Source organism: Cupriavidus cauae (genome assembly GCF_008632125.1).
GTDB lineage: Bacteria > Pseudomonadota > Gammaproteobacteria > Burkholderiales > Burkholderiaceae > Cupriavidus > Cupriavidus cauae.
Window position 1 is genome coordinate 1 of record NZ_VWRN01000067.1, and the last position, 55723, is coordinate 55723.

At 67.8% G+C, this 55723-nt stretch carries 52 protein-coding genes, 1 tRNA gene and 1 pseudogene (1 of these 54 cut by a window edge); 24 read left to right on the top strand and 30 right to left on the bottom strand.

Annotation, left to right across the window (positions count from 1 at the left end):
* The 4 genes and pseudogenes from F1599_RS23200 to rpoH form a co-directional block, all read right to left on the bottom strand.
* Positions 1 to 403, bottom strand: a pseudogene (locus F1599_RS23200) (hypothetical protein); the annotation flags it as partial.
* A gap of 52 nt (positions 404 to 455) precedes the next feature.
* Complete coding sequence (locus F1599_RS23205) at positions 456 to 1190, bottom strand: aspartate/glutamate racemase family protein (protein WP_150084678.1); 735 nt, start codon at positions 1188 to 1190, stop codon at positions 456 to 458.
* A 93-nt stretch (positions 1191 to 1283) separates the two neighbouring features.
* On the bottom strand, positions 1284 to 2789 hold the full coding sequence (locus F1599_RS23210; protein ID WP_150084679.1) for an NCS1 family nucleobase:cation symporter-1: 1506 nt from the start codon (positions 2787 to 2789) through the stop codon (positions 1284 to 1286).
* Positions 2790 to 3381: 592 nt separating this feature from the next.
* Entirely contained in the window at positions 3382 to 4278 is an 897-nt protein-coding gene (rpoH, locus tag F1599_RS23215; RefSeq protein ID WP_023263656.1) for an RNA polymerase sigma factor RpoH, read from the bottom strand.
* Between the two features lie 381 nt (positions 4279 to 4659).
* Between rpoH and F1599_RS23220 the strand changes: the two genes are divergently transcribed.
* On the top strand, positions 4660 to 5535 hold the full coding sequence (locus F1599_RS23220) for a pirin family protein (protein ID WP_149320095.1): 876 nt from the start codon (positions 4660 to 4662) through the stop codon (positions 5533 to 5535).
* A 78-nt stretch (positions 5536 to 5613) separates the two neighbouring features.
* Here F1599_RS23220 and ybiB read toward each other — a convergent pair whose 3' ends face one another.
* The 3 genes from ybiB to F1599_RS23235 form a co-directional block, all read right to left on the bottom strand.
* Positions 5614 to 6630, bottom strand: a complete 1017-nt coding sequence (gene ybiB, locus F1599_RS23225) for a DNA-binding protein YbiB (RefSeq protein WP_149320096.1) — start codon at positions 6628 to 6630, stop codon at positions 5614 to 5616.
* A gap of 183 nt (positions 6631 to 6813) precedes the next feature.
* Positions 6814 to 8133, bottom strand: coding sequence for a CmpA/NrtA family ABC transporter substrate-binding protein (locus F1599_RS23230; RefSeq protein WP_150084680.1), 1320 nt, complete (start codon positions 8131 to 8133; stop codon positions 6814 to 6816).
* A 33-nt stretch (positions 8134 to 8166) separates the two neighbouring features.
* Entirely contained in the window at positions 8167 to 8865 is a 699-nt protein-coding gene (locus F1599_RS23235) for an ANTAR domain-containing response regulator (RefSeq protein ID WP_223819843.1), read from the bottom strand.
* A gap of 304 nt (positions 8866 to 9169) precedes the next feature.
* Between F1599_RS23235 and F1599_RS23240 the strand changes: the two genes are divergently transcribed.
* Complete coding sequence (locus tag F1599_RS23240) at positions 9170 to 9874, top strand: fumarylacetoacetate hydrolase family protein (RefSeq protein WP_150084682.1); 705 nt, start codon at positions 9170 to 9172, stop codon at positions 9872 to 9874.
* A gap of 4 nt (positions 9875 to 9878) precedes the next feature.
* Entirely contained in the window at positions 9879 to 10526 is a 648-nt protein-coding gene (maiA, locus tag F1599_RS23245; RefSeq protein WP_149320100.1) for a maleylacetoacetate isomerase, read from the top strand.
* Positions 10527 to 10620: 94 nt separating this feature from the next.
* On the opposite strand, the gene ftsY is transcribed toward maiA, so the two are convergent.
* Positions 10621 to 11889 (bottom strand): signal recognition particle-docking protein FtsY, encoded by a 1269-nt coding sequence (gene ftsY, locus F1599_RS23250; RefSeq protein ID WP_223819848.1) that lies wholly within the window; start codon positions 11887 to 11889, stop codon positions 10621 to 10623.
* On the opposite strand from ftsY, the gene F1599_RS26375 reads away from it, so the two are divergent.
* From F1599_RS26375 to F1599_RS23285, 8 genes are all read left to right on the top strand, one after another.
* Positions 11807 to 12115 carry a hypothetical protein gene (locus F1599_RS26375; RefSeq protein ID WP_187829325.1) on the top strand — a complete coding sequence of 103 codons (309 nt, stop codon included), beginning with the start codon at positions 11807 to 11809 and terminating at the stop codon, positions 12113 to 12115. The genes ftsY and F1599_RS26375 overlap by 83 nt on opposite strands.
* Before the next feature lie 188 nt (positions 12116 to 12303).
* Positions 12304 to 13689 (top strand): M16 family metallopeptidase, encoded by a 1386-nt coding sequence (locus tag F1599_RS23255; RefSeq protein ID WP_150084683.1) that lies wholly within the window; start codon positions 12304 to 12306, stop codon positions 13687 to 13689.
* Positions 13690 to 13707: 18 nt separating this feature from the next.
* Positions 13708 to 15093, top strand: a complete 1386-nt coding sequence (locus tag F1599_RS23260; RefSeq protein ID WP_149320102.1) for a M16 family metallopeptidase — start codon at positions 13708 to 13710, stop codon at positions 15091 to 15093.
* Between the two features lie 152 nt (positions 15094 to 15245).
* On the top strand, positions 15246 to 15905 hold the full coding sequence (rsmD, locus tag F1599_RS23265) for a 16S rRNA (guanine(966)-N(2))-methyltransferase RsmD (protein ID WP_223819844.1): 660 nt from the start codon (positions 15246 to 15248) through the stop codon (positions 15903 to 15905).
* Between the two features lie 210 nt (positions 15906 to 16115).
* Positions 16116 to 16601 carry a pantetheine-phosphate adenylyltransferase gene (gene coaD / locus F1599_RS23270; protein WP_150084684.1) on the top strand — a complete coding sequence of 162 codons (486 nt, stop codon included), beginning with the start codon at positions 16116 to 16118 and terminating at the stop codon, positions 16599 to 16601.
* A gap of 195 nt (positions 16602 to 16796) precedes the next feature.
* Complete coding sequence (locus tag F1599_RS23275; protein WP_149320103.1) at positions 16797 to 17057, top strand: YfhL family 4Fe-4S dicluster ferredoxin; 261 nt, start codon at positions 16797 to 16799, stop codon at positions 17055 to 17057.
* Positions 17058 to 17301: 244 nt separating this feature from the next.
* A complete protein-coding gene (locus F1599_RS23280; protein WP_150084685.1) occupies positions 17302 to 18519 on the top strand; it encodes a hypothetical protein in 1218 nt (405 codons plus the stop codon).
* Positions 18520 to 18639: 120 nt separating this feature from the next.
* The gene (locus tag F1599_RS23285; RefSeq protein ID WP_150084686.1) at positions 18640 to 20217 is read left to right on the top strand and encodes a hypothetical protein; all 1578 of its coding nucleotides are present in this window, start codon (positions 18640 to 18642) and stop codon (positions 20215 to 20217) included.
* Between the two features lie 70 nt (positions 20218 to 20287).
* On the opposite strand, the gene pth is transcribed toward F1599_RS23285, so the two are convergent.
* From pth to F1599_RS23320, 7 genes are all read right to left on the bottom strand, one after another.
* Complete coding sequence (pth, locus tag F1599_RS23290) at positions 20288 to 20878, bottom strand: aminoacyl-tRNA hydrolase (protein WP_150084687.1); 591 nt, start codon at positions 20876 to 20878, stop codon at positions 20288 to 20290.
* A gap of 156 nt (positions 20879 to 21034) precedes the next feature.
* Entirely contained in the window at positions 21035 to 21646 is a 612-nt protein-coding gene (locus F1599_RS23295; protein WP_053821027.1) for a 50S ribosomal protein L25/general stress protein Ctc, read from the bottom strand.
* Positions 21647 to 21793: 147 nt separating this feature from the next.
* Complete coding sequence (locus F1599_RS23300; protein WP_149320107.1) at positions 21794 to 22747, bottom strand: ribose-phosphate pyrophosphokinase; 954 nt, start codon at positions 22745 to 22747, stop codon at positions 21794 to 21796.
* 79 nt (positions 22748 to 22826) lie between these two features.
* Positions 22827 to 22903, bottom strand: a tRNA-Gln gene (locus F1599_RS23305).
* 57 nt (positions 22904 to 22960) lie between these two features.
* Positions 22961 to 23833 carry a 4-(cytidine 5'-diphospho)-2-C-methyl-D-erythritol kinase gene (gene ispE, locus F1599_RS23310; RefSeq protein WP_149320108.1) on the bottom strand — a complete coding sequence of 291 codons (873 nt, stop codon included), beginning with the start codon at positions 23831 to 23833 and terminating at the stop codon, positions 22961 to 22963.
* Between the two features lie 7 nt (positions 23834 to 23840).
* Complete coding sequence (gene lolB, locus F1599_RS23315; protein WP_150084688.1) at positions 23841 to 24449, bottom strand: lipoprotein insertase outer membrane protein LolB; 609 nt, start codon at positions 24447 to 24449, stop codon at positions 23841 to 23843.
* Positions 24450 to 24583: 134 nt separating this feature from the next.
* Complete coding sequence (locus F1599_RS23320; RefSeq protein ID WP_150084689.1) at positions 24584 to 26545, bottom strand: tetratricopeptide repeat protein; 1962 nt, start codon at positions 26543 to 26545, stop codon at positions 24584 to 24586.
* A 135-nt stretch (positions 26546 to 26680) separates the two neighbouring features.
* On the opposite strand from F1599_RS23320, the gene mutM reads away from it, so the two are divergent.
* Positions 26681 to 27622: a bifunctional DNA-formamidopyrimidine glycosylase/DNA-(apurinic or apyrimidinic site) lyase gene (gene mutM, locus F1599_RS23325; protein WP_150084690.1), complete on the top strand. Its 942-nt coding sequence runs from the start codon at positions 26681 to 26683 to the stop codon at positions 27620 to 27622.
* 59 nt (positions 27623 to 27681) lie between these two features.
* Positions 27682 to 28938, top strand: a complete 1257-nt coding sequence (mutY, locus tag F1599_RS23330) for an A/G-specific adenine glycosylase (protein ID WP_223819845.1) — start codon at positions 27682 to 27684, stop codon at positions 28936 to 28938.
* A gap of 78 nt (positions 28939 to 29016) precedes the next feature.
* Here mutY and F1599_RS23335 read toward each other — a convergent pair whose 3' ends face one another.
* The 11 genes from F1599_RS23335 to F1599_RS23385 all read right to left on the bottom strand — a co-directional run bounded on the left by F1599_RS23335 (position 29017) and on the right by F1599_RS23385 (position 38627).
* A complete protein-coding gene (locus tag F1599_RS23335; protein ID WP_150084691.1) occupies positions 29017 to 29670 on the bottom strand; it encodes an LON peptidase substrate-binding domain-containing protein in 654 nt (217 codons plus the stop codon).
* Between the two features lie 85 nt (positions 29671 to 29755).
* Positions 29756 to 30637, bottom strand: a complete 882-nt coding sequence (gene rapZ / locus F1599_RS23340) for an RNase adapter RapZ (protein WP_149320113.1) — start codon at positions 30635 to 30637, stop codon at positions 29756 to 29758.
* Between the two features lie 247 nt (positions 30638 to 30884).
* Positions 30885 to 31175: a PsiF family protein gene (locus F1599_RS23345; protein ID WP_149320114.1), complete on the bottom strand. Its 291-nt coding sequence runs from the start codon at positions 31173 to 31175 to the stop codon at positions 30885 to 30887.
* Between the two features lie 198 nt (positions 31176 to 31373).
* Positions 31374 to 32345 carry an HPr(Ser) kinase/phosphatase gene (gene hprK / locus F1599_RS23350; RefSeq protein WP_006576781.1) on the bottom strand — a complete coding sequence of 324 codons (972 nt, stop codon included), beginning with the start codon at positions 32343 to 32345 and terminating at the stop codon, positions 31374 to 31376.
* 73 nt (positions 32346 to 32418) lie between these two features.
* On the bottom strand, positions 32419 to 32874 hold the full coding sequence (gene ptsN, locus F1599_RS23355) for a PTS IIA-like nitrogen regulatory protein PtsN (protein WP_149320115.1): 456 nt from the start codon (positions 32872 to 32874) through the stop codon (positions 32419 to 32421).
* A gap of 402 nt (positions 32875 to 33276) precedes the next feature.
* On the bottom strand, positions 33277 to 33630 hold the full coding sequence (gene hpf, locus F1599_RS23360; RefSeq protein WP_149320116.1) for a ribosome hibernation-promoting factor, HPF/YfiA family: 354 nt from the start codon (positions 33628 to 33630) through the stop codon (positions 33277 to 33279).
* Positions 33631 to 33679: 49 nt separating this feature from the next.
* The gene (locus F1599_RS23365; RefSeq protein WP_150084715.1) at positions 33680 to 35158 is read right to left on the bottom strand and encodes an RNA polymerase factor sigma-54; all 1479 of its coding nucleotides are present in this window, start codon (positions 35156 to 35158) and stop codon (positions 33680 to 33682) included.
* A gap of 177 nt (positions 35159 to 35335) precedes the next feature.
* Complete coding sequence (lptB, locus tag F1599_RS23370; RefSeq protein ID WP_149320117.1) at positions 35336 to 36160, bottom strand: LPS export ABC transporter ATP-binding protein; 825 nt, start codon at positions 36158 to 36160, stop codon at positions 35336 to 35338.
* A 99-nt stretch (positions 36161 to 36259) separates the two neighbouring features.
* The gene (gene lptA / locus F1599_RS23375; RefSeq protein WP_149320118.1) at positions 36260 to 36889 is read right to left on the bottom strand and encodes a lipopolysaccharide transport periplasmic protein LptA; all 630 of its coding nucleotides are present in this window, start codon (positions 36887 to 36889) and stop codon (positions 36260 to 36262) included.
* A 116-nt stretch (positions 36890 to 37005) separates the two neighbouring features.
* Positions 37006 to 37635 carry an LPS export ABC transporter periplasmic protein LptC gene (gene lptC / locus F1599_RS23380; protein WP_149320119.1) on the bottom strand — a complete coding sequence of 210 codons (630 nt, stop codon included), beginning with the start codon at positions 37633 to 37635 and terminating at the stop codon, positions 37006 to 37008.
* Between the two features lie 8 nt (positions 37636 to 37643).
* Positions 37644 to 38627 (bottom strand): KpsF/GutQ family sugar-phosphate isomerase, encoded by a 984-nt coding sequence (locus tag F1599_RS23385; protein WP_149320120.1) that lies wholly within the window; start codon positions 38625 to 38627, stop codon positions 37644 to 37646.
* A gap of 276 nt (positions 38628 to 38903) precedes the next feature.
* Between F1599_RS23385 and F1599_RS23390 the strand changes: the two genes are divergently transcribed.
* The 3 genes from F1599_RS23390 (at position 38904) to F1599_RS23400 (ending at position 43572) form a co-directional block, all read left to right on the top strand.
* Positions 38904 to 40883 carry a monovalent cation:proton antiporter family protein gene (locus F1599_RS23390; RefSeq protein ID WP_149320121.1) on the top strand — a complete coding sequence of 660 codons (1980 nt, stop codon included), beginning with the start codon at positions 38904 to 38906 and terminating at the stop codon, positions 40881 to 40883.
* A gap of 182 nt (positions 40884 to 41065) precedes the next feature.
* Positions 41066 to 41638, top strand: a complete 573-nt coding sequence (locus F1599_RS23395) for an adenine phosphoribosyltransferase (RefSeq protein WP_149320122.1) — start codon at positions 41066 to 41068, stop codon at positions 41636 to 41638.
* Between the two features lie 170 nt (positions 41639 to 41808).
* Positions 41809 to 43572 carry a Na/Pi cotransporter family protein gene (locus F1599_RS23400; RefSeq protein ID WP_150084692.1) on the top strand — a complete coding sequence of 588 codons (1764 nt, stop codon included), beginning with the start codon at positions 41809 to 41811 and terminating at the stop codon, positions 43570 to 43572.
* Here the strand turns inward: F1599_RS23400 and uvrA are convergent.
* A complete protein-coding gene (gene uvrA, locus F1599_RS23405) occupies positions 43559 to 46480 on the bottom strand; it encodes an excinuclease ABC subunit UvrA (protein WP_149320124.1) in 2922 nt (973 codons plus the stop codon). The two genes, F1599_RS23400 and uvrA, sit on opposite strands and share 14 nt — an antisense overlap.
* 532 nt (positions 46481 to 47012) lie before the next feature.
* On the opposite strand from uvrA, the gene F1599_RS23410 reads away from it, so the two are divergent.
* The 5 genes from F1599_RS23410 to F1599_RS23430 all read left to right on the top strand — a co-directional run bounded on the left by F1599_RS23410 (position 47013) and on the right by F1599_RS23430 (position 53555).
* On the top strand, positions 47013 to 48290 hold the full coding sequence (locus tag F1599_RS23410) for an MFS transporter (protein ID WP_150084693.1): 1278 nt from the start codon (positions 47013 to 47015) through the stop codon (positions 48288 to 48290).
* 195 nt (positions 48291 to 48485) lie between these two features.
* Entirely contained in the window at positions 48486 to 49001 is a 516-nt protein-coding gene (locus tag F1599_RS23415; protein ID WP_149320126.1) for a single-stranded DNA-binding protein, read from the top strand.
* A gap of 221 nt (positions 49002 to 49222) precedes the next feature.
* Positions 49223 to 50440, top strand: a complete 1218-nt coding sequence (locus F1599_RS23420; protein WP_150084694.1) for an acyl-CoA dehydrogenase family protein — start codon at positions 49223 to 49225, stop codon at positions 50438 to 50440.
* A gap of 17 nt (positions 50441 to 50457) precedes the next feature.
* Positions 50458 to 51822, top strand: a complete 1365-nt coding sequence (locus tag F1599_RS23425; protein WP_150084695.1) for an LLM class flavin-dependent oxidoreductase — start codon at positions 50458 to 50460, stop codon at positions 51820 to 51822.
* Positions 51823 to 51971: 149 nt separating this feature from the next.
* Positions 51972 to 53555: a TerC family protein gene (locus F1599_RS23430; protein WP_149320129.1), complete on the top strand. Its 1584-nt coding sequence runs from the start codon at positions 51972 to 51974 to the stop codon at positions 53553 to 53555.
* A gap of 77 nt (positions 53556 to 53632) precedes the next feature.
* Here F1599_RS23430 and F1599_RS23435 read toward each other — a convergent pair whose 3' ends face one another.
* The 3 genes from F1599_RS23435 to F1599_RS23445 form a co-directional block, all read right to left on the bottom strand.
* Positions 53633 to 54019 carry a hypothetical protein gene (locus F1599_RS23435; protein ID WP_149320130.1) on the bottom strand — a complete coding sequence of 129 codons (387 nt, stop codon included), beginning with the start codon at positions 54017 to 54019 and terminating at the stop codon, positions 53633 to 53635.
* 20 nt (positions 54020 to 54039) lie between these two features.
* Positions 54040 to 54324 (bottom strand): hypothetical protein, encoded by a 285-nt coding sequence (locus tag F1599_RS23440; RefSeq protein ID WP_149320131.1) that lies wholly within the window; start codon positions 54322 to 54324, stop codon positions 54040 to 54042.
* A gap of 103 nt (positions 54325 to 54427) precedes the next feature.
* Entirely contained in the window at positions 54428 to 54631 is a 204-nt protein-coding gene (locus F1599_RS23445; RefSeq protein ID WP_149320132.1) for a cold-shock protein, read from the bottom strand.
* A gap of 304 nt (positions 54632 to 54935) precedes the next feature.
* On the opposite strand from F1599_RS23445, the gene F1599_RS26045 reads away from it, so the two are divergent.
* The 3 genes in view from F1599_RS26045 to kdpA are tightly spaced (each overlapping or abutting the next) and all read left to right on the top strand, a layout consistent with a single transcriptional unit that may run on beyond the window.
* Positions 54936 to 55106, top strand: a complete 171-nt coding sequence (locus tag F1599_RS26045; RefSeq protein WP_190286441.1) for a hypothetical protein — start codon at positions 54936 to 54938, stop codon at positions 55104 to 55106.
* Positions 55103 to 55192 (top strand): K(+)-transporting ATPase subunit F, encoded by a 90-nt coding sequence (gene kdpF / locus F1599_RS23450; RefSeq protein ID WP_150084696.1) that lies wholly within the window; start codon positions 55103 to 55105, stop codon positions 55190 to 55192. Before F1599_RS26045 ends, kdpF begins: the two co-directional genes overlap by 4 nt.
* Positions 55192 to 55723 carry the start of a potassium-transporting ATPase subunit KdpA gene (kdpA, locus tag F1599_RS23455; protein ID WP_150084697.1) on the top strand. It continues 1277 nt past the right edge of the window, so 532 of the gene's 1809 nt are visible here — the first part of the coding sequence; its start codon is at positions 55192 to 55194; the stop codon falls past the right edge of the window. Before kdpF ends, kdpA begins: the two co-directional genes overlap by 1 nt.

The following is a 55723-nucleotide window of genomic DNA, read 5'->3' on the forward strand; positions in this document are numbered from 1 at the left end:
GGCCCAGCTCGACGAAGGCGCGGGTCAGCTCGGGATGGCGCTGCAGCGCCATCGACACCCCGAAGATGGTCAGCGGCAGGCCGCGCTGCTCGAACTCGCGCAGGATGCGCCAGACACCGGCGCGCGAGCCGTATTCGTAGATGCTCTCCATGCTCATGTGGCGGTCGGGGTAGGCCGCCGCGCCGACGATCTCGGAGAGGAACTGCTCGGAAGCCGCGTCGCCATGCAGCACGCAGTTCTCGCCGCCTTCCTCGTAATTGAGCACGAACTGCAGCGCCACGCGCGCGCCGCCGGGCCAGTGGGCATGCGGCGGCCGCGCGCCGTAGCCGATCAGGTCGCGGGGATAGGGTTGGCCGGCATCGGCACCGGCCGGCGAGCGGGAAGCAGTGAGCGGAGTGGACATGATCTGCGGTATGCGGAAATCGATGAAGGCGGTAAGCGATGAAGGCCGCGCCTCAATTGATCGCGAACGGTGCCAGCATGCCGGCGTAGGCCTTCGGCAAGGGCCTGGCCCAGTCGCCGCGCTTGCTGGTGCGCAGCCGGATCGCGACCAGCGACTCGACCATCTTGACCGCCGACACCACGCCGTCGATGACCGGCGCGCCGATCGCCTCGGAGATCTCCTCGCACAGGTCGGTCATGCCGGCGCAGCCGAGCACGATGCAGTCGCTGCGGTCCTGCGCCAGCGCCTGGCGGCACGACTCGGTGATGATGCGGCGCGCGTCGGAGCCCGGCCGCTCGAGCTCCAGCACCGGCAGATCGCAGGCGTGCACGTTGCGGCAGAACCGTTCCATGCCGTAGCGCTCGGCCAGATGCCACGCGATATTGCAGGTGCGTGCCAGCGTGGTGACGACGCTGAAGCTGGTGCCGATCAGGCTGGCCATGTGCATGGCGGCCTCGGCGATGCCGATCACCGGCCCGCGCGCCATCTCCCGTGCCGCGTACAGCCCCGGATCGCCGAAGCAGGCGATCACGTAGCCGTCGACGCCGTCGGCCTCGCCCAACCGGATCTCCTCGAGGATGCCCGGCACCGACAGCGCCTCGTCATAGTGGCTCTCGATGGAAGCGGGTCCCATGCGCGGGCTGACCGCAATGATGCGCGTGTCGGGCGAGGCCACGGTGCGGGCGCATTGGCCGATCTTGTCGGTCATGCTTTGCGTGGTATTGGGATTGATGATCTTCAGCTTCATGGCAAACGTCGGGTGGTCGGATCGTCGGGGTCGTCGGATCGTCGAGGTCGTGAAGTCGTCGAGGTCGTCGTGGCGTCGGGTCGTTGTGGCCGGTCAGGCGGCCGCGAAGAAATGCGGCATCATGCGGCGCGCCAGCACGCGGTACAGCACCAGCGCAATGCCCATGCCGATGAACCAGCTGTAGTTGGCCAGGCCCTGCCAGGCCGGCACCACCACGCACAGGATCGGGATGATGGCGGCCGGGATCATGGTGGCGATCGCCACCGGGTTGTAGCCGCGGGTGTACCAGTACTTGCCCTGCGGGCGCATCGTGTACAAGTCGTCGACGTCGACCTGCTGGCGGCGCACCAGGTAGTAGTCGGAGATCAGGATGCCGAACAGCGGCCCGATGAAGGCGCCCAGCACGTCCAGCGTGTAGTGGATGACCTGCGGGTTGTTGTACAGATTCCAGGGCGTGATGAAGATCGAGCCGACCGCGGCGATCATGCCGCCGGTGCGCCAGCTGATGTGCCTGGGCGAGACGTTGGAGAAGTCGAACGCCGGCGAGACGAAGTTGGCGACGATGTTGATGCCAATGGTGGCGGTCATGAAGGTCAGCGCGCCCAGCACCATCGCGAAGGTGCTGTCGATATGGCTGACGGTCTCGACCGGATCGGTGATCAGCTTGCCGAACACCGGCAGCGTGGCCGAGGTGGTGATCACGGTCAGCAGGGAGAAGCCGAGGAAGTTGATCGGCAGCCCCCAGAAGTTGCCCTTGCGGACCGCGCCGAAGTTCTTCGCGTAGCGGGAGAAGTCACCGAAATTCAGCATCGGGCCGGAGAAGTACGAGACCACCAGCGCGATCGCGGTCAGCATCACCGGCACCGCTTCCCAGCCGCTGTACTTGACGAAGCTCAGCGTGAAGCTGACGTTGCTCCAGCCTGCCTTGTTCACCAGCCAGATCGCCAGCAGGATCATCACCACATAGACCGCGGGGCCGGCCCAGTCGATGAACTTCCGGATGGTTTCCATGCCGGTCCAGAACACCAGGGCCTGCAGCACCCACAGCGTCATGAACGCGGCCCAGCCCAGGGTCGACAGCCCGGCGAAGCCATGCAGCTTGACGTCGGCATAGGGTGCCAGCGACGGGAAGAAATGCAGCGCCAGGATCAGGAAGGCCGAGGAGGCCAGATAGGTCTGGATGCCGTACCACGCCACCGCGATCAGGCCGCGGATCACCGCCGGGATATTGGCGCCGAGCACGCCGAACGAGGCCCGGCAGATCACCGGATACGGCGTGCCGGTGACCTGGCTGGGCTTGGCCACCAGGTTGCAGAAGAACTGCACGATGACGATGCCGACCAGCAGCGCGACCAGCACCTGCCAGCTTGTCAGGCCCAAGGCGAACAGGCTGCCGGCGGTGATATAGCCGCCGACGCTGTGCACGTCCGACATCCAGAAGGCGAAGATGTTGTAGGTGCTCCAGGTCTGCTTCTTCAGCGGCGCCAGGTCTTCGTTGGTCAGGCGCTCGTCGTACGACGGCTTGATCAGCGCGTTGCCATGGTGGACGGACGCGCTGTCCTGCAGCTCGGCGGCGGCAGGCGCGGTGGTGTGCATCATGCTTGTCTCCTCAAGGCGATGCCATGCGGTGGCCGGCGCGCGGGCGCGCCGGGCGGGCGGTGTGGATCGAATGGATCGGGAATCCGCTCTCGGGATTTGTTTGTAGACAAGATTGTCTACAAAATCGTTTGTAGTTGTGTACGGATTTGTAGATCACGCCTTGGTGATTGTCAACATCATGGCGGGCGGATGCGGGCAAACCCCGAGGAGGGGGAGGCGCGTGGGGGAGGGGCGGGGAGGGGCGGGGAGGCGCAGGTGGCGTTGGCGGCCTCGGGAGCGGTGGCAGGAGGCGCCGTCAGGAGGCGGTGGGGGCGCGAGGCGGCGTCGGAAGGCGGCGTCGGAAGGCGGTGGCGGAAAGGGGTGGCGAGAGGCGGCGTCGGAAGGCGGTGGCCGAAAGGGGGGGCGAGGGGCGGTGGCGAGGGGCGGTGGCGAGGGGCGATGGCGAGGGGCGATGGCGAGGGGCGATGGCGAGGGGCGGTGCGGGAGGCAAAGGAAAAGGGCCGGGTCCTTGCGGAACCCGGCCCTTCACGCCGCCGTCCCCGCGTATGCGGGGGCCCGGCGGCTTACGGCTTGCTGCTTGCCTCGGCGTCCATCACGCGAAGGCCTGCAGCGCGCCCTTCATCTTCTTCATCGCGGCGGACTCGATCTGGCGGATCCGCTCGGCCGAGACGCCGAACTCGTCGGCCAGCTCATGCAGCGTGGCGCCGCCCGAGCCGTCGTCGTTGACCTGCAGCCAGCGCGCCTCGATGATGCGGCGGCTGCGCGGGTCCAGCTTGGTCAGCGCCTGCTCCAGGCCTTCCACCTGCATCCGGTCCTGGCGCTTGGCCTCGAGCACGCGGGTCGGCTCGTTGTGGTTGTCGGCCAGGTAGGCGATCGGAGCGAACTCCTCCTCGCCGTCGTCGACCTGGCCTTCCAGCGCCAGATCGCCGCCCGACAGACGGGTTTCCATCTCCATCACTTCTTCCGGCTTGACGTTCAGCTCGCGCGCGACCGCGTCGATCTCGTCCGGCGTGAAGGTATGGGCGCCTTGCTTGTGGCTGCGCAGGTTGAAGAACAGCTTGCGCTGGGCCTTGGTCGTCGCGACCTTGACCATGCGCCAGTTGCGCAGCACGTACTCGTGGATCTCCGCCTTGATCCAGTGGATCGCGTACGACACCAGGCGCACGCCCTGGTCCGGGTCGAAGCGCTTGACGGCCTTCATCAGGCCGATATTGCCTTCCTGGATCAGGTCCGCGTGCGGCAGGCCGTAGCCCAGGTACTGGCGCGCGATCGATACGACCAGGCGCAGGTGCGACATCACCAGCCGGCGGGCGGCCTCGACCGAGTCGTGGTCGCGCAGCTCGCGCGCGAGCCGCTGCTCCTCCTCGGCGGTGAGCATCGGAATACGGTGGACAGCCTGGATATAGCTGTCGAGATTGCCCAGCCCGGCGGGCAGGGTCAGGGCCATGCTGTTGGCGCGCTGGGGCACCATCGGCAGGGTGTTGTTCATGGTGATCGAATCGGCAGACAGGACTGCGTTCACTCAGGGCTCCTTTCGCATCCGGCGGGCGGCGTGCCCGCGTGTCGGAAGCATCAACGGCGTCGTCGCCGGCGCTTCCCACACTGCAATGCAACGCATATTAGCACTCCAGCCGGGTGAGTGCTAATTGGAGTCCGGTCCGCCGTGATAGTTCCAGAGTATCGGAGAAAATATTCCATAGCGGTTTAGGCTCGCCGGAAGGCCTCCTGCGTAACGTCGGCGGGCGCGGACATGAGTTCGTTAGAGCGTCGGCTCCGCTGCCGGTTCTGCTGCAGGGTCCATGCCATGGAGCCGCAGGGGCTACACTTGCCAGCACTGCCTCGATCCGCCCACGTCCCTGGAGTGTCAGCCATGTCCGCCATTGAACATTTGTTGAAACCGCATGTAAGAGATATCGGCGACTTCTCGGTGCGGCGTGTGCTGCCCTCCGCCGCCGCCCAGACCGTGGGGCCGTTCATCTTCTTCGACCATATGGGTCCGGTCGAGCTGCCGCCGGGGCACGGTATGGATGTGCGCCCTCATCCGCATATTGGCCTTGCCACCGTGACCTATCTGTTCGAAGGCGAAATCGTCCATCGCGACAGCGTCGGCAGCGAACAGACGATCCGGCCTGGCGACGTCAACTGGATGACCGCCGGCAGCGGCATCGTCCATTCGGAGCGCTCGCCCCAGGCCGCCCGGGACGCCGGCCCGCGCCTGCACGGCATCCAGACCTGGGTCGCGCTGCCGCGCGAGCATGAGACCGTCGCGCCGTCGTTCTTCCACCATCCGGCGGCGACGCTGCCGCAACTGGTCCATGGCGGCGCCCGCATCACGGTGATCGCCGGCGATGCCTTCGGCGCGCGCTCGCCGGTGCAGGTGTTCAGCCGCACGCTCTATGCGGCGCTGGAACTGGACGCCGGCGCCAGCCTGGCGATTCCGCCCGAGCACGAACAGCGCGGCCTGTATCTGGTCGACGGCGCCGCCGCGATCGACGGCACCGCGCTGCCGGCCGAGCATCTGGCAGTGCTGACGCCGGGCGCCGAGGCCACGGTCACCGCGCTGGAGCCGTCGCGGCTGATGCTGCTCGGCGGCGAACCGGTGGACGGCCGGCGGCATATCTTCTGGAATTTCGTCGCCAGCAGCCGCGAGGCGATCGAGGAAGCGGCGCGGCGCTGGGAGAACGACGAATTCCCGCACGTGCCGGGCGAGACCGAACGGATTCCGCTGCCGCCGCGGCGGGTTTGAAAGGCGGGCGTCGTGGTTTGCGCCCTTCTCCCGCGGGCGAGAGAGGGGCGGGGAGAGGGGGGAGTGGGAAAGGCCTTGCTACAGCGGGCTGACCCAGCTGACCCGCGCGCTCTCCCGCAGGCAGCCGCGGATCGTCTCGATCTGCGTCGCGATCGGCGCCGGCACCGGCACGGCGCCGGACAGCACCTGGCGGATCCACGCCGCCGTCAGCGCCACGTCCGTGCCCGGCGGCAGCGCCGGCACGTCGGCGACCGAGCCCGACATCGGATCGACCAGCGTGCGCTGATGGCCGTCGTGCAGCCAGTCGATACGGCTGCCGCGGCGGGCGTCGGCCACCACCTCGCCCTCGGTGCCGCGCGCCAGCAGCACGTTGGCCGGCTCGTGCGAGAAGTAGTCCGTCAGCGTTTCGCGGTATTCCGGGTGGGTGTAGCTGTAGAGCCGCAGCGCCTCGGCCGGCGTATGCGCCCCGACCGGCTGCAGCATCTTGACGATGGTGTGCGAGGAATTGCGCAGCCCGATCACGGTGCGCTTGTCGAGCAGCGCCGACAGGGCCGGCGACAGCACGTCGATCGGCAGCACGGCCAGCGGGCCGGGATCGGCATCGCCGCCGGCACCGGGCTGCGCGAGCCGCCGCGCGGCTTCGTCCACCGTCGCGCACGGCGGGATCCCCAAGGCCTCGAACAGCATGATGCTGGTGACCCGCTGATTGAATTCGCGCGTGCCATGCACCAGCACCGGGATGCCTTCCCGTGCGAGCAGCAGCGCCAGCAGCGGCACCAGATTGGGCTGCTTGCGGGCGCCGTTGTAGCTGGGAATGACCACCACCTGGCGCTCCGGCGCCGGCAGCGGCAGGCAATGCGCGTGCGCGGCCTCCAGCATGCCGGCGAGCTCGTGCGGCGCCTCGCCCTTGATCCGGTACGCCATCAGCACGGCGCCCAGCTCGAGGTCCGAGACGCGTCCGGACAGCATCGCGTCGAACAGCAGGCGGGCATCGTCGCGCGGCAGGGCGCGCGCCCCGGCGACGCCGCGGCCGATTTCCTTGATATAGGGCGCCGCGGAAAAGGCGGGCGAGGTGTCGTGGCGGTCAGCGGGCATGTCGGTGCGCTAGGGGTAGGGCAATACGGTAAGGGCGGTGCGCCAGGGGCATTGCGCGGCCATGCGCGCACAATGCGGTAGCGGCGGTGCCGCGAGGGCGGCGTGGTCAGCGCGCTTTCGGCCGATGATAGCGCGATACGCGCAGGCGGCTGCAGGCGGCGTGCAGGCGGCGCGCGGGTGCCCTCATGCCTGGATCGCGAAGCCGTCGGCATAGGCCTTCGGGTCCCGGCTGGCGTCCCACACCACGCCGTCCATCAGCTTCGCCGTGCGGAAGTCGCTGGCGGGCAGCGGCACCTGCGCGGCCGCGGCGGCCTGCCGGTAGACATCGATCCGGTTGACCTTGCGTGCCACCGCCAGATAGTCCGGGTGTTCCTTCAGCAGCCCCCAGCGCTTGTGCTGCGTCAGGAACCACATGCCGTCGGACAGGTAGGGATAGTTCGCCTCGCCGTCCCGATGGAACTGCATCGCATGGGCGTCGTCCCAGGTCCTCCCCAGGCCGTTGGCATAGCGGCCCAGCATGCGGTCGAGGATCAGGTCCATGTCGGTGTCGACATAGGACGGCGCGGCGATGGTCTCCGCGGTCCGGCGCCGGTTCGACGCCGACGCGTCGATGAAGCGCGAGGCCTCCAGCACCGCCGCCACCATGGCCCGCGCGGTGTTCGGATACTTCTGCACGAACTCGGCGGTGGTGGCCAGCGTCTTCTCCGGATGGTCGCGCCAGATGCCCTGCGTGGTCTCGGCGGTGAAGCCGATGCGATCCGCGATCGCGCGCGCGTGCCACGGCTCGCCGGCGCAGAAGCCGTCCATATGGCCGACCCGCATAGTGGCCACCATCTGCGGTGGCGGCACGGTGATCGCGCGTGCCTCCCGCAGCGGATCGATGCCGTTGGCCGCCAGCCAGTAGTACAGCCACATCGCATGCGTGCCGGTGGGGAAGGTCTGCGCGAAGGTGTACTGGCGCGGCTCGCGCATCATGTAGGCACGCAGGCTGGCGCCGTCCCTGACGCCCTTGTGGGCCAGCTTCGCCGACAGCGAGATCGCCTGTCCGTTGTGGTTCAGGTTCATCAGCACCGCCATGTCCTTCCTCGGCCCGCCGATGCCCAGCTGCACGCCGTAGACGAGGCCGTACAGCACGTGCGCGGCATCGAGCTCGCCGTTGACCAGCTTGTCGCGCACGCCGGCCCACGAGGCCTCGCGGGTCGGCGTGATCCGGATGCCGTGCTTGCGGTCCAGCCCGAGCGCGGCGGCCATCACCACCGAGGCGCAATCGGTCAGCGGGATGAAGCCGATGCGGACCTCGGGCTTCTCGGGGGCATCCGAGCCGGCCGCCCAGGCACCGGCGCGCACCGCGGGATCGACCAGCGTCATCATGCTTGTGCCCGCAACGGTGGTCGGTGCGCGGCGACGGCGCTGGCTGGCGGGCGGCGCGTCGGCGCCGTGGCGCACGGCATCGGCGGCGAGGGCCGGGCGCCTGGGTTTGTCGGGACTGGGGCGAGAGGGCATGCAGGCTCCTGAAGAAAAGCGGCCACGGGCGTCCTAGCCCATCACGTCGATCACGCGCTGGGCGGCGTCGACCAGCTTGAGGCCGCGCTCCATCGCCATCGTGCGCAGGCGCTTGTAGGCCTCGTCCTCGCTGAGGCCGCGCGCCTGCATCAGCAGGCCCTTGGCCCGTTCGACGAGCTTGCGCTCGGTCAGCTTCAGCCGGGTCGCATCGAGCTCGGCGCGCAGCGCCTGGTCGAGCTGGAAGCGCGCGTAGGCGACGTCGAGCACGGTCTTGACGCGCTCGGCGCGCAGGCCGTCGACGATATAGGCTGTGATGCCGGCCGTCAGCGCGGACTTGATGCGCTCGGCGTCGTCGTTGTCGGTGAACAGCACGATCGGGCGCGGCGCATGCTGGGTCGATACGCAGACGTGCTCGACCGTATCGCGCGCGGCCGACTCCGACGCGATGATGATCAGGTCCGGCTGCCGCGTGGCGATGGCGTCGGGCAGTGCCAGGTCCGCGTCCACCGTCTCGACCTCGCTGAAGCCGGCCGCCGCCAGCCCCGCGCGGATCGTGTCGACGTTCAGCGGATCCGCGTCGAGCGGGTCGCGCACCAGCAGGATGCGCAGCGGCCGCCCGGCCGTAGTGGGCACGGCCGCTGCCGAGGCCGGCGGTGCGGCCGAAGGAGCAGCCGATGATGCGGCCGACGATACGGAACGCACGGGCGGGGGAGGGGACGGGCGGCGATTCATGGTTCGGTCAGGCGGTGGCCGACGTTCGGTGGCCGGCTGGTTCGCCGGCTTTCTGTGGCCGGCTCGGCGGCCGATGTCTGCTCCTTGCTTCATGCAAGAATCACGCCGGGTTTTGGGGCGTAGCCTTGCCCCGCGATGGGGCGGCCGGTGTATGCTGATGCCCTGCCGCGAGGCCCAGGGCGCCCCCGACGCGACCCGCAGGCCTTGGCCGCGCACCCTCGCGGGCAGGTCCCGCGCCGCGCTCGCCGCGCCGACCGGACCGCCCTCCGAAACCCATTCCAGAATCCATCCAGTGGAGAGATGCATGACCGAGGAGTTCGTATTCCAACCCCCCGCGCCCACCGGCGTGCCGGTGCGCGGCAGCAGCGCGCGTTTCCCGGTGCGGCGGGTCTACTGCGTCGGGCGCAACTACGCCGCCCACGCGCGCGAGATGGGATCGGACCCGGACCGCGAACCGCCGTTCTTCTTCTGCAAGCCCAGCGATGCGGTCAGCCCGGTGGCCGACGGCGCCGAGGGCACGTTCCCGTATCCGCCGGGCTCGAACAACGTCCACTATGAAGTCGAGCTGGTGGTCGCGATCGGCAAGGGCGGCCGCGACATCCCGGTCGAGCAGGCCGCCTCGCACGTGTTCGGCTATGCGGTGGGCCTGGACATGACGCGCCGCGACCTGCAGAACGAATCGAAGAAGACCGGCCGCCCCTGGGAGACCGGCAAGGCGTTCGACCATTCGGCGCCGATCGGCCCGATCGTGCCGGTGCAGGCCATCGGCCATCCCGAGCGCGGCGCGGTGACGTTGGCAGTCAACGGCGCGGAGAAGCAGCGCGGCGACCTGTCGGACCTGATCTGGTCGGTGCCGGAGATGGTGTCGTATCTGTCGAAGCTGTTCGAGCTGCAGCCGGGCGACCTGATCTATAGCGGCACCCCCGAGGGCGTGGGCCCGGTGGTCAAGGGCGATCGCATGCAATGCGCGATCGAAGGCGTCGGCGAACTGTCGGTCAAGGTGGTCTGAAGCAATGCTCAAGCTCTACAGCTATTTCCGCAGTTCGGCGGCGTTCCGCGTGCGCATCGCGCTGGCGCTCAAGGGCCTGCCCTTCGAATACGTGCCGGTGCATCTGCTCAAGGATGGCGGCCAGCAGCTGAGCGAGCAGTACCGCGCGCTGAACGCCAATGCGCTGGTGCCGACGCTGCTCGACGACGACCACGCGCTGTCGCAGTCGATGGCGATCGTCGAATATCTCGACGAGACCCATCCCGAGCCGGCGCTGCTGCCCGGCACGGCGCTGGACCGCGCCTACGTGCGCGCGCTGGCGCAGTCGATCGCCTGCGAGATCCACCCGCTGAACAACCTGCGCGTGCTCAAGTACCTGAAGCACACGCTCGGCGTCAGCGAGGAAGCCAAGGACGCCTGGTATCGCCACTGGATCGAGATCGGCTTCGACGGCCTCGAGGCCACGTTGACGCGCGAGGGCAAGGCCGGCCGCTTCTGCTTCGGCGATACGCCGACGCTGGCCGATATCTGCCTGGTGCCGCAGGTCTTCAACGCGCAGCGATTCCAGGTCGGTCTGGAACCCTATCCGACCATCGTGCGGATCTTCGACGCCTGCATGGAGCTGCCGGCGTTCCAGCAGGCAGCGCCGAAGGCGCAGCCAGACGCGGAGTAGCCGACGCCAGCAAGCGAAGGGCCGTCAATGAAGAACGGGCGCCGCTGTTTCCCAGCGGCGCCCGTTTTTATTTGCCGTCGCGCTCGACGCGCGATCAATCGCCGAGCAGGGCCCGCGCGAACTCGTCGGCCTTGAACGGCTGCAGGTCCTCGACCTTTTCGCCGACGCCGATGAAGTAGACCGGCACCGGACGCTGGCGCGCGATCGCGGCCAGGATGCCGCCCTTGGCGGTGCCGTCGAGCTTGGTCACGATCAGGCCGGTCAGCTGCAGCGCATCGTCGAAGGCCTTCACCTGCGCCAGCGCGTTCTGGCCGGTGTTGGCATCGATCACCAGCAGCGCTTCGTGCGGCGCGGTGGGCATCGCCTTGCCGATCACGCGCTTGACCTTCTTCAGCTCTTCCATCAGATGCAGCTGCGTCGGCAGGCGGCCGGCGGTGTCGGCCATCACGATATCGACGCGGCGCGCGCGGGCCGCATTGACGGCGTCGAAGATCACCGCGGCCGGGTCGCCGCTCTCCTGCGAGACCACGGTGACGTTGTTGCGCTCGCCCCAGATCGTCAGCTGCTCGCGCGCCGCCGCGCGGAACGTGTCGCCCGCGGCCAGCAGCACCGACTGGCCGTAGTGCTGGAAGTGCTTGCACAGCTTGCCGATGCTGGTCGTCTTGCCGGCGCCGTTGACGCCCGCGATCATCATCACCATCGGCTGCTCGCGGCCGAGCTCCATGGTCTTTTCGAGCGGACGCAGCAGTTCGGTCAGCAGATCGCGCAGCGCGACCCGCACGCCCTCGGCGGTGTCGATGCGCTCGCTCTTGATGCGGCGGCGCAGTTCGCCGAGCAGGTATTCGGTGGCCTCGACGCCGGCATCGGCCATCAGGAGCGCCGTCTCCAATTCCTCGAACAGCGCCTCGTCGACCTTGACGCCGACGAACAGCGTGCTGATGCCGCGGCTGGTCTTCGACAGGCCGGTGCGCAGCCGCTGCATCCAGCCGCGCTTGGCTTCCTCGCTCGGCGGCGGCACCGGGACCAGCACCATCTCGCCGTCATCGTCGCCATCGTCGCTCTCCGTGGCGACGGGCACGGGCACGGACAGCGGCGCGGCCTGGGGCTGCGTGGCGGGGACGGGCTCGGGCGCGAGGTTGCGTGCCGGTTGTGGTGTCGGCTGCGGTGCCGCCTGTGGTGCGGCCTGTGGTTGGGGCCGTGGTTCGGGTTGTGGCTCGGGCTCAGGCTCTCGCTGCGGCTCCGCCTGCGGAGCGGCTTCCGCCGCCGGCCGCGAGGAACGCGTGAACCAGGACAGTGGAGACAGTCGGGACGGTGCGGGCTTGGCTTCGGCGGCCGCCGGGGTGGTCTCGATCGTCGTGCCGATCGATGCGGACGGGGCCGCCGTTTCCGGCTGCGGCGGTGCGGCGCTGACCGGCGGCGCTTCGGCGGCCGGTGCCTGCGCCGCCGGGGCCGATGGTGCCTCGGTCGGCGCCTCGGTGGGCGCGCCGGTGGGCTCGGCCTTGCGCTTCTTCCAGAAACTAAACATTGGGAAAGGGGTCCATACCCCGGTAGAATCAATCGGCAAAATTCTAGCAGACGGGGTCGCATGAACCATCGCGCAGGGTCGACCGCGGCGTCGACGTGGCAGGGCGCAATGCCCGCCCATCAGCATGTCACCAGAGGCGCCGATCGGCGCCGGCATTCCGCTTCGCCATCCTCTCCGCCATCGTGGCGGCCTGATTCCCGGTCCCTTCCGGCCCGTCTGGCCTCGCTTGCGCTGCTCGCCGCTGCCGCCTGGATGCCGCTTGCACATGCGCAGGGCGTGGCGGTCGATGCGCCGCCAGCCCCCGGCGCGGCGGTACAGGCGGCGGTGCCCGACGGCGGCACCACGGAATTCAAGCTCGCCAACGGCATGCGCGTGATCGTCAAGGAAGACCACCGCGCGCCCACGGTCGCCCATCAGGTCTGGTATCGCGTCGGCGGCATCGACGAGGTCAGCGGCACCACGGGCGTCGCCCACATGCTCGAACACATGATGTTCAAGGGCACGCCCAAGGTCGGACCGGGCGAGTTCTCGCGGCAGATCGCCGCGCTCGGCGGCCGCGAGAACGCAATGACCAACCGCGACTTCACCATGTACTTCCAGCAGATCGCCAAGCAGCATCTGCCGCGGATGATGGAGCTCGAAGCGGACCGCATGGCGAACCTGGTGATCCGCGCCGAGGACTTCGAACGCGAGATGAAGGTCGTGATGGAAGAGCGCCGGCTGCGCACCGACGACTCGCCGCGCGGCACCGTCTACGAACAGCTGCTGGCCACGGTCTACACCAGCGCGGGTTATCGCCATCCGGTGATCGGCTGGATGAACGATCTGGTCAATATGCGCGTCGACGATGTCAGCGCCTGGTATCGCGAGTGGTACGTGCCCAACAACGCGATCCTGGTGGTCGCGGGCGACGTCAATCCGGCCGAGGTGCGCGCGCTGGCCGAGCGCACCTACGGCAGGCTCAAGCCGCGTGCGCTGCCGGTACGCAAGCCGCAGATCGAGCCGCCGCAGAAGGGCGTCAAGCGGATCTGGGTCAAGGCCCCCGCGGAGAATCCCTATCTGGTGCTGGCCTACAAGGTGCCGCGCCTGCGCGACGTCGAGAAGGACATCGATCCGTATGCGCTCGAGGTGCTGGCCGCCGTGCTCAACGGCTACGACAATGCGCGGCTGACGCGCGATCTGGTTCGCACGCAGCGGCTGGCAGACGATGTCAATGTCGGCTACGACGGCATCAATCGCGGCGAGTCGCTGTTCGTGCTCGACGGCACGCCCGCCAACGGCCATACCACCGACGAGATCGAGCGCGCCCTGCGGCAGCAGATCGAGCGGATCGCGCGCGAGGGCGTGTCCGACGAAGAGCTGCGGCGCGTCAAGGCGCAGGTCGTGGCCGGCCAGATCTACAAGCGCGATTCGGTGTTCGGGCAGGGCATGGAGATCGGCGTCGCGGAGATCGCCGGCATCTCGTGGCAGCAGCTGGACCGCATTCTCGAGCGGATCAAGCAGGTCACGCCGGAGCAGGTCAAGACGGTGGCGGGCAAGTACTTCAGCGAGGACAACCTGACCGTGGCAACGCTGCTGCCGCAGCCGATCGATCCCAACCAGCCCAAGCCCCAGGCCCCGTCCGGCCTGCGCCACTGAGGACCGCCGATGTTCGCCATGGATTCGCTCTCGTTTTCCCGTCCCTCGGCACGGCTGCGCCGGGCACTGGCGGTGGCCGCCGGCCTGCTGGCCGGCCTGGGCGCCGCCACCGCGCAGGCCGCCATTCCGATCGAACACTGGACCGCGTCGACCGGCGCCCGCGTCTATTTCGTGCGCAGCCCGTCGATTCCGATGCTCGACATCAATGTCGATTTCGACGCCGGCAGCCGCTATGACCCGCCGGGCAAGGCCGGGCTCGCAACGCTGACGGCCGCGCTGCTCGACAAGGGCACCGGCGCGGTGGAAGGCCAGCCGGCGCGCGACGAGGCGCAGATCGCCGACGCCTTCGCCGATACCGGTGCCAGCTTCGGCGGCGCGGCCGGCGGCGACCGCGGCGGCATCGGCCTGCGGACGCTGACCTCGAACCCCGAACTGACGCAGTCGGTGACGCTGGCCGCGCAGCTGATCAAGGCGCCGACCTTCCCCGAGGCCGTGGTCGCCCGCGAGAAGGAGCGGATGATCGCTGCCATCCGCGAGGGCGATACGCGTCCGGGCGTGATCGCCGACAAGCTGCTGTCCAAGGCCATCTACCCGAACCATCCCTACGGCATGTCGGCGACCGCGGAGTCGGTCGCCTCGGTCACGCGCGCCGACCTGGAGCGCTTCTGGCGCGCCAATTACGCGGCCTCGCGCGCGGTGGTCACGCTGATCGGCGCGATCGACCGCCGCCAGGCCGAGCAGATCGCCGAGCTGCTGACGCGCGGGCTGCCCAACGGCGCCGCACCGCCGGCGATGCCGCCGGTCAAGATGGACATCGGCGCCAGCGTGCAGCGCGTTCCGCATCCGGCCCAGCAGGCCACCGTGGTGCTGGGCCAGCCCGCCATCGCGCGCGGCGATCCCGACTATTTCGCGCTGCTGGTCGGCAACTATGTGCTCGGCGGCGGCGGCTTCAGCTCCCGGCTGACCGAGGAGGTGCGCGAGAAGCGCGGGCTGACCTACGGCGTCGACAGCTATTTCGCCCCGTCCAAGCAGCCGGGACCGTTCGGCATCGGCCTGCAGACCAGCAAGGCGCAGACCGACGAGGCGCTCGCGCTGGTGCGGCAGGTGCTCAAGCGCTTCGTCGAGGAAGGGCCGACCGAGGCCGAGCTGAAGGCGGCCAAGGACAATCTGATCAACGGCTTCCCGCTGCGGATCGACAGCAACCGCAAGCTGCTGACCAATGTCGCCAATATCGGCTGGTACGGCCTGCCGCTGGACTACCTCGATACCTGGACCGCGCAGATCGCCAAGGTCGATCGCCAGCACGTCAGGCAGGCCTTCCAGCGCCATGTGCGCCCCGACGCGATGGCGACTGTAATCGTCGGCGGGCCTGCCGGCGGCGCGCCGACGGCGGCCGCCCGCTGAGCCTGGGGCCGGCCAAGCCCGGCGGTGCATCGCGCGAGCGCCGATTCGTCGCCCCTTCGTGGGCTGGACTCGGTGCGCTGGCGCGCATAGCGTTCCGGCGCCGCCTGCGCGCCGGCGCCAGCCGCCCGCCCGCCAGGCTCTACAATCACGGAATGAGTCCGCGTTCCCCCTCTCCGCAGCCCGCCGCCAGCGGGCGCACCCAGACCGCCCCCCGTGGGCGCGTTCCCTCGTTCTCCTCCCGTCAGACCCCGGCGCAGGTGCGCATCATCGGGGGCCGCTGGAAGCGCACCCCGCTGCCGGTGCTCGATGCGGAAGGCCTGCGGCCTACGCCGGACCGCGTCCGCGAGACGCTGTTCAACTGGCTGGGCCAGGACCTCAGCGGCCAGCGCTGCCTGGATCTGTTCGCCGGCTCGGGCGCGCTGGGCTTCGAGGCCGCCTCGCGCGGCGCCGCCCATGTGGCGATGGTCGAGGCCAATCCGCGCGTGGTGCGTCAGCTGCGCGAGAACCAGGACCGGCTCGGCGCCGAGCAGATCCAGATCCTCCAGGGTGATGCCTTCGCCATCGCGGCGCAGATGCCGGCCGCCAGCTTCGATGTGGTCTTTCTCGATCCGCCGTTCGCAGAAGACTGGATCGGACCGGCGCTGGCCCATGCCGAGCGGCTGACCCATGCGGCGGGGCTGGTCTATGTCGAATCGGAAAGCCCCCTGAACGGCGCCGATGCGCCGGTGCCCGCATCGCTGGAAATCGTGCGCCACGCGCGTGCCGGCGCAGTCCATTTCCACCTGCTGCGCCATCGCGGCGCGGCCGACTGAATCCGGCCGCTGGCGCTTCGCGCGCCGGTGCGCGATGATCGCCCAGGGCCCTCGCGCCCGCTCCGCGCGGCGGCTTTCAAGCCGCGCATTTAGGGGTACACTACGCCGCTGTCGCCAACGCTCGCCTGGCGGCATCGGCGCAAGCCGGCTGCAAAGCCGGTGCCGGTGCGGCTTGCCGGTTCACGGCAGCGGGCAGAACAAGGAGGAAGCATGGTCGTCGCGGTCTATCCCGGCACGTTCGATCCATTGACCCGGGGACACGAGGATCTGGTGCGCAGGGCGTCCAATATCTTCGATGAGCTGGTGGTCGGAGTCGCCCATAGTCCCAACAAGCGCCCCTTCTTTTCGCTGGAGGAGCGCATCGGCATCGCCAAGGAAGTGCTGGGCCACTATCCGAACGTGCGCGTCGACGGCTTTTCCGGCCTGCTGAAGGACTTCGTGCGCAAGAACAATGCGCGCGTGATCGTGCGCGGCCTGCGCGCCGTGTCGGACTTCGAGTACGAGTTCCAGATGGCCGGCATGAACCGCTATCTGCTGCCGGACGTCGAAACGATGTTCCTGACCCCGTCCGACCAATACCAGTTCATCTCCGGCACCTTCGTGCGCGAGATCGCGGTGCTGGGCGGCGACGTCAGCAAGTTCGTTTTCCCCTCCGTCGAGCGCTGGCTCAAGGAAAAGATCGGCAAGGCCGACTGAGCCCTCGATCGGCCGCCGCCTGCCGTCCGCCGTCCGCCGCCGCGGGTCGGGGCCAAGGCCAGGGCCAGCTCGGCGGGCCGGCCCGAAAACGCCTAGAATACGGGGTTCGGAAACCGTCAGGACGCGGCCAGTCGGGCGCGGGCGGACTCCGGCGGCGTATCGCGCGGCGATGGCCGGATAGCAGAAGGAACCACCATGGCGCTGATCATCACCGACGATTGCATCAATTGCGACGTTTGTGAGCCCGAGTGCCCGAACGAAGCCATTTCGATGGGGCCGGAAATCTACGAGATCGACCCCAACAAATGCACCGAATGCGTCGGCCACTTCGACGAGCCGCAATGCCAGCAGGTGTGCCCGGTCGCGTGCATTCCGCGCGACCCGAACCGGGTCGAGACCCATGAGGTGCTGATGCAGCGCTACCGGCTGCTGACCGCCGCCAAGCACGCCGCCTGAGGCGGCCCCGCCACCCCGCGGCTCTACAGCCGCCTGCATCGAACGCCGCAGCAAGAAACCCCGCATCGACGATGGCGGGGTTTTTTTATGTCATTGGCTGCCGCTGCGGGTCGTCTATCCCGCACCTGGATACATCTTCGTAACAATCGCTATCAAAAGTTGTCCGTCTGCGGTTCATTGTTAAGCGTTGGCACTCGCCGCCGTGCAACCGTGCGTGGCATCCCCCACAGCTCGGGAGAGCGCCATGCCGCAAGTCCGCACCGAGGGTTACCCGATCCCGGCATTGCCGGGTACCAGCACCTGTGAGACCGCGCCGTTCCGCCGGTGCGAGGGCCGTCTTCACTTCGATGGCACCGCCTTTGCCATGCGCGACGGTTCGCACGGCGTCATGGCCGCACTGGCGCGAATGTTTTCGCGGACCAGCGTTCCCAGAGACACGCCGGAAGCCGAGAACGGGCACCTTGCCTGCTTGCCCAAAATGGCGACCGACAAGATTGTCGCCTGCCTCGGCGATCCCTTCGAACGAGCGACGCTTGCCATGACGTGTCGCCTCCTGCATCGGCAGCTCAAGCCATATTGGTCCGAGTTCCAGCTGTTTCGCGATCTGATTGCAAGCAGGAAGAGCCTGGGCTTCCGGTCGCAGCCGTCATGCATGACCGACGTGGCGCTCCTGCTCAATCTACTGACCGGCGACCGTTGGACGAGCTGGCGCGCAAGAACCGTATTCGTGGAGACGTTCAAGAGGCTGGGCAGGATGTACCCGCGAATACCGGAGCGCGTCTTTCGCGAGGTATGGCCATTGTTCAGGGCGCTCACCCGAAACGCGAAGCAAGTCGTGCTACAGGAGGTGTTTCATCTCGCCATGGAGCGTTGCCCAGGTTGGGCCGTGATGGTGCTGACCGAATTTGCACGCCGCACGATTTATCAGGATGACATGGACGCCGATTTCCACGACAAGCTGCTTCGCTTCGCGGTACCGCTTCTGCATGACCCTATTATCGGGAAAGAAGCGGCGCTGCTGGTCGGCGCCATTGCACAGCGGCTGCACGACGCTACGCGGGTGCGGGACGAAAGGAGGTGGAAAACCATACTGCGGCTGGTTCCATCCTCGACGCCGGTGGATTCGGCCGCCGTGCTTGGGTTGGCCAGGACTGCCCTCCTCATTCAATGCCGTTGGGAAAACGAGGGCCAGTGCGGCAGCGGCTTTGCAGCCGTATCGCTGATGCAGAGCCGGTTCAAGGAGTTTCCGTCGGACGCTGCGATCGATGCGTTCGCGGCGTGCATTTCCACCTCGGACGAGCCGGACTCCGAAGAGCGCCACATCGTCCAAGACAGGGATCGTTTGCGGAATGCCAAAGACTGTGCCCGCAGACAACGCTGCCAGCATGAGATCCAAGCGGCCAGGTACGCGCGTCGCGCTGGTCCCTTGTGCGAAACCGCAGGAGGCGGTGCCCAGCGATGACGATGTCTTGCCGTGGGATGCTCAAAAAACCCCGGAGAAAATCGGCGAAAAGAATCGAAGACGGATCCAGGGGGCTGTAGTGGATCGAGGCACCGGCCAAGGCAGAGGAGGGGACGCTCGATGAGCGAGGGATGCGGTCACATTTCATGTGCAAGCCGGATCGTCGAACGGACAGACGCGCTGCCTCAGGCCCGGCATGTCGCCCTTGCGAATTCGGTCTTGTACTTCGGATGGAGCGGCATTGCGCTATATAAGGCCGGCGCTTTTGCCGAGGCCATCGTCGCCTTCTTCCGCGCCAATCCCTCGTCGTCTGTCTTGACCGCACGATTCAGCACCGATGGTCCGAGGCATGCGATTTCGCAAGCGGCAATGGGATTAAGCACCGCGGCCTCCATTGTGGAAATCGTGATCACGACAGTCGTGTTCGGCAGGCACCTGCGCGCGCGTTTTCGAATCGCACGGCAGCTTGTCGCAACCGGTGAATTGCGCGCGATCTTTATTGAGCGAATCGCCCACCAAAAGCGGGCGGCGAGAATATCGAAGGCGATGGCGGTGACGGCCGCAAGCCGTGGAGCGGTTGCCGCCTGTCCGCCCGACGGCAGCACGTCGGTCCAGCCATGTCCAACCAGCGTCCGAGCCGACGGGGGCGCCATGGCGGTGTTGGCAACCGGCTATCTGCACTATCAAACCGCGCAGATGGACCGCCGGGAAGCCACCGATACCTTGAAGCACTCCTTCGTCATGTTCACGCGCGACGGCGTCTTGCAGGCCGCGGGGGTCGGCTGCAACCTGGCGCTGCTCTGGGACAGCCTGAAGGTAAGTGAGCTACTGCACCTGGCGACAGTGCCGATCCATGCCACGGCGACTGCCATCTGCGGCTTTGCCTTCAGTCTGGGCTGCGGCGCGCTTCATGTCATCGCCGGTGCAGTGCGATGGCGCGACGGACTCAAGAAGCAGGCGGCAGCGAGCGAAGTGCTGAACGCGATAAGGCGCGCCAAAAGAACCGTCAAGGAAGCAAAGGAGAGTCAGCAAGCCGAACTGGTCGACGCCGCGACGGTTGCCGAGTCCTTGCTCTCGCATGCCAAGCGCAACGAACGGCGTGCCGAGGATGACGCCAGGCACCAGATCCGCCTGGGCAAATGGCGGATGATCTATGGCGGGGCGGCGATGGCAGTCGGTGGGATTTCGCTGGCGCTTTTTCTTGTCGCGGGTGGAGTGTCGACCGGTGGCATCCTCTTCGGCATCGTCGGTGGCCTGGTATTGGCGGGCTGGACCCTCTATGCGGGATATCGCCATCGTCACGCTGCGAGTTCCATTCAGGCCGCGATCGACAAGGGCAACAATGTCGTCACGGCGGGGACGGGCACGCGGCCGGAGAAGGCGTTGGATGAACAGCCGGACACGCAGCCGCTGTCGCTTGATGACGCCATCGAGCAGGCGATTCTCCTGCTCGACAGGACGCGCAATCCCCATCCGGATGCGCGCAGGTTGATCAAGCAAACGTTGAAGGAGTTGGGCGTGAGCCCCGGGGATCTTTGGCCGCTGCGGTACTGCTCATCGGATCCCGCCGCCAGGGACCCTGTCATCGAGGAACTGAAAATAAGGATCCACAACGTCGTGGACGGCGATGGTGCTCGGTGCGCCGCCGAAAAAAGGTTGGCGCCCGATCGGGAAGCCAAGCCTGTGGCGGTATCGTGAACCGCCTGCGAACCACAATGGCAACTCGCACTGACTCACCGCAGGCGTCGGCGGGCGGCCACTCAAGCCGTCATTTGGCCGAATGCAACTGCATCATCGCGCGTTCGGCCTCGCCCTTGGCGAGCAGCGACACGGGCGCAATACTGCGGTCGATTGCCTCGTCGATCGCCTGCTGCTCCTCGCGGCGCGGGGGCTTGAGCACGAAGTTGACGACGTCCTCGCGATCGCCCGCACCGCCGGCGTTGCGCGGATGCCCCACGCCGATGCGCAGGCGCCAGTAATCCGGCGTCGACAGATGCGCGGAGATGTCCTTCAGGCCGTTGTGCCCGCCCGAGCCACCGCCGCGCTTGAGCTTGACCGCGCCGGCCGGCAAATCCATCTCGTCGTGCGCGACCAGGATCTCGTCGGGTAGGATCTTGTAGAAGCGAGCGAGCGACACCACGGCCAGGCCGGAGCGGTTCATGAAGGTCGACGGCTTCAGCAGCCAGATATCCTGATCCCACAGGCGCGCGCGCGCCGCCAGCCCATGGAAGCGGCCTTCCACGCGTGGCGTGGCACCGCCGATGCGGGCCAGCTGGTCGATCAGCCAGAAGCCGGCATTGTGCCGGGTGGCTTCGTATTCCGCCCCGGGATTACCGAGGCCGACGATGAGCTTGATCATGGTGCAAACGGGTTCGGTGACGGACACGCACGGCATCCGGGACGCGGCGCAGCAGGAAAGCATACGCGAAAAAAAACCGCCGGACGAACCGGCGGTCTTTGTGGCGGCGCCTGTCGATACGACAGTGCCGCCGGGTCAGCCGAGGGCTGGCGCCGATCAGGCAGCCGGCGTCTCGCCTTCGCCTTCGCTGGCCGCTTCCGACACGCCGCCGGCCGGCAGGGCGATGCTCGCCACGGCGGGGTTGTCGTCGCCGTGCGTGATCGGGGTCACGCCCTTCGGCAGCTTCAGGTCCGACAGGTGAACGGTCTGGCCCAGTTCGACGGCGCCCATGTCCACTTCGATGAATTCCGGCAGGTCGCCCGGCAGGCACGACACTTCCAGTTCATTCAGGATGTGGTTGATGATGCCGTGGCCCAGCTTCACGCCAGGAGCGGTTTCCTGGTTCATGAAGTGCAGCGGCACCTTGACGTGGATCTTCTCGGTGGCCGACACGCGCTGGAAGTCGACGTGCAGCACCAGCGGCTTGAACGGGTGCATCTGGAAGGCGCGCAGCAGGGCCTTCTCGGTCGTGCCGCCCACTTCCAGGTCGAGGATCGACGAGTGGAAGGCTTCCTTCTTCAGCGCGTGGAACAGCGCGTTGTGATCGAGCTCGATCATCTTCGGTTCGGCGGTGCCGCCGTAGATGATGCCGGGGGTCTTGCCGGCGTTGCGCAGGCGGCGGCTCGCACCCGTTCCCTGTACGCTACGCTCGAAAGCGATGACTTTCATTGTGGACTCCAAAAAGTAAGAGGGCTGCCCGCGACCAGACAGCCCGATGAACCGGCGCCAGGTACGGTGACCGGGCGCCTCTGCGTCGCATCGCCGCTTGCGGACAAGCCGGCGGACGCGACAAAGCCTTGAATTCTAACAGGAAGCTCAGGAATCGGCGAACAGCGACATGATCGAGTCGCCCTTGACGATCCGGGTGAACGTCTCGGCCAGCAGCGAGGCGGTCGACAGCTGGCGGATCTTGCCGGTCTGGCGGGCGTCGTCGCGCAGCGGAATGGTGTCGCAGACGACCACTTCGTCCAGCGCCGAGTCCGCGATGCGGGCGGCCGCGCCGCCGGACAGCACCGGGTGGGTACAGTAGGCGAACACCTTCTGTGCCCCGCGTTCCTTCAGCACCTGGGCCGCCTTACACAGCGTGCCGCCGGTGTCGATCATGTCGTCCATGATCACGCAGTTGCGGCCGTCGACCTCACCGATGATGTTCATCACCTCGGCCACATTGGCCTTGGGACGGCGCTTGTCGATGATGGCCAGGTCGCAGTTCAGCTGCTTGGCCAGTGCGCGGGCGCGCACCACGCCGCCCACGTCGGGCGAGACCACCAGCAGATCGCCGTAGTTCTTTTCGCGCAGATCGCCCAGCAGCACCGGCGAGGCGTAGATGTTGTCGACCGGGATATCGAAGAAACCCTGGATCTGGTCGGCGTGCAGGTCCATCGTCAGCACGCGCTCGACACCGGCCACTTCCAGCATGTTGGCAACCACCTTGGCCGAGATCGCGACGCGCGCCGAGCGCGGGCGGCGGTCCTGGCGGGCATAGCCGAAGTAGGGCATGGCGGCAGTGATGCTGCGTGCCGAGGCGCGCTTGAGCGCGTCGACCATCACCATCAGTTCCATCAGGTTGTCGTTGGTCGGCTGGCAGGTGGACTGCAGCACGATCACGTGCTTGCCGCGGACATTTTCCTGAATTTCGACCTGGACTTCGCCATCGGAGAATCGGCCCACCAGCGCCTTGCCCAACGGAATGCCGAGGTGCTGCACGACAGCCTCCGCGAGTTTGGGGTTGGCGTTGCCGGTGAATACCATCAAGCCGTCGCTACTCATGAGGGGCACCTGTCTTGCTGCTGGGGGAGGGTCGCCGGCGCTGCCGGCGACAGATTCTGCAGATCTGCGAGGAATGTAATGGCAGGGGAGGAAGGATTCGAACCCTCGAATGCCGGAATCAAAATCCGGTGCCTTAACCGACTTGGCGACTCCCCTACACAACCGGGACCGTTCTTCGTTGCGCCGACTGCCACAACGCCGAACGAAAACTTGCTATGCGAACGCTGCGAGCGGATGGCGCGACAAACTTCTCACGCATCTGCCATCCCATTCGGATGGCAACCGGTCGAGCACCTGTTGCGCAGTTTGCTCGTCACGATAACGTGCAAACACACAGGCACCGGAACCGGTCATCCTCGCCTCCGGACTGAATTGTTTCAGCCAGGCAAGGGCTCGGGCAACTTCGCCGAACTTCGCTGTCGCTATCGCTTCCAGATCGTTGCGACCGAAACCGAATTTGTTTGTGCAAGCAGCGAAGTCCGCAATTATGGAGATGGGCGTATCCCTTGTCAAGCGTTCGTCGGAAAAAATTGCTGCGGTCGGCACATGCTGGCGTGGATGGATGACCACGAACCAGCTGTCCGGCAGGTCGACGGCGGTCAGCTCCTCGCCGATCCCCTGCGCGAAGGCGTTCTGGCCGAACACGAAGAAGGGCACGTCGGCGCCCAGGCCCAGGCCGATCCGCATCAATTGCTCGCGCCCCAGGCCCAGGCCCCACAGCCGGTTCAGCGCCAGCAGCGTGGTGGCGGCGTCCGAGGAGCCGCCGCCGATGCCGCCGCCCATCGGCAGCGCCTTGTCCAGCGCGATCTCGACGCCGTACCGGGTTCCCGTGGCGGTCTGCAGCGCCCTGGCCGCGCGCACCACCAGGTCGCTGTCGGCCGGCACGCCGGGTACGTCGGTCACGCGCAGTACCGCGCCGTCGTCGCGGCGTTCGAAATGCAGCGTGTCGCTCCAGTCGATCAGCTGGAACACCGTCTGCAGCGTGTGATAGCCGTCGGGGCGACGCCCGGTCACATGCAGGAACAGGTTCAGCTTGGCCGGGGCGGGGCAGTCGCGCAGTTGCGCGGGGGGCAAGGGGGCCGACATCGGGCGATCAATGCGAAGCCGGGGCGTCGATCACCAGCTTGACCGACATCGGTCCGCCGGCGCCGTCGCGCGCCAGGTCGATCCGGCGCGGCAGCGTTTCGGCGCCGTCCGGCGCGGCCTGCCAGGCCGCGTAGCGCACGGTCCAGCCGTTCTGCGACAGCGTCTCGAGCCGGCCCTGGGCGTCGCGCGTGGCGCTGGCCGGGGCACCGGGTGCCGGCCGGGCACGCAGCCAGTCGCGCATGCCGGCCACCGGCAGCGCGAAGCCGAGGCTCTGCTCGAGCAGCGCATCGACCTGGGGCGCGTTGCGCGGCGGTTCGTTGGGCAGGTCGAGCGTCGCGCCCGAGGGCGTCGCCGTGACCACCGCCAGCGTCTGGCCCAGCGGCGAAATCAGGTCCAGCCGCACGTTCTCGCCCTGCTCGCGCCAGTGGAAGCTGCCCTGCACGCCTTCGTCGCGCCCATAGCGGACGTAGTTGGCGGCAAAGCGGCCGGTCAATTCGCTGGCGCGGGCGCCGGCGGCGGCATCGAACTGGCGCGACGGCGTGACGCTGGCACAGGCGGCGAGCCACAGCGGCGCGGACAGGCAAAGCAGGGTCAGGGTACGGCGGGATCGGTCCATGCGGAAAACGCAGATCGGTACCGGGTCACGGCGCGCACGTTGGCGCGGACCGTGCCGGCGATGGATGTCGATGGAGGGCGATGAATCTCGATGAAGGGCACAGCCTGCCGGGTACGGGCGGCACGCCGGCGACGCTACTGCGCCAATCGCACGTTGTAGCGCCGCAGCGTTTCGACCAGCGTCTCATTGTTCGGGTCCAGCTTGACGCCTTCCTCCCAGGTCTTGCGGGCCTCGTCGCGCTCGCCGAGCTGCCACAGCACCTCGCCCAGATGCGCGGCGATCTCGGCCTCGGGCGCCTTGGCGTAGGCGTCGCGCAGCAGCTTGGCGGCCGGTTGCAACTGCCCCAGGCGGAATTTGACCCAGCCCAGGCTGTCCATGATGTACGGATCGTCGGGGCCCAGCTCGGTCGCCTTCTCCAGCAGCTTCAGCGCTTCCTGCAGGCGGATGTTGCGATCGGCCAGCGAATAGCCCAGCGCGTTGTAGCCCTGCTTCTGGTCCGGCTGCATCGCGATGAACTGGCGCAGCCGGCGTTCCATGCTGTCGTAGCGCTTCTCGCGCTCGTCGAGCATCGCCAGCTCGTACAGCCATTCGGCATTCCTGGGCTCGGCCTTGACGCGTGCGTCCAGTACCTTGCGGGCGCGGTCGTAGGCCTTGACTTCCATCAGCATGCCGACCTCGGCCTGGCGTACCGCCATCATCCGCTGCGCGCGCTGGTCGGGATCGGGGATGTCCTCGGCATCGGCCAGCATGTCGCCGAAGATCGCCTGCGCATCGTCGAGCCGGCCCATGCGGCCCAGCATCTGCGCGCGCTTGACCGATGCCGCCCCCACCATGCGCTGGTCCTCGATCCGGTCCAGCCACTGCACCGCGCCCGCGTAGTCCTTGCGCTCCTCGGCGATCTGCGCGAGGTATTGGTACGCGACGTCGGGGTTGGAACTCGGGGCCTTTTCGGCCAGCCGCAGATATTCGTGCAGATAGCGCTCCGCCTCGTCGTAGCGGCGCGCCTGCAGCCCGGTCAGACCCAGCGCCAGCGGCACGCGCGGATCGTCGGGCGCGACCTTGCGCAGCGCCTCGAACTCGCGCCGGGCCGCGTCCATCTCGTTGCGCTGCAGATAGACGCGCGCCAGCGTGATGCGGCCGTTCACCGAGGCCGGCGCCTTGTCGAGGAAGCGCTTCAGGCCGGCGATCGCCTGTTCGGGCGAGTTGTCGGCGCGCAGCTCGGCCGCCATCAGCGCCGCGGCTTCGTAGTCGGGACGCAGGCGCTGCGCTTCGTCGAGCTCGGCCAGCGCGCCCGGCACATCGCCGGCGGTTTCCTTGGCCCGTGCCAGCGCGAGCCGCGTCTCGGCCGACTGCATGTCGTTGGCGACCAGCCGCTGCAGCAGCGCGGCCGCGCCGGCCGGATCGCTGGTGCGTGACAGTTGCTGCTGTAATTGCAGGATGGCCTCGGGCCGATGGCTCGGCGGCACGCCGTTCAGTTGCAGCGACAGCAGCGGTTCGGCTTCTTCCCAGCGTGCGTTGAGCACCAGCAGGGTCGACAGCACCTGGCGCGCGGCCGGCGAAGTCGGGGCCAGGTCGGTCCACAGGCGGGCGCCGTCGAGGGCCTGCTGCGGGACGCGCGCATTGAAGGCGATTTCGGTGGCGCGCTGCGCGAAGCGTGGGTCGCGGGTCGAGCGGGCCAGTTCCACGTAGGTGCGATAGGCCGGGCCCGTCAGGCCGCGCTGCATCGAGATCTCGGCGGCCAGCACGCGGTACATGATGTCGGCCGTCAGCGGCAGCTCGGGCAGCGGCATCTTCGGCGGCAGCGGCGTCGCCGGGGTCGGCTCGAGCTCGCCGTCGCTGCCCAGCGTGAACATCGGCCGGCCGGTTTCGGCGCCGTCGGACTTCGCCTCCGCGCGTGGGGCATCGGCCTGGGCCGACCGGGCATCGCGCGCACTGGCGCAGCCGGTCAGCGCGCCGGCGCCGACCAGGGCCGCCACCAGCAGCGGCAGCAGGCGCCGGCCCGGTGCCGTGCCGCGCGCGGCGGTCTGCGCGGGCGGCTCGTCAAGCGGTGCGTGGGAAGGGAGCAGAGCGGAGATGCGGTCCAGGCGGTCCGGCATGGGTGGGACTCCGGCACGCGTGGTGCCATATGACAAGTTAGGGCCATTGTAACGTGCCGCTACAATGCCCGGCTGCGGTGCACCATGGCTGGCATGGCGTCTGCCGCTTGGAGTCGTGCGCAAAGGAGAGGTTCGATGCCGGAATTGCCCGAGGTCGAGGTGACCCGACGGGGACTGCTGCCACATCTGGAGGGCAGCCGCATCGCCGGGGTGGCGGTGCGCCATCGCGGCCTGCGCTGGCCGGTGCCCGAGGAACTGGAGGCCTGCCTGCCGGGGCGGGTCATCCGGCGTGTCGAGCGGCGCGGCAAATATCTGCTGCTTGAGTGCGTGCGCGAGGCGGAGGTGGTGGCCGACGGCGTTGCCGGTGGCGTGGCCGGTGGCGTTGCTGGTGGCGTTGCTGGTGGCGTGACCGGGAGCGTGGCTGATGGCGATGACGCCGGCTGGCTGCTGATCCACCTCGGCATGACCGGCACGCTGCGCGTCTGGCACGAGCCGCCCGCGCCGGGCACGCACGACCATATCGACCTGCTGCTGCGCGATGCGGCCGGCCGCCCGCTGACGCTGCGTTTCCGCGACCCGCGCCGCTTTGGCGCGGTGCTGTGGACCACGCTGCCAGAGGCGCTGCTGCCCACCCATCCGTTGCTGCGCAATCTCGGCATCGAGCCGTTCGACCCGGCCTTCGACGGCGACTGGCTGTATCGCCATACGCGCGGGCGCAGCGCGGCGATCAAGACGGTGCTGCTGTCGGGCGATATCGTGGTCGGCGTCGGCAACATCTATTGCTCGGAGAGCCTGTTCCGCGCCGGCATCCGGCCGACCACCGCCGCGGGCCGGCTGTCGCGTGCGCGTTGCGAGCGGCTCGCCGCCGCGGTGCGCGAGACGCTGGCGCTGGCGATCGAGCGCGGCGGCAGCACGCTGCGCGATTTCGTCGGCAGCGACGGCGCCAGCGGCTATTTCCAGCTCGACTGCCTGGTCTACGATCGCACCGGCAAGCCCTGCCGGCACTGCGCCACGCCGATCCGGCAGATCGTGCAGGGGCAGCGCTCGACCTTCTATTGCCCGCAATGCCAGCGCTGAGCGGAGCGACACGCCGCGCCTGACTCGAAAAACACCGCCGATCCCCTCGCTACTTATCGATGCCTCGCCGCTCTACCACTCGATCCACCATTCGCGCCACCACGGAGTCCGCTGCCTATCCCGCCGCCGACGAGGTGCCGTCCGCCGAGGTGCCGTCCGATTTTGGCGCCCGCGTCGTGCAATGGCAGCGCCGGCACGGGCGCCACGACCTGCCCTGGCAGAACACGCGCGATCCCTACCGGATCTGGCTGTCGGAGATCATGCTGCAGCAGACCCAGGTCAGCGCGGTGATCGACTACTACCAGCGCTTTCTGGCGCGGCTGCCGACCGTGCAGGCGCTCGCCGAGGCGCCGGCCGACGAGGTGATGGCGCTGTGGGCCGGGCTGGGCTACTACTCGCGGGCGCGCAATCTGCACCGCTGCGCCAAGCTGGTGGTCGAGCAGTACGGCGGTCGGTTTCCCGGCGATCCGGCCCTGCTGGCGGAGCTGCCCGGCATCGGCCGCTCGACCGCGGCGGCGATCGCGGCGTTCAGCGCGGGCGTGCGTGCGCCGATTCTCGACGGCAACGTCAAGCGGGTCTTCGCGCGCTGCTTCGGCGTGCACGGCCATCCCGGGGAGAAGGCGATCGAGAACAGGATGTGGGCGATGGCCGAGGCCGCGCTGCCCGCGCCGGGCCCGCGCCAGTCCGAGGACATGGTGGCCTACACGCAGGGGCTGATGGATCTGGGCGCGACCGTCTGCTCGCGCGGCAAGCCCGCCTGTCTCGAAGACGCGGCGCGCTGTCCGCTGTCGGACCTGTGCGTCGCGCGGCGAGAGGGGCTGACCGCGGTGCTGCCGACGCCGAAGGCGCGTGCGCCGATACCGGAGCGCAGCACGGTGATGGTGGTATTGCGGCATGGCCGCGAGGTGCTGCTGCGGCTGCGCGCGGACAGCGGCATCTGGGGCGGATTGTGGAGCCTGCCGGAGCTGCCCGTGCCGGCGCTGCCGTTCGATGCCGAACAGGCCGAGGGCGATGCGCTTGCCTTCGGGCGGGCCTTCGGCACCCCGGCCCGCGCCGCGATGGTGGCCGAGATGACGCACGTTTTCACCCACTTCCGGCTGCTGATCCGCGCGGTGCGGGTCGACATGGCGGCATTGGCGTTGCGCGATGGAAGCGGTGTTGGCGGTGTGGGCGGTGTGGGGCCGGGCGATGCAAGCGATACGGGCGCGGCGGCGGAGCAATGGCGCTGGCTGTCGCTGGACCGGCTCGATGAGCTGGGCATGCCGGCACCAGTGCGCAAGCTGCTGGCCGGCGAGGGACTGCCGCAATTGTTCTGAAGCAAGGAGTGGTACTGGTCGGCGCCTGCCTGCAGCGGGGCGCACGGGCTCGCACCAGCCGCGGGGGGCGGCCGCGCGCTACAGCATGTGATGCTGGCGCATGAAGCGATGCACGATCTCGATCCGCATGCCGGCGTCGGGCAGCGCCATCAGCATCTGCCTGGCCTTCATCGGCACCGGCAGCAGTTCGCATAGCCGGTTGGCGACCCAGCTCGGGTCTTCCCACTGCATCGGTTCGGCGAATGGCAGCTTGTGCGGCGGCGCATGCAGCGAGGCCACGATGCGGCGCAGTGCCGCCAGGCATTCACCCAGCAATTCCAGCTTGCAGTCGATCACGTCGTCGGGCAGCAGCTCGGCGCGCGCGACCAGCAGGCCGTCGTCGCGGGTATGGTGCTCGAGCACGCGGAAGCGCTGCCTGCCGCGCGTCTCGATCAGCAGCACGCCCAGCTGCTCCATATTGCAGTCGACGATTTCGGCCAGGCAACCGACCGCTTCCGGCACCGTGGCGCTGCCTTCCTGCGCGACCTCGGGGCCGCTGGCGATCAGGCAGACGCCGAACGCCGCGTTGTCGCGCAGGCAATTGCGCACCATGTCGACATAGCGGGGTTCGAATACGCGCAGCGGCAACCGGCCGCCGGGAAACAGCACGGTATGGAGGGGAAACAGCGGCAGGCTGTCGACTTCGACGTGGAGCGGTGCCGCGTGATTGGACGCTGGGGAACTGGAAGACATGCGATCCCGAGAAGACTTTCGCTCACGGGGCGAGGGCACGCAGGTGGCGCCGCCGCCGGGATCCACCGCCTTGGCGCTGCCCGGTTCAGCCTACCGGCACCAGCTCGCGGTGTCTGACCAGCACATTACCATGCGCGCGGAAGTAGTTGGCAAGTCTTTCCGCGATGTACACGGAGCGGTGCTGGCCGCCGGTGCAACCGATCGCGACCGTCAGATAGCTGCGGTTGTCCGCGACGAAGCTCGGCAGCCATTTCTCCACATAGGCGCGAATGTCCTCGGCCATCGCCAGCACCATCGGCTGGCTCTGCAGGAAATCGATGACGGGTGCATCTCGTCCGGTCAGGGGCCGCAGTTGCAGGTCGTAATACGGATTGGGCAGCGAGCGCACGTCGAACACCATGTCGGCATCGCTCGGCACGCCGTGCTTGAAGCCGAACGAGGTGAACAGCAGTGTCAGCTCCAGATTGTCGTCGCGGATGAAATCCTTGATCCATGCGCGCAGCGTATTGGTGCGCACATTGCTGGTGTCGATGCGATGCGCCGATTCGGCCAGCGGGCTCAGCAGCTCGCGTTCCATCTCGATCGCTTCGACCAGCGGGGTCTCGTTCGGTACGGGCGCGCCGTCCGCCTCGCGCGCAGCCAGCCGCACCGACAGCGGATGGCGCCGCCGCGTTTCGGAATAGCGCTGCACCAGCGAATCGGTATTGGCGGTCAGGAAGACCACGCGGACCTCGTGATCGGCCGACAGGCTCCGCAGCGTCTCCGGCAGCCTGGCCAGCGATTCGCGGCTGCGGATATCGGTGGCGATACCCAGATGCGTGTAGCCCTCGGCCGCAAGGTAGCGGGCGAGTTCGGGGATGAACTGCGCGGGCAGGTTGTCGACGCAGTAGTAGCCTGCGTCTTCGAGCACGTTCAATGCAACCGATTTGCCGGAGCCGGAAATGCCGGTGATGAGGACGATGCGCATAACGCTTGAAGGATAGCATCGCGTGATGATTGCGTCATGACGGTCCGATGAAATCCGCGGCTCGTGAGGCGGCCATCGGCGGAAATGGCGGCGAAAGCGTGCGAAAGCCGCGCAATGGGTAGTGAGCCGGCAAAGAAAAAGGCGAACCGCCGTGTGCCGCGCGATTCGCCTTTATTTCTTTCCGACTCTTGTTTCGCCGTCTATTTCGCTTTCCGGCGCTCCGGAACAATGCCGGCTCGGTGTGCCGTCATGCGGACAGGCATTCCTTCATGAACGCCTTGCGTTCGTCGCCCTTCTTGCCGCTCGCCTGCGCATTGCACGCCTTCATCTTTTGCTGCTGCGAGTTGCCGGCGGTGGCGGGTTTGGCCGACAGGCATTCCTTCATGAAGGCCTTGCGCTCGTCGCCCGTCTTGCCGGCCGCCTGCGTGTTGCACGTCTTCATCTTGCTCTGCTGGCTGTTGCCGGAGGCGGTCTGGGCAAAGGCGCCCGTGGCGACCAGAGGGCACAGCAGCACGCAGGTTGCGATCAGTGTCTTCATGCTGAAATCTCCTGACTGAGGATCGGGTCGCCAAGCGCAGGATGCGCAACGGCGCAGGCTGGGCGTGATGCCCATTACAGCACAAAACGCTGAAAACCCCAATCAGGTTGACGCTGTCGGCGTGTCCGGCACGCCGATGCGTCAAGGCGCAGTTGCGGCGCGGCCCGGGCTGCCGAAGGATCGGGCTCGGTCAGACGCTCAAAGCAGGCGGCCCTGGCCGCGCGACGCCGCATCGGCCTGCATCGCCGCACGCTGGCGGTCCATGAAATCGCGCAGCGTGTCGATGCCGCGCAGGCGCAGGATGGTATTGCGCACCGCCGCCTCGACCAGCACCGCAAGGTTGCGGCCGGCCGCCACCTGGATCTTCACCATATGGATCGGCAGGCCCAGCACGTCGAGATATTGCGAATCGAGCGGCAGCCGCTCGAATTCGCCGTCGTTGCGGCGAACCAGCTGGACCACGAGCTTGAGCTTCATCTTCCGGCGCACAGCGGTTTCGCCAAAGATCGTCTTGATGTCGAGCAGGCCCAGGCCGCGCACTTCCAGCAGGTTCTGCAGCAGCGGCGGGCAGCGGCCCTCGACGAAATCGGGGCCAAGACGCACGAAATCGACCGCATCGTCGGCGACCAGGCCGTGTCCGCGCGAGATCAGTTCGAGGCCCAGCTCGCTCTTGCCAAGGCCCGATTCGCCCATGATCAGCACGCCCATGCCGAGGATATCGAGGAACACCCCGTGCATGGTCACGCGCGGCGCGGAAATGCGCGACAGATACAGCCGCAGATGGTCGATGACCGCGGCCGAGGATACCGGCGTCGTGAACAGCGGCGTGGAAGAGCGCGTGCAGCGCAGTTCCAGGTCCGGCGGCGGCTCCATGCCGTCGGCCACGACCAGGAAGGGCGGCTCGAGCAGGATCAGCTCGCCCATCTGGCGCTTGCGCGTTTCGTCGTCGAGCCGCTGGTAGTAGGTGATCTCCGGCTTGCCGAGCACCTGGATCCGGTTCGGGTGAATCAGGTTCAAGTGGCCGACCAGGTCGGCCGCCGAGGTCGCCTCGCGTGCGAAGTCGAGATCGAAGGCGCGATCGGCGCCCTCCAGCCCGGCCACCCAGGACAATTTGAGGTCGGCTGCGTTGTCGTCGAAGATCGACTGGGAGGTAACGCCGGTGAGTTCCATGCGGGATGAGGCGGGGCGCTGGGGCGGTGGTGAATGCGGGTGGCGCGGCGGTCGGCCGCTTACGCCGAGAGAGTCAAGGATGCCATTGCACCAGCAACTGGTGAACCGCATCGGGCGTCGGCAAAGCGGCGAGGCCTTCACGCATATCGCGATCGGACAATAGCTGAGCGATTTCCGACAGGATTTCGAGATGCTGCTGCGTCGCCTGTTCGGGCACCAGCAGGAAGATCAACAGCGAAACGGGCTTGCCATCGGGCGATTCGAACGGAATCGGCTCGGCAAGCCGCATGAAGGCGGCCAGCGGCTGCTTCAGGCCCTTGATGCGGCCATGCGGAATGGCCACGCCGGCGCCAAGGCCGGTCGAGCCGAGCGATTCGCGGGCGAACAGATTGTCGGTCACCGTGGCGCGCGCCACGCCATGGTTGTTCTCGAACAGCAGCCCGGCCTGTTCGAACACGCGTTTTTTGCTGGTGACGCTGACGTCGAGCGAGATATTGCCGGGCGGCAGCAGTTTGGCCAAACGGTTCATTTGAAATGCGCGGAATTCCTGATACTGGCGCCGCCATGCGGTTTCTTGCCGGCGTGGGCCGGTCTGCCGTTGCTGGGCGGTGCGTTCGTTGCCGCCGCTTCCCGACTATCAGCGTGCGGCACATTATAGTGCAGGGGGGCTCCCTGCCGTCCGATGCCGATCGCCCCGAGCGGCATTGCGCAAGGAAACGGGGCGGGCATTCTCTATATGTATTGCACAGCATACACCGGGAAGCCGGCCAGACGGAACCCCATCCCGGTTTCATCCTATAGGTTGCACGGCGAGGCGGCACCGCGGCCTCGCTCGAACGTCCACGCGGGGCGCAAAAAAGCCGTGCTCCTGGCACGGCTTCTTTCCTCACTTCAAGGCCGGCCGGCGTTGTGGCCGAGCCGAATCTTCAAGCTACTGCTGGGCCTGACTGGCCACGAAGCTGTGGTACTTCAGCGATTCGCGGTCGTGGCTCTGCACCTTGTCCTTGTAGCGGATCACTTGCCGGTCCAGCTTGTCGACCAGCATGTCGATCGCCGCATAGAGATCTTCGTGGTGCGCCTCGACAAAGATGTCCTTGCCCTTCAGATGCACATTGATTTCCGCGCGTTGACGGCGATCCTTTTCCTTTTGATTGTCGACCGATAGCAGCACGCTGACGTCAATAACCTGATCGAAATGCCTGAGGATTCGCTCCAGTTTCGTTTCCACGTACTCACGCAGCGAAGGCGTGATGTCCAAGTGGTGTCCACTGATCTTGAAGTTCATAGCGCTTCTCCTTCTGAAAGAGCCGCACCAGGCAGGCGATGCGACTCGGCTACAAAGACTTGCGAAGGTTCACGGCGGGGATCTTCAAGGCTTCACGGTATTTGGCGACGGTACGTCGCGCCACGACGAAGCCTTGTTCCCCCAGCAGTTCGGCAATCCGGCTGTCGGACAACGGGTTTCTGGGGTCTTCGGCTCCTATCAACTGCTTGATCAGCGCACGGATTGCGGTGGAAGAGGCGGCACCGCCGGTTTCGGTCGATACATGGCTGCCAAAGAAATATTTCAGCTCGAATGTCCCCATCGGGGTGGCCATGTACTTATTGGTCGTCACACGAGAAATGGTCGACTCGTGTAGACCCAGTGTATCGGCTATCTCCCTCAAAACCAAGGGGCGCATCGCAATTTCACCGTGCGTGAAGAAATTCTTTTGCCGCTCCACGATCGCTTGTGCGACGCGCAAAATGGTGTCGAAACGCTGCTGGATATTCTTGATGAGCCAGCGCGCCTCCTGCAGTTTCTGCTGCAATCCCGCGGCGCCGGTATCGCCTTTTGCACCGCGCAAGATTTGCGCATACATGTCGTTGATGCGCAGCCGCGGCATCACATCGGGATTGAGCTGGGCGATCCAGTTATGGCCGCTCTTGCGCACGAACACGTCGGGCACGACGAAATCCGCTTCCGGCCGGCTGTAGGCGTGGCCGGGATAGGGCGCGAGCGAGCGGATCAGCTCGTGCGCGGCCTTCAGCTGCATGTCGTCGACCTGCAGCGCCTTCTTCAGGCGGGTGTAATCGCGCGCGGCCAGCAGTTCGAGGTGATGGCGCACGATCGTCATCGCCAGCTCGCGCTGCGGATGCTCGATGCGTCGCAGTTGCAGCGACAGGCATTCGGCCGCGTTGCGCGCCCCGACCCCGGGCGGGTCGAAGCTTTGCAGCAGCGTCAGCATCGCATGCACTTCGTCGAGCTCGAATTCGAGCTCTTCAGGCAATTCGGAAAGGATTTCCTCGAGCGAGGCGCTCAGGTAGCCGTCGTCGTCGAGCGATTCGATCAGGAAAATCGCCAGGCCCTTGTCGCGCGTGGAGATTTTCAGCGGCGCCAATTGCTCCATCAGATATTCGCGCAGCGTGGGCTCGGCATCGCGCAATTGCAGCGGCGTTTTCTCGTCCTCGTCGCTTTGCGGACGGCGGGCGAAATCGTCCAGGCTCCAGTCGCCGCCATAATCGTCGCCCGCGCCGTCGGCATAGCCGTCGTCGGCGGACGCGGCGCCATCCGCGCGCGAATCGGCGGGGGCCGTCGGCTCGGAAGACGGGGTCGTGGTGGTGGTCTGGACATTGACCGACCCGTCGGCGGCGACCCGCAGCGGGCTTTCGATCCAGTCGTTTTCGCGTTCGAGCAGGGGATTCTCGGTCAGCGCCTGCTCGACTTCCTGTTGCAGTTCCAGCGTGGAGAGCTGCAACAGCCGGATCGACTGCTGCAGCTGCGGCGTCAGGGCCAGATGCTGGGAGAGGCGTAGCTGTAGCGACGGTTTCATGCGGCCTATTTTATGCGCAACTTCGGCCGCGATGGAACGGAATTTGCTATCGGAAGTTTCGATTGCGTGGTCAGAAGCGATTGCCTGATGGATCACCAGTGCAGGATCCATACATCGCCCGCGCACAAACGAAAACGGCCGCCCTCTGTGCGAGGGCGGCCGCGCGCCAAACCGCCATTACATGCGGAAGTTTTCGCCCAGATAGACGCGCCGCACCGATTCATTGGCGATGATGTCCTTGGGCTCGCCGGCCGCGAGCACCGCGCCTTCGCTGATGATGTACGCGTGGTCGCAGATGCCCAGCGTCTCGCGCACGTTGTGGTCGGTGATCAGCACGCCGATATTGCGTGCCTTCAGGAAGCTGACGATGCGCTGGATCTCGCCGACCGCGATCGGATCGACGCCGGCGAACGGTTCGTCGAGCAGGATGAAGCGCGGCGCCGAGGCCAGCGCCCGTGCGATCTCGACGCGGCGGCGCTCGCCGCCCGACAGCGACAGCGCGGGGTTGTTGCGCAGGTGCGCGATCTGCAGATCGTCGAGCAGGCTGTCCAGCCGCCGCTCGATCTCGGCGCCGGACAGCGCCTTGCCGTTGTCTCGCTGCAGTTCCAGCACCGCGCGGATGTTCTGCTCGACATTGAGCTTGCGGAACACCGACGCTTCCTGCGGCAGGTACGACAGGCCCATGCGCGCGCGCTCGTGGATCGGCAGGCCGCTGATGTGCTGGCCGTCGAGCACGATGTCGCCTTCGTCGAGCGCGACCAGGCCCACGATCATGTAGAACGAGGTGGTCTTGCCCGCGCCATTGGGGCCGAGCAGGCCGACGACCTCGCCGCTCTTGACGTCCAGCGACACGTCCTTGACCACGGTGCGCGAGCCGTAGCGCTTCTTCAGATGACGCACCACCAGGTTGCTGGTGGCCGGCATCGTGCCCGCGCCGGCACCGGCTGCGGTGTTGGCGTTGGCGGCGGGAGCGGTGGCGGTAGCGGTGTCGGCAACGGACATGTGGGCAATCCTTTGATACTGCGTCATGCGAAGCGGGCGTGGCGAAGCGTACGTGGCGCGGCGTGCGCGGCGTGCGGGTACGTCAAGCCCGGGAAGCGATCAGGGCTTGGCCGTCGGCGAGCCTTTCAGGTCCACGCCGGCGCCACTGCCGCCGGTCCCCTGGCTCTGGCGCGGCGACAGCACGGCGCGTACGCGGCCGGACGGGTTCGCCGGCGCCGCGTTGCCGCTGCCACCGGCCGCGGTGTAGAACTCGTTGCGGCTGTCGTAGGTCAGCACCGCGCCGCGGATCTCGTCGACCACCTTGGCGCCCGCCAGCCGCGCCATGCGCGCATTGCCGATCAGCTTGGCCACTTCCTGCTTGCCGTCGTATTCGATGCGGTCGCCCCAGCCGTCGATGTACTCGTCGACGTTGTCGCGCTTCTGCCGGATATAGGCCTGCTTGCCGCCCTTGGACGTGGCCACCGCGTACTGGTAGCCCTCGGGATCGGTGCGGACCTCGGCGGCATCGGACTTGAGCACCATGGTCCCCTTGGTCAGCACCACGTTGCCGGTCAGCGTATAGATCTGCTTGACGTCGTCGTAGCTGGCGTTGTCGGCCTCGAGCACCAGCGGCTTGTCGCGGTCGGCGCGTTCGGCGAGCGCCGGCAGGGCGAGCGTCATGCCGGCGGCGAAGGCGAGCAGCACGGCGGTGGCGCGGCGGCGGGTCCAGGTCGTCAGGGTCAGGGTCATGTTGGCCACGATGGCGTTGATTGGCGTTGTCCGGGAATCGTCCAGACGGGGCGAGTGGCCCGGACTGGCGCGGAGATCGTTCGAATGGTGCGCGCCTGGCGCGGCGGCGCGATGCGTCATGGCTGTTTCGCGCCGCCGCCGCGCGGCGCCATCACGATGGTGCCGCGCACATTGCCGAGCAGATTGACCTCGCGCGTGACATTGTTGAAGACCAGGCCGTTGGCCGTCATCACCGACGGTCCGCGGGTCAGCTTGACCGGCTTGTCGGTCTTCACGATGTCGTCGTTGATCAGGATCTGGAAGTAGCTCGAGGTCGCGCTCATCTGCGGGTCCTGCGATGGATCGGCGCCCTGCACGCGAACGATATGGGCGTTGCCGAACAGGTCGATCACGCTGGCGTCGGCGTTCATCTTGCCCAGGTCGGCGGTACCGGTCACCGGCGGCCGGTCCGGTTCGTAGGCGCGCATCGCCGGCCGCGTGACCTCGTAGGTCTGGTCGTCCTCGTAATGGATCATCCGCTCGCCGGTGAAGCGCATCTTGGTGCTGCCGTCCTCGGCCAGTTCGGTCGCGGTGAAGCGCTCCATCCAGTAGTCGGGCACATGGCGCTTCTGGCGTTCGGTATCGCTGACCTGGCGCGGCGTGTTGATCTGCACCAGCCAGAACGTACTGCCGGCAACGAGCGCCATCAGCAGCAGCGGCATCAGCCGCAGCGCGAGGCGGGACAGGGAAGGGAACAGATCCCGCATGGCGTTCGTCAGATGACCTTGGCCCGGGTCAGGTCATGGATATGCAGCGCGCCCACCAGGCGCTGGTCGGCGTCGACCACCAGCAGCTGGTTGATGCGGTTTGCTTCCATGACCTGCACCGCCTCGACCGCGAGCTGGTCCGGCCCGACGGTGAAGGGGTTGGCATGCATGACCTCGCCGATCGGCACGGTCTTCCAGTCGCGCGGCGTTTCCAGCAGCCGGCGCAGGTCGCCGTCGGTGAAGACGCCGATCGCGCGGCCCTCGGCATCGACGATGGCGGTCATGGCCATGCCCTTGCGGGTGATCTCCATCAGGGCCTGTGCCAGCGGCGTGCTTTCGCGGACTTCGGGCACCGCATTGCCGGTGCGCATCACGTCCCGCACATGGGTCAGCAGCTTGCGGCCGAGCGCACCGCCGGGGTGCGAGCGGGCGAAGTCCTCTTCGCCGAAGCCGCGCGCGTCGAGCACCGCCACCGCCAGCGCGTCGCCCAGCGCCAGCGCCGCCGTCGTGCTGGCGGTCGGGGCGAGATTCAGCGGGCAGGCTTCCTTCTCGACGCGGGCGTCCAGATGCGCGTCGGCCAGCTGCGCCAGGTTCGATTCGACATTGCCGGTCACCGAGATCAGCTTGGCGCCGATGCGCTTGACGATCGGCACGATCGACAGCAGCTCGGAGGTTTCGCCCGAATTGGAGAAGGCGATCAGCACGTCGTCGCGCGTGACCATGCCGAGATCGCCATGCGAGGCCTCGGCGGGATGGACGAAGAAGGCGGGCGTGCCGGTCGAGGCCAGCGTGGCCGCGACCTTGCGGCCGATATGGCCGGACTTGCCGATGCCGGAAACGACCACGCGGCCCGAGCACTCCAGCACCAGCTGCACCGCCCGCGCGAAGTCCGGCGTCAGCCGCGACGACAACGCGGCGACCGCATCGGCTTCGATCTGCAGGGTATGGCGTGCGAGCTCGAGTGCTCTTTCCGCATTGAAATTGGCTATCATGGCGACGAAGTATACCAATGAATGCGATGACGCCCGGGCCGGTCGCGGCGCGTCCGGCCCGGCGTCTGCCTCCGCGTCCGGATTCGGTCTGCGCCGGCTGGCCGCCCCCGGCAACATGCCGCCGTGCCGGGCAGGCCGTTCCTGGTCCACCGCTTGCTTTACCGCCGGCGCAACCGCTGCACTGCTGCACCGCTATTCGGACCACAGCTCGCACCACAACCAGTACCGCACGAGCACCGCTCGCACCACCGCTCGCACCACCACCGGCCCGCCCGAATGCATTCTCCGCTGGACTTGACCCTTGTGCTGCTGGCCGCCGCCGTGCTCGGCGTGGTTGCTTTCCGCATGCTGCAGCTGCCGCCGATGCTCGGCTATCTGGCGGTCGGCATCCTGATCGGACCGCACGCGCTTGGCCTGGCCAGCGATTCGGGGCAAACCAAGTACCTGGCCGAGTTCGGCGTGGTCTTTTTGATGTTCTCGATCGGGCTGGAGTTCAATCTGGCCAAGCTGCGCTCGATGCGGCGGCTGGTGTTCGGCCTGGGCGGCAGCCAGGTGGTGCTGACCATGCTGGCGGTGGCGCCGGTCGGCTGGCTGTTCAGCGCGGTGTTCGACCTGAGCTGGCAGGCCTCGATCGCGCTGGGCGGCGCGCTGGCGATGTCGTCGACCGCGATCGTCTCCAAGATGCTGTCCGAACGGCTGGAGCTGGAGACCGAGCACGGCCGCAACATCTTCAGCGTGCTGCTGTTCCAGGATCTGGCGGTGGTGCCGCTCTTGATCGTGATTCCCGCGCTGTCGCGCGACCCCGGCGAGCTGCCGATGGCGCTGGGCCTGGCCATCATCAAGATCGTGGTGGCGCTGACGCTGATCTTCGTGCTCGGCAAGGAAGTGGTCAGCCGCTGGTTCCATGTGGTGGCCGCCCGCCGCTCGCAGGAACTGTTCATGCTGAACCTGCTGCTGGTCACGCTGGGCATGGCGGCGCTGACCGAGCGGCTGGGGCTGTCGATGGCGCTCGGCGCCTTCATGGCCGGCATGCTGATCGCGGAAACGCCGTACCGGCATCAGGTCGAGGAGGACATCAAGCCGTTCCGCGACGTGCTGCTCGGGCTGTTCTTCGTCACCATCGGCATGCTGCTCAATGTCCGCGTGGTGATCGACAACCTGTGGCTGGTGCTGACGCTGCTGATCGTGCCGGTGCTGTTCAAGTTTCTGCTGATCGCGGGCCTGGCGCGGCTGTTCGGCTCGCGTCCCGGGGTGGCGATCCGCACCGGCCTGGGGCTGGCGCAGGCCGGCGAGTTCGGCTTCGTGCTGCTGAACCAGATCGACGGGCTGGGCCTGGTCGATCCGGTGCTGACGCAGGTGATTCTCGCGTCGATGCTGCTGTCGATGCTGGTGGCGCCGTTCCTGATCCAGTACAGCGACGCGATCGCGATGCGCTTTGCCGCCAACGAATGGCTGCTGCAATCGCTGAACATGACGCGCATCGCGGCGCAGAGCCTGCAGACCGAGAAGCACGCAATCATTTGCGGCTACGGCCGCAGCGGCCAGAACCTGGCGCGCATGCTCGAGCGCGAGGGCATCGGCTATGTCGCGCTGGACCTGGACCCTGACCGCGTGCGCGAGGCCGCCGCGGCCGGCGATACGGTGGTCTACGGCGATGCCGGCCGGCGCGAGGCGCTGATCGCCGCGGGCATCCACCGCGCCGCGGCGGTGATCATCACCTATGCCAACACGCCGTCGGCGCTGAAGGTCCTGCACCATGTGCACGAACTCGAGCCGGCCCTGCCGGTGATCGTGCGCACGGTCGACGATTCGGAGCTGGAGGTGCTGCAGCGCGCCGGCGCCACCGAGGTCGTGCCCGAGATCATCGAGGGCAGCCTGATGCTGGCCTCGCATGCGCTGGTGCTGCTGGGCGTGCCGATGCGGCGCGTGGTGCGCGGCGTGCAGCAGGCGCGCGATGCGCGCTACAGCCTGCTGCGCGGCTACTTCCATGGCCGCGACGACGAGGAGGACATGATCGAGCGCGACTCGGTGCGCCTGCATTCGCTGTCGCTGGGCCCGGACGCCACCGCGGTCGGCCGGCGCCTGGGCACGCTGGGGCTCGAGCATATCGGCGTCGAGGTCACCGCCGTGCGGCGGCGCGGCATCCGCGCCTTCGATCCGCAGCCCGATACCGTGCTCGAGCCCGGCGACATCCTGGTGCTGCGCGGCACGCCCGAGGCGCTCGAGGCGGCCGAGCAGCGCCTGACCGAACGCTGACGGAGCACGCCCCCTCTCCGCGGCCCCCACGCGCAAGCGGGAGCGGGGCGAAATAGACAGCAAGCACAGCGACGGACGCAAACCGATCTCCTCTCCCACCGCGGGAGAGGGGTAGGGGACAGGAAGCCGTTATCCTAGATGGCTGGCGCTTCAGCCACCCCTTTCATCCGCAGTTTCAGACCATGCCCGCTCCCACCATCCAGTCCCCGCCCCTGGGCGACGTCACCACCTATCTGCGCGACCGCATCCGCACCGTGCCCGACTGGCCGCAGCCCGGCGTGATGTTCCGCGACATCACGCCGCTGCTGCAGGACCCGAAGACGCTGCGCGTGCTGATCGACGTGTTCGTGCACCGCTACATGGATGCCGGCCTCGACGTGGTGGCCGGTATCGACGCGCGCGGCTTCATCCTCGGCGCGATCGTCGCCTACGAGCTGAACCTGGGCTTCGTGCCAATCCGCAAGAAGGGCAAGCTGCCGTTCCAGACCGTGGCCGAGGAATACGAGCTCGAATACGGCAGCGCCACCGTCGAGATCCACGCCGATGCCTGCAAGCCGGGCGACCGCGTGCTGCTGGTGGACGACCTGATCGCCACCGGCGGCACCATGATGGCCGGACGCCGGTTGCTGGAGCGGCTCGGCGCGACCGTAGTGGAGGGCGCGGCGATCGTCGACCTGCCGGAGCTTGGCGGCTCGCGCCATCTGCTCGACAGCGGGCTGCCGCTGTTTACCGTGTGCCGATTCGAAGGCCACTGAACCGCAAAGTCGCAACGCCGCAGCGCCGCGAAGCGTTGCAAAGCCCACCATCGCTGGCGCCCCGCGTTGCCCTTGCCCGCGGCGCGGGCGCATAATGGCCGTTCATTCACAACAAGGGCCGGGCGGCCCCTGCCTCTGACCGCCGCACCGGCCGCAATGGGTGCCACACCATGGGCGTTCTGCTTCATCTGCTCTCCGGGGTCGCGCTGCTGGTCTGGGGCACGAATATCGTCAAGGTCGGCATTCTGCGCGTCTACGGCGCGAATCTGCGCCACGTGCTCTCGGCCAGCGTTGCCAATCGCTTCACCGCCTTCGCCGCCGGCCTCGGCGTGACCGGCCTGGTGCAAAGCAGCAATGCGACCGCCGTCATCGTCAGTTCCTTCGTCAGCCAGGGCCTGATCGCGGTCGCGCCCGCGCTGGCCATCATGCTCGGCGCCAACGTCGGCACCGCGCTGATGGTGCAGGTGTTCTCGCTGGACCTGTCGTGGCTGTCGCCGCTGCTGATCTTCGTCGGCGTGATCGCGCATCTGAGCTGGAAGGGCAGCCGGCCCGGCCACGTCGGCCGCGTGCTGATCGGCCTGGGGCTGATCACGCTGGCGCTGGAGCTGATCTCCAATGCGACGCGTCCGGTGGTCGAGGCCGCCGGCGTCAAGGTGCTGTTCGCCAGCCTGACCGGCGATACCGCGCTCGACATGCTGGTCGGCGCCTTCCTGACCGTGCTGTCCTATTCGAGCCTCGCGGTGGTGCTGTTCTGCGGCGCGCTGGCCTCGGCCGGCGTGGTGTCGATCCCCGTCGCGCTGGCGCTGGTGCTGGGCGCCAACCTCGGCTCGGGCATCTCGGCGTTCCTGACCACCTCCGGCAATAACCAGCCCGGCAAGCGCGTGACGCTGGGCAATCTGCTGTCGCGCCTGCTCGGCTGCGTGGTGGCGCTGCCGCTGCTGGACGAAGCGCAGACGCTGTTGCGCGCGCTCGATGCGGACCCGCAGCGGCTGATCGTCAATTTCCACCTGCTGTTCAACGTGGTGCTGGCGGTCGCGCTGATCGGCCTGACCGCGCCGCTGGCGCGGCTGTGCGAAACCATCCTGCCGGGCCGCAACACCGGCGAGAGCCAGGTCACGCCGCGCCATCTCGACCCGGCCGCGCTGTCCACGCCGACGCTGGCGCTGGCCAACGCGGCGCGCGAGGTGCTGCGCATCGGCGACCGCGTCGAGCAGATGCTGGACAACATGCTGCGCGTGCTGCGGACCAACGATGCCAAGCTGGCCGCCGCCACCTGCCGCATCGACGACGAGATCGACGATCTCTACACCGCGATCAAGCTGTACCTGACGCGCATCAGCGTCGAGGCGCTCGACGAGCGCGACGGCCGCCGCTGGACCGAAATCATCTCGCTCAATATCAACCTGGAGCATGCGGCGGACATCATCGAGCGGATCCTGCTCGACGCGCGCGACAAGAAGATCGCGCACAACCTGGTGTTCTCCGAGGCCGGCATGCAGGAGATCACCGAGATGCATGCCCGGCTGATCAGCAATCTGCGGCTGGGGCTGTCGGTGTTCCTGAACGGCGACCTGAAGAGCGCGCGGCAGCTGATGCGCGAGAAGGCGACCTTCCGCGAGCTGGAGCGCAAGTATTCGCACACCCACCTGCGCCGCGTGGCCACGCAGACCATCGAGAGCATCGACACCAGCTCGCTGCACCTGGACGTGATCAGCGACCTGAAGCGCCTGAACTCGCTGTTCTGCGCCACCGCCTATCCGGTGCTGGAGGAAGCCGGCGCCCTCGATCGCAGCCGGATGCGGGAAGAGGATGGCCAGCCGCAGGAGGAGGGCATCCCTGCGCCCGCGGCCGCCGGCGGCACGCCTGCCCCGGCGCGCGCACCGATGGTGCCCGCCGACGAGGGCAGGGCGCCGCCGCGCGTCAGCGGCGCCTGACCCGCGCCGGGGCCCGTGCCGCGGCCTGCGCTGCGGCCGCTTCCACGGGCCGCTTCAGCAGCGGCGCCAGATACTTGCCGGTAAAGCTCGCCTTGCTGGCGGCGATGTCCTCCGGCGTGCCCCGCGCGATGATCTGCCCGCCCCCGGCGCCGCCCTCGGGGCCGAGGTCCAGCACCCAGTCCGCGGTCTTGATCACATCGAGGTTGTGTTCGATGATGACCACGGTATTGCCCTGGTCGCGCAGCTTGTGGATGACCTTGAGCAGCAGCGCGATATCGTGGAAGTGCAGGCCGGTGGTGGGCTCGTCGAGGATGTACAGCGTGCGGCCGGTATCGCGCTTGGACAGCTCCAGCGACAGCTTGACGCGCTGCGCCTCGCCCCCCGACAGCGTGGTCGCCGCCTGCCCCAGGCGGATATAGCCCAGCCCCACGTCGAGCAGCGTCTGCAGCTTGCGCCGGACCACCGGCACCGCGCTGAAGAACTCGTAGGCCTGCTCGACCGTCAGCTCCAGCACCTCCGAGATGTTCTTGCCCTTGTACAGCACCTCCAGCGTCTCGCGGTTGTAGCGCTTGCCGTGGCAGACGTCGCAGGGCACGTAGACATCGGGCAGGAAGTGCATCTCGACCTTGAGCACGCCGTCGCCCTGGCAGGCCTCGCAGCGCCCGCCCTTGACGTTGAACGAGAAGCGGCCCGGATCGTAGCCGCGCTCCTTGGCCGACGGCACGCCGGCGAACAGCTCGCGGATCGGCGTGAACAGCCCCGTATAGGTGGCCGGATTCGAGCGCGGCGTGCGGCCGATCGGGCTCTGGTCGACGTTGATGACCTTGTCGAAGTGCTCCAGCCCGTCGATGCGGTCGTGCGGCGCCGGCTCCGGCGTCGAGCCGTACAGATGGCGGGCCACCGCCGGATACAGCGTGTCGTTGATCAGCGTCGACTTGCCCGAGCCCGACACGCCCGTCACGCAGGTCAGCAGGCCGACCGGAATCTCGGCATTGACCTGCTTCAGGTTGTTGCCGCTGGCGTTCAGGATGCGCAGCATCCGTTCCGGGTCCGGCGGCGTGCGCGTGGCCGGCACCTCGATGCTGAGCTCGCCCGACAGGTACTGCCCGGTCAGCGAGGCCGGCGAGGCCTCGATCTGTGGCGGCGTGCCCTCGGCGACGATCTGCCCGCCATGCACGCCCGCGCCCGGGCCGATGTCGACCACATAGTCGCTGGCGCGGATCATGTCCTCGTCGTGCTCGACCACCAGCACCGAATTGCCGATGTCGCGCAGATGCTTGAGCGTGCCGATCAGCCGGTCGTTGTCGCGCTGGTGCAGCCCGATCGACGGTTCGTCCAGCACATACATCACGCCGGTCAGGCCCGAGCCGATCTGCGAGGCCAGCCGGATGCGCTGGGCCTCGCCGCCCGACAGCGTGTCGGCGCTGCGCTCCAGCGACAGATAGTCGAGCCCGACGTTGTTCAGGAAGTTCAGCCGCGCCGAGATCTCGCGCACGATCTTGTCGGCGATCTCGCGCTTGGCGCCCTGCAGCTGCAGCGTCAGGAACCAGGTCAGCGCGTCGCGCAGCGGCCAGCCGCTGATCTCGTAGATCGCGCGCGCCTGTTCGCCGTCGCCGACCTTGACGTGGCGCGCTTCGGTGCGCAGCCGCGTGCCATGGCAGGCGGGGCAGGGCTGGTTGTTCTGGTACTTGGCCAGCTCCTCGCGCACCGCCACGGAATCGGTCTCGCGATAGCGGCGCTCCAGATTGGGAATGATCCCCTCGAACACATGCGAGCGCGTCGTGGTGCGGCCGCGTTCGTTCATGTAGGTAAACGGGATCTCGGTCTCGCCCGAGCCGTGCAGCACCACCTGCTGCACCTCGGCCGGCAGGTCCTCGAAGGCGGTGTCCAGGTCGAAGTCGTAGAACGCCGCCAGGCTCTGCAGCATCTGGAAGTAGAACTGGTTGCGGCGGTCCCAGCCCTTGATCGCGCCCGAGGCCAGCGACAGGTTCGGGAAGGCCACCACCCGCTTCGGATCGAAGAAGGTGATCTGGCCCAGGCCGTCGCAGCTCGGGCAGGCGCCCATCGGGTTGTTGAACGAGAACAGCCGCGGCTCGAGCTCGGGCAGCGAGTACGAGCAGATCGGGCAGGCGAACTTCGAGCTGAACAGATGCTCGGCGCCGCTGTCCAGCTCGAGCGCGATGGCGCGGCCGTCCGCCAGCCGCAGCGCGGTCTCGAACGATTCGGCCAGGCGCTGCTTGATGTCGGCGCGCACCTTGACGCGGTCGACCACGACTTCGATGCTGTGCTTCTCGGTCTTCTTCAGCCTGGGCAGCGCATCGACCTCGTAGACCTTGGCCTGCGCCTCGTGCGCGGCCCCGCCGCCCGAACGGATGCGAAAGCGCACGAAGCCCTGCGCCTGCATCGTCTCGAACAGGTCGGTGTGCTCGCCCTTGCGGTCGGCCACCACCGGCGCCAGGATCATCAGCTTGGTGTCCTCCGGCAGCGCCAGCACCGCGTCGACCATCTGCGACACGCTCTGGGCCTGCAGCGGCAGGTCGTGGTTGGGGCAATACGGCGTGCCGGCGCGCGCGTACAGCAGACGCAGGTAGTCGTGGATCTCGGTGACGGTGCCGACCGTCGAGCGTGGGTTGTGGCTGGTGGCCTTCTGCTCGATCGAGATCGCCGGCGACAGGCCTTCGATCAGATCGACGTCCGGCTTTTCCATCAGCTGCAGGAACTGGCGCGCATAGGCCGACAGCGACTCGACGTAGCGGCGCTGGCCTTCGGCATAGAGCGTGTCGAAGGCGAGCGAGGACTTGCCCGAGCCAGACAGGCCGGTGATCACGATCAGCTTGTTGCGCGGCAGATCGAGATTGATGTTCTTGAGATTGTGGGTGCGGGCCCCACGGATTCTGATTTCTTCCATATACCGTTTGTCTTCGCCAGGCGGGGCCGCCAGTCGGGGTCGACAGGCCGGTCTCACGGAGCGCCCGCGCCATGGCTGGCGGCGGGCGTACGCTCAAAGCAGGAAGCAGGCCGGGGCCTCGGCGCGGGCCGGCGGGGAAGGGGGCTGGCGGCCGTCTTGGCGCGGCTTCGGCCGCGGCTTTTGCCTTTGCCTGCCGGCCTCTGCGGCGATCTGCCGCTGCCTCGGCCGCTGCCTGCCGCAACCTGTCCACCGCTGGCCGCCACGTCCGTGCCGCTGGCCGATTTTCCTCGCCAGCCCGGGCCACTTCCCGCCGATCCGGCGTCTGGCGCCGGGAGCAAACCTGCTAATATACCGAACTTCGGTTTCCGGGGTTGCCCCTGCCTCTGCCCCCTGCCGGCGAGGGGGCGCGGCTCCGGCGCCCGGCACGGTGGCCACGGTGGCGGTTCGCATGGCGCCCCGGCATGGCCGCGCACCGCGGCGCGGGGCCCGGCGCACGGCCGGCCACCCGTATCCCCGAGTCCCCACGAGCGCAATGCCGTCGACCCAGTCTTCTTCCCCAGCCGCGGCCGATGGTGCCGAACGAACAGCCGGCACGGTCTCCGCACGGATGAGCCGTATCGAACTGCGCGCCAGCGTGTCGCTGGCCAGCATCTTCGCGCTGCGCATGCTGGGCCTGTTCCTGATCCTGCCGGTCTTCGCCGAATACGCCCGTACGCTGCCCGATGGCCATGATGCCCAGCGCATCGGCCTGGCGATGGGCATCTACGGCCTGATGCAGGCCTTCCTGCATATCCCGCTCGGCTGGCTGTCCGACCGCATCGGCCGCAAGCCCGTGATGGTCGGGGGCCTGCTGCTGTTCGTCGCCGGCGGGCTGGTGGCGGCGTTCTCCGACACGCTGACCGGCATCATCGCCGGCCGCGCGCTGCAGGGCATGGGCGCGATCTCGGCGGCGATCACCGCCTGCATCGCCGACCTGACCAGCGAGCGCCATCGCACCAAGGCGATGGCGATGGTTGGCGGCAGCATCGGCCTGACCTTCGCGCTGTCGCTGGTGATTGCCTCGCCGCTGCTGCGCACCATCGGCATGCCGGGCATCTTCACGCTGATGTCGGTGCTCGGCCTGCTGGCGATCGCCGTCACGCTGTTCCTGGTGCCGACTCCGCCGCCGCCCCACCCGGACCAGCTGCCGCTGCACCGGGTATTGCCGAAGGTGCTGCTCAATCCCGATCTGGCCCGCATGAACGTCGGCGTGCTGGCGCTGCATGCCTCCCAGGTGGCGATGTTCATGGTGGTGCCGGGCATGCTGGTCGATGCCGGCATGCCGGTCGACTCGCACTGGAAGGTCTATCTGCCGGTCGTGCTCGTGTCGTTCCTGCTGATGCTGGCGCCGATGATGGCGGCCGAGCGCTACGGCCGGATCCGCCCGGTGCTGCTCGGCGCGGTCGCGCTGATGACGGCGGTGCAGCTGCTGTTCGCCGCGGTGCATGGCCTGTGGCCGATCGTCGGGGTGCTGCTGCTGTTTTTTGTCGCCTTCAACGTGCTGGAGGCGATGCAGCCCTCGCTGGTGTCGCGCTACGCGGCCGCCTCGCGCGGCGCCGCGCTCGGGGTCTACAACACCACCCAGGCGATCGGGCTGTTTCTCGGCGGCGCCGTCGGGGGCTGGCTGCTGCAGCACGCCGGCCGCAGCGCGGTCTTCCATGGCTGCGCGGCCGTGCTGGTGCTCTGGCTTATAATCGCCTGGGGCATGAAGCCGCCGCCCGCCAGGGTCCGCCACGGCGGCCCGGACAGCGAGCCGCAGCCGGCGCACTGACGCGGCGGCCTGCCGGGCACGACGTCTCCAGCGCGGTCCACGGCGGTCCACGGCAACGGCCGCATCACGCGGAAACGCTTTCCGGCGCCGGGCCGCACTACCATCGGCGCGCCGGGCGCAAATCAGTCGAAAGAGTCAAATCAGTCAGCACATTGCCGCGCCGCCCATCGGGGCGCGGTTCTCGGAGAACACCTCATGGCATCCGTCAACAAAGTCATCCTCGTCGGCAACCTCGGCGCGGACCCCGAAACGCGCTATATGCCAAGTGGCGATGCCGTGACCAATATCCGGCTGGCCACCACGGACCGCTACAAGGACAAGCAGAGCGGCGACATGAAGGAGCTGACCGAATGGCACCGCGTGGCCTTCTTCGGCAAGCTCGCCGAGATCGCCGGCCAGTACCTGCGCAAGGGCTCCCAGGTCTATATCGAAGGCCGCATCCGCACCCGCAAGTGGCAGGACCAGTCCGGCCAGGACAAGTACAGCACCGAGATCGTCGCCGAGCAGATGCAGATGCTGGGCTCGCGCCAGGGCGGCGGCGGCGGCGAGGAAGGCGGCGGCTACGCGCGCGAATCGTCGGGCGGCGGCTATGGCGGTGGCGGCGGCCGTGGCGGTGCGCAGGGCGGTGGTGGCGGCCAGGGCGGCGCACGCCGGCCGCAGCAGTCGCCGTCGAACGGCTTCGAGGATATGGACGACGATATTCCGTTCTGAGTCCAGGTTCCGCGCTTCACCGGCATCCGATCGAGCCCGCTTCATGCGGGCTCTTTTCATTGGGTGGCGTTCATCGGCGGATGGCATTTCGGCGGCGCGACTGCGCGCGCTCCTATCCAAAGAACGTCGCCGCAGATATCGATATCCCCTTTCCTTCGTTCCCCTCCGCAGGTCCCGTCCCTATCCTCTCAGGCTCGTATTGCAGACGAGAGGACCCGCCAATGAATGCCCCGTTGGACTTCGATGCGCGCCATGCCCTGCGCGCCGCGCTGGAGTCGCTGCCCGAGCTGGCACAGAAGATCGGTACCGATGCCGCGGCGCGCGAGGCCCGGCGCCTGCTGCCCTATGAGGGCTTCGCGCTGTTCCGGCAGTCGGGCCTGGGCCTGTTGCGGATTCCGGTGGAGCAGGGCGGCCTGGGCGGCTCGCTGGTCGATCTGTTCGAGGTGATCGCGACCATCGCGGCGCACGAGTCCAATGTCGCGCACGCCTTGCGCATTCATTTCGATCAGACCGAGTCGCTGCGGCTGTCCCCGCGCTCGGCCTTCAACGACCTGCAGGTGCGGCGCATCGTCGGCGGCGCGATCTTCGGCGGGGCGTCGACGGAGGTCGGCACCGCCCGGCCCGGCGAAATCACCACGGCGCTGCGCCGCGACGGCGGCCATTACCGGCTGTCGGGCCGCAAGTACTACTCGACCGGCACGGCCTTCGCCGACTACGCGCGCATCAACGTCAAGGATGCCGACGGCGCCGATGCGTCGATCGTGATTCCGACCGATCGCCCCGGCTTCGGCGTGGTCGACGATTGGGACGGCATGGGCCAGCGCATGACGGCCAGCGGCAGCCTGGTGCTCGACAACGTGCAGGTATTTGCCGACGAGGTGACCCGGCGCGGCAACAGCACGCTGGTAGGCCGCCATTGCGGGGCGCTGCGGCAGCTGCATCTGGTCGCGGTGGCCGCCGGCATCGTGCGCAACGCGTGGGCCGATGCGCGGGACTACGTGCAGCGGCATGGCCGTCCCGCGCTGCACAGTCCCGCGCCGTCCGCGCGCGAGGACCATGTCATCCAGCAGGTGATTGGCGATCTGGCCGCGCACAGCCATGCGATCGACGCGCTGGTCCGGGAGAACGCGCGCGTGCTGGACCGCTCGGCCGATGCGCTGCAGGCGGGCGATGCCGATGCCGAGGCGCTGGTGCTGCAGGGTGCGCTGGCCACCGCGCAGACGCAGCTGGTGGTCAGCAAGCTGGCGCTGCACGTCGGGGAGCGGATGTTCGAGGCGGGCGGGGCGTCGTTCACGGCGAAGCGCTACAACTTCGACCGCCACTGGCGCAATCTGCGCACGATCTTCAGCCACAACCCGCTGCTGCACAAGGCGCGCGTTATCGGCGCCTACCACCTGAACGGCGAGACCACCCATCTGACCGAGGGCCGGGTGTTCTGAACACCGGCAGACGAGCCATGGCAACGACAATCAAACCGACAACGACCTCGACCACGCCCCCGCGCCAGCTGCACCTGAACATCAACGCGCTGCATTCCGGCTTCGTGCCCTCGGCATGGCGCCTGCCCGCCAGCGATCCGGGCGCCTTCGTCGACGTGCAGCACTACGTCCGCGTCGCGCGCATCGCCGAGGCCGCGAAGTTCGATGCGATCTTCCTCGCCGACAACGCCTCGATCGCGGACCAGATCCATTTCCGTCCGATCACCGCGCTGGAGCCGACGCTGCTGCTGGCCTGCGTCGCCGCCGCGACCACGCACATCGGCCTCGTCGCCACGGTATCGACCAGCTACAACGAGCCCTACAACATCGCGCGGCGCTTCGCGACGCTGGACCATGTCAGCGGCGGCCGCGCCGGCTGGAATGTGGTGACCACCGCCGATGCCGGCTCGGCGCGCAATTTCGGCCGCCGCGCACCCCCCGACCACGGCCAGCGCTATGCGCGCGCCGACGAATTCACGGCGCTGGTCAAGGCGCTGTGGGACAGCTGGGAGGACGATGCCTTCATCGGTGACAAGGCCGGCGGGCGCTTCGTCGATACCGGCAGGCTGCAGCCGGTGGCCCATCACGGCGCGTTCTTCGACGTACACGGACCGCTGAACCTGCCGCGGCCGCCGCAGGGCCATCCCGTGCTGTTCCAGGCCGGCGGTTCCGACGATGGACGCGAGCTGGCGGCGCGCCACGCCGAGGCCGTGTTCTCGGCGGCGCAGTCATTCGAGGAGGCGCTGGCCTACCGGCGTGCGGTCAATACGCGGGCGGAAGCGCTCGGGCGCGGCCCGAATGCCGTCAAGGTGCTGCCGGGCCTGACCACGATCATCGGCGCCACGGAGGCCGAGGCCCGGCAACGGCGCGATGCGCTGGTCGATCTGATTCCGTGGGACTACAGCCTGAATCGCCTGGCCGGCACGCTGGGCATCGAGGTGGGGCGGCTCGAACTCGATGCGCCCTTGCCGGACGATCTGGCCGTGCCGGCCAATGGCAACCACACCTTCTTTCGCGCGACGCTGGCCGCGGCGAAAGGGCGCAACCTGACGGTGCGCGCGTTGATCCGCGAGCTGGCGGGCGGCGGCGGGCACCGCGTGATCGTCGGCACGCCCGAGCAGATCGCCGACGACATCGAGCACTGGTTCCGCGATGGCGCCGCCGACGGCTTCAACCTGATGCCCGATGCGCTGCCCGACGGCTTGCAGGACTTCGTCGACGGCGTGGTGCCGATCCTGCAGCGGCGCGGCATCTTCCGCACCGAGTACACGGGCGCGACGCTGCGCGACCATCTCCAGCTCGCGCGTCCCGCCGGCAGGGCACCGGCGCGCGCGGCTGCCTGATCGAAGGCGCGCCGCGGTCTTGTCATCCTCCCACCTATTGACGCGGTAGCCGGCCCAGGCCCTACACTGTGGCGTATCCGGCTGCCGCGGCCATTCCCGTTCCGTGCGCAGCGTCCCCCCTTGCTCCTTCCCCACGCGACGATGCCCACATGGAATGGCTGACTGACCCCACGATCTGGATAGGCCTGGCGACGCTGATCGTGCTCGAGATCGTGCTGGGCATCGACAACCTGGTGTTCATCGCGATCCTGGCGGACAAGCTGCCGCCGGAGCAGCGCGACAAGGCACGCATCATCGGCCTGTCGCTGGCGCTGTTCATGCGGCTGGGTTTGCTGTCGGTGATGTCGTGGCTGGTCACGCTGACGCGGCCGCTGTTCGCGCTCGGGCCGCTGGAATTCTCGGGGCGGGACCTGATCCTGCTGGGCGGGGGCATCTTCCTGCTGGTCAAGGCCACGCTGGAGCTGCACGAGCGGATCGAGGGCAAGTCCCACCATGAGACCGAGAAGCCCGCCTATGCCGGCTTCTGGCTGGTGGTGACGCAGATCGTCATCCTGGACGCGGTGTTCTCGCTGGACTCGGTGATCACCGCGGTCGGCATGGTCGACCATCTGAGCGTGATGATGGTCGCGGTGGTCTTCGCCATCGCGGTGATGCTGTTTGCATCCAAGCCGCTGACGCGCTTCGTCAACGCCCACCCCACCGTGGTCGTGCTGTGCCTGAGCTTCCTGCTGATGATCGGCCTGAGCCTGGTCGCCGACGGCTTCGGCTTCCATATCCCCAAGGGCTATCTGTACGCGGCGATCGGCTTCTCGGTCGGCATCGAGGCGCTGAACCAGCTGGCACGCCGCAATCTGCTGCGCTACGAGGCGCGCCGCCCGATGCGGCAGCGCACCGCCGATGCGGTGCTGCGCCTGCTGGGCGCGCGCCGGGCCGCCGAGGGCGAGGCCGGCGAGCCGGTCAGGCGCGACACCGCCGCGCCCGCGGCCTTCGCGCCGGAGGAGCGCACCATGGTCAGCGGCGTGCTGTCGCTGGCCGAACGCTCGGTGCGCTCGATCATGACGCCGCGCTCGGAACTGTCGTGGATCGATATCGAGCAGGACGCCGACACGCTGCGCCGCCAGATCCTCGCCACGCCGCACAGCTTCTTTCCGGTCTGCCGCGGGCAGCTGGACGATATCCTCGGCGTCGCGCGCGGCAAGGACCTGATCGGCACGCTGGCCGAGCAAGGCCGCATCGACGAAGCCAGCCTGCGGCCGCCGATCGTGGTGCCGGAATCGATCCGCATCCTGCCGCTGATGGAGACGCTGCGCGCGTCGCGCGGCCAGCTGGTGCTGGTGACCGACGAATACGGCGCGGTGCTGGGCGTGGTGACGCCGGTCGATGTGCTGGAAGCGATCGCGGGCGAATTCCCCGACGAGGACGAACTTCCGACCATCGCGGCGGCGGGGGAGGGGCGCTGGCTGATCGACGGCAGTGCCGATCTGCATGCGGTCGCCCACGTGCTGGAGCTGGGCGAACCGTGGACGCAATCGCAGGGGCGCTATGCGTCGCTGGGCGGCCTGCTGCTGGACCGTTTTGGCATCGTGCCGCCGGTGGGCAGCGCGATCGATCTGGACGGCTATCGCTTCACGGTGGTCGAGGCGACCGAACGGCGCATCGATCGGATCGAAGTGGTGCGCCTGGGCGCCGAATCGGTGCAGGCGGGCGCCGATGCCGAGCAGCGGGAGCGCTGAACGAGATCGACGGTGCGGGCGGTGATACGCGGAACCGTACGCGCTGGTCCTTCTATCCCGGTTCTTTTACCCGCCCCTTACACGCCGAACGACTGCAGCCGCGAACGGGCCGGCCGGCTGGCGTCGCGCGATCGTACGGGGCGCAGTTCCCCTTGCCACGGGGCGGCCAGCGCATCGAGCAGATGATCGCCGGCGAGGGTCTTGTCGTGCAGCGCGTCGCGCAGCGCCTGGCCGATCGCCAGCCGGCACAGCGCCTCGCCGTCGCGGGTCAGCGTGCCGCGGGCCGCAACCGTATCCGCATCCGCATCGGCGCGGATCGTGAACGAGCGCCGGCCCACGCCGACGAAACTGGTGAATCGAACGCAATCGCATTCGCCGGAACCGGCGAAATTGACGCTGACATGGTAGGCGAGGCTGGTACCGGCCCATGGCAACGTACAGAGGTAACTGACGGCTTCGCTCATGGCGGGCTCGCTTTGGCGCTTCAGGCCGTAGGCAGCGTTTCGGTCGGGACCAGGCCGTCGATGATGGCGCGGCCGTAGTCGACGGCGGCGCGTCGGGCGGTGCCGACGTTCTCGCACGAGCCGCTGGTCAGGCGGTACAGGCGTGATTGCTCGTTGCCAGGGGGCTGGCCTTCGATGCAGATCATCACCGAGACGTCAAAAGCAAGTTCGGGTTTGGTACGCGGCCATGTCTGCACCGGGGTGCGCCGGTAGACCAGCGGGTAGAGCTCGTAGCCCTTGTAGCTGGCGGTAGGAAGGGAGTCCATGCATCGCTCCTGTTGAACAACGTGGACGCCGGCTGGCTGCGACAGGCAGAAAAAGCGGCCGGCAATAAAAAACCCCGCAAGCGCGGGGTTTTCGTGGCAAGCGTCAGACCGGTTCGATCTTCGTGGCGGCCGGGCCCTTCTGGCCGACGCCGCGCACGTAGCGCACCTTCTGTCCTTCCTGCAGCGACTTGAAACCGCTGCCCTGAATTTCCGAAAAATGCGCGAACAGATCGTCGCCGCCGGCGTCCGGCGTAATGAAGCCGAAGCCCTTCGAATCGTTAAACCACTTTACGGTACCGGTATCCATGTATATCTCCTGGATTGTTCCCATCGGACAAATGTCCCGAGGGGCATGACGATCAAGAAGAAACATGGAGAAGAAGTGGCGGAGCCGGGGGCGGCCAACTCGGTAATCGACGTGCTTGCTTGAAGATCCTGCGGTTCCCGTTATACAGGTCATGTGCCGGACTGTCAAAACAATGCGGCAAATCCATTGACGGACGCCCTCTGCCGCATCTTTATACCTTCTTTACGGCACCCCTCCACCTTTCTACCCCGTTTTTAGCCGCCCCTCCCTAATCTGCAAGCCGGTATCACTCTCGGTATTTGCCATGGACGGGATTTTCCTGATCGTACTGTTCGGCTTCGCCGGACTCTGTGCCGTGCTGCTGCAGCTGTGCGTCGTGCTGGCGCCGCGCGCGCCGGCGAATGTGCGCCCGCACGGGCCGGCCAACGACACGCCGCCGCAGTGCGGTGCCACCCCGGGCAGGGGGCAACGATGAACTGGACCGATCTGCTGGCCGCGGCGATGGCCGCGGCCGTGTTCGTCTATCTGCTGATCGCGCTGCTGCGCCCGGAGAAATTCTGATGACCACGCAGTTCATGGGCCTGCTGGCCCTGTTTCTCGCCATCCTGCTGGCGATGGCGCCGCTGCTGGGACGCTATCTGCGCCGCGCCGTCGAGGACGGCCAATACGCCTTGACCGCATGGGGTCGGCCCGTCGAGCGCCTGCTCTATCGCGTTGCCGGCGTACGCCCCGATGCCGAGATGGGGTGGAAGCGGTATGCCGTCGCCGTGCTCGCGTTCAACGTGCTGGGCGTGGTGGTGGTCTATGGCCTGCAGCGGCTGCAGGGCGTGCTGCCGCTCAATCCCCAGGGCTTCGGCCCGGTGTCGCCCGATTCCGCATTCAACACGGCGATCAGCTTCGTCGCGAACACCAACTGGCAGGGCTATGCCGGCGAATCGACGATGGCCTATCTGACGCAGATGCTGGGCCTGACCGTGCAGAACTTCGTGTCGGCGGCGACCGGCATCGCGGTGGTATTCGCGCTGATCCGCGGCTTCGCGCGCCAGAGCGCGGCGACCATCGGCAACTTCTGGGTCGACATGACCCGCACCA

Bases quoted from the DNA above. Each gene is read 5' to 3' on its own strand.
- F1599_RS23205 (WP_150084678.1), bottom strand. From the start codon at position 1,190: ATGAAGCTGAAGATCATCAATCCCAATACCACGCAAAGCATGACCGAC.
- F1599_RS23210 (WP_150084679.1), bottom strand. From the start codon at position 2,789: ATGATGCACACCACCGCGCCTGCCGCCGCCGAGCTGCAGGACAGCGCG.
- rpoH (WP_023263656.1), bottom strand. From the start codon at position 4,278: ATGAACAACACCCTGCCGATGGTGCCCCAGCGCGCCAACAGCATGGCC.
- F1599_RS23220 (WP_149320095.1), top strand. From the start codon at position 4,660: ATGTCCGCCATTGAACATTTGTTGAAACCGCATGTAAGAGATATCGGC.
- ybiB (WP_149320096.1), bottom strand. From the start codon at position 6,630: ATGCCCGCTGACCGCCACGACACCTCGCCCGCCTTTTCCGCGGCGCCC.
- F1599_RS23230 (WP_150084680.1), bottom strand. From the start codon at position 8,133: ATGCCCTCTCGCCCCAGTCCCGACAAACCCAGGCGCCCGGCCCTCGCC.
- F1599_RS23235 (WP_223819843.1), bottom strand. From the start codon at position 8,865: ATGAATCGCCGCCCGTCCCCTCCCCCGCCCGTGCGTTCCGTATCGTCG.
- F1599_RS23240 (WP_150084682.1), top strand. From the start codon at position 9,170: ATGACCGAGGAGTTCGTATTCCAACCCCCCGCGCCCACCGGCGTGCCG.
- maiA (WP_149320100.1), top strand. From the start codon at position 9,879: ATGCTCAAGCTCTACAGCTATTTCCGCAGTTCGGCGGCGTTCCGCGTG.
- F1599_RS23255 (WP_150084683.1), top strand. From the start codon at position 12,304: ATGCCGCTTGCACATGCGCAGGGCGTGGCGGTCGATGCGCCGCCAGCC.
- F1599_RS23260 (WP_149320102.1), top strand. From the start codon at position 13,708: ATGGATTCGCTCTCGTTTTCCCGTCCCTCGGCACGGCTGCGCCGGGCA.
- rsmD (WP_223819844.1), top strand. From the start codon at position 15,246: ATGAGTCCGCGTTCCCCCTCTCCGCAGCCCGCCGCCAGCGGGCGCACC.
- coaD (WP_150084684.1), top strand. From the start codon at position 16,116: ATGGTCGTCGCGGTCTATCCCGGCACGTTCGATCCATTGACCCGGGGA.
- F1599_RS23275 (WP_149320103.1), top strand. From the start codon at position 16,797: ATGGCGCTGATCATCACCGACGATTGCATCAATTGCGACGTTTGTGAG.
- F1599_RS23280 (WP_150084685.1), top strand. From the start codon at position 17,302: ATGCCGCAAGTCCGCACCGAGGGTTACCCGATCCCGGCATTGCCGGGT.
- F1599_RS23285 (WP_150084686.1), top strand. From the start codon at position 18,640: ATGAGCGAGGGATGCGGTCACATTTCATGTGCAAGCCGGATCGTCGAA.
- pth (WP_150084687.1), bottom strand. From the start codon at position 20,878: ATGATCAAGCTCATCGTCGGCCTCGGTAATCCCGGGGCGGAATACGAA.
- F1599_RS23295 (WP_053821027.1), bottom strand. From the start codon at position 21,646: ATGAAAGTCATCGCTTTCGAGCGTAGCGTACAGGGAACGGGTGCGAGC.
- F1599_RS23300 (WP_149320107.1), bottom strand. From the start codon at position 22,747: ATGAGTAGCGACGGCTTGATGGTATTCACCGGCAACGCCAACCCCAAA.
- ispE (WP_149320108.1), bottom strand. From the start codon at position 23,833: ATGTCGGCCCCCTTGCCCCCCGCGCAACTGCGCGACTGCCCCGCCCCG.
- lolB (WP_150084688.1), bottom strand. From the start codon at position 24,449: ATGGACCGATCCCGCCGTACCCTGACCCTGCTTTGCCTGTCCGCGCCG.
- F1599_RS23320 (WP_150084689.1), bottom strand. From the start codon at position 26,545: ATGCCGGACCGCCTGGACCGCATCTCCGCTCTGCTCCCTTCCCACGCA.
- mutM (WP_150084690.1), top strand. From the start codon at position 26,681: ATGCCGGAATTGCCCGAGGTCGAGGTGACCCGACGGGGACTGCTGCCA.
- mutY (WP_223819845.1), top strand. From the start codon at position 27,682: ATGCCTCGCCGCTCTACCACTCGATCCACCATTCGCGCCACCACGGAG.
- F1599_RS23335 (WP_150084691.1), bottom strand. From the start codon at position 29,670: ATGTCTTCCAGTTCCCCAGCGTCCAATCACGCGGCACCGCTCCACGTC.
- rapZ (WP_149320113.1), bottom strand. From the start codon at position 30,637: ATGCGCATCGTCCTCATCACCGGCATTTCCGGCTCCGGCAAATCGGTT.
- F1599_RS23345 (WP_149320114.1), bottom strand. From the start codon at position 31,175: ATGAAGACACTGATCGCAACCTGCGTGCTGCTGTGCCCTCTGGTCGCC.
- hprK (WP_006576781.1), bottom strand. From the start codon at position 32,345: ATGGAACTCACCGGCGTTACCTCCCAGTCGATCTTCGACGACAACGCA.
- ptsN (WP_149320115.1), bottom strand. From the start codon at position 32,874: ATGAACCGTTTGGCCAAACTGCTGCCGCCCGGCAATATCTCGCTCGAC.
- hpf (WP_149320116.1), bottom strand. From the start codon at position 33,630: ATGAACTTCAAGATCAGTGGACACCACTTGGACATCACGCCTTCGCTG.
- F1599_RS23365 (WP_150084715.1), bottom strand. From the start codon at position 35,158: ATGAAACCGTCGCTACAGCTACGCCTCTCCCAGCATCTGGCCCTGACG.
- lptB (WP_149320117.1), bottom strand. From the start codon at position 36,160: ATGTCCGTTGCCGACACCGCTACCGCCACCGCTCCCGCCGCCAACGCC.
- lptA (WP_149320118.1), bottom strand. From the start codon at position 36,889: ATGACCCTGACCCTGACGACCTGGACCCGCCGCCGCGCCACCGCCGTG.
- lptC (WP_149320119.1), bottom strand. From the start codon at position 37,635: ATGCGGGATCTGTTCCCTTCCCTGTCCCGCCTCGCGCTGCGGCTGATG.
- F1599_RS23385 (WP_149320120.1), bottom strand. From the start codon at position 38,627: ATGATAGCCAATTTCAATGCGGAAAGAGCACTCGAGCTCGCACGCCAT.
- F1599_RS23390 (WP_149320121.1), top strand. From the start codon at position 38,904: ATGCATTCTCCGCTGGACTTGACCCTTGTGCTGCTGGCCGCCGCCGTG.
- F1599_RS23395 (WP_149320122.1), top strand. From the start codon at position 41,066: ATGCCCGCTCCCACCATCCAGTCCCCGCCCCTGGGCGACGTCACCACC.
- F1599_RS23400 (WP_150084692.1), top strand. From the start codon at position 41,809: ATGGGCGTTCTGCTTCATCTGCTCTCCGGGGTCGCGCTGCTGGTCTGG.
- uvrA (WP_149320124.1), bottom strand. From the start codon at position 46,480: ATGGAAGAAATCAGAATCCGTGGGGCCCGCACCCACAATCTCAAGAAC.
- F1599_RS23410 (WP_150084693.1), top strand. From the start codon at position 47,013: ATGCCGTCGACCCAGTCTTCTTCCCCAGCCGCGGCCGATGGTGCCGAA.
- F1599_RS23415 (WP_149320126.1), top strand. From the start codon at position 48,486: ATGGCATCCGTCAACAAAGTCATCCTCGTCGGCAACCTCGGCGCGGAC.
- F1599_RS23420 (WP_150084694.1), top strand. From the start codon at position 49,223: ATGAATGCCCCGTTGGACTTCGATGCGCGCCATGCCCTGCGCGCCGCG.
- F1599_RS23425 (WP_150084695.1), top strand. From the start codon at position 50,458: ATGGCAACGACAATCAAACCGACAACGACCTCGACCACGCCCCCGCGC.
- F1599_RS23430 (WP_149320129.1), top strand. From the start codon at position 51,972: ATGGAATGGCTGACTGACCCCACGATCTGGATAGGCCTGGCGACGCTG.
- F1599_RS23435 (WP_149320130.1), bottom strand. From the start codon at position 54,019: ATGAGCGAAGCCGTCAGTTACCTCTGTACGTTGCCATGGGCCGGTACC.
- F1599_RS23440 (WP_149320131.1), bottom strand. From the start codon at position 54,324: ATGGACTCCCTTCCTACCGCCAGCTACAAGGGCTACGAGCTCTACCCG.
- F1599_RS23445 (WP_149320132.1), bottom strand. From the start codon at position 54,631: ATGGATACCGGTACCGTAAAGTGGTTTAACGATTCGAAGGGCTTCGGC.
- F1599_RS26045 (WP_190286441.1), top strand. From the start codon at position 54,936: ATGGACGGGATTTTCCTGATCGTACTGTTCGGCTTCGCCGGACTCTGT.
- kdpF (WP_150084696.1), top strand. From the start codon at position 55,103: ATGAACTGGACCGATCTGCTGGCCGCGGCGATGGCCGCGGCCGTGTTC.